The 57,671-nt window shown below is 71.1% G+C and carries 51 protein-coding genes (2 of these 51 running past the window's edge); 40 read left to right on the top strand and 11 right to left on the bottom strand.

Annotated elements, in window-relative coordinates:
• The 21 genes from ftsL to PX701_RS07120 all read left to right on the top strand — a co-directional run.
• Positions 1 to 389: the 3' portion of a cell division protein FtsL gene (gene ftsL, locus PX701_RS07220; RefSeq protein ID WP_231431206.1), read on the top strand. 244 nt of this gene lie to the left of the window's left edge; 389 of the gene's 633 nt are visible here — the last part of the coding sequence; the start codon falls outside the window, past its left edge; its stop codon occupies positions 387 to 389.
• A 49-nt stretch (positions 390 to 438) separates the two neighbouring features.
• Positions 439 to 2,262 (top strand): peptidoglycan D,D-transpeptidase FtsI family protein, encoded by a 1,824-nt coding sequence (locus tag PX701_RS07215; protein ID WP_275505889.1) that lies wholly within the window; start codon positions 439 to 441, stop codon positions 2,260 to 2,262.
• A 13-nt stretch (positions 2,263 to 2,275) separates the two neighbouring features.
• Complete coding sequence (locus PX701_RS07210; protein ID WP_275505888.1) at positions 2,276 to 3,823, top strand: Mur ligase family protein; 1,548 nt, start codon at positions 2,276 to 2,278, stop codon at positions 3,821 to 3,823.
• On the top strand, positions 3,820 to 5,232 hold the full coding sequence (locus PX701_RS07205) for a UDP-N-acetylmuramoyl-tripeptide--D-alanyl-D-alanine ligase (RefSeq protein WP_275505887.1): 1,413 nt from the start codon (positions 3,820 to 3,822) through the stop codon (positions 5,230 to 5,232). The genes PX701_RS07210 and PX701_RS07205 overlap by 4 nt, the downstream gene beginning before the upstream one ends.
• Before the next feature lie 150 nt (positions 5,233 to 5,382).
• Positions 5,383 to 6,477, top strand: a complete 1,095-nt coding sequence (gene mraY / locus PX701_RS07200) for a phospho-N-acetylmuramoyl-pentapeptide-transferase (protein ID WP_231431202.1) — start codon at positions 5,383 to 5,385, stop codon at positions 6,475 to 6,477.
• Complete coding sequence (murD, locus tag PX701_RS07195) at positions 6,474 to 8,018, top strand: UDP-N-acetylmuramoyl-L-alanine--D-glutamate ligase (protein ID WP_275505886.1); 1,545 nt, start codon at positions 6,474 to 6,476, stop codon at positions 8,016 to 8,018. The genes mraY and murD overlap by 4 nt, the downstream gene beginning before the upstream one ends.
• Positions 7,978 to 9,246 (top strand): putative lipid II flippase FtsW, encoded by a 1,269-nt coding sequence (ftsW, locus tag PX701_RS07190; protein ID WP_231431200.1) that lies wholly within the window; start codon positions 7,978 to 7,980, stop codon positions 9,244 to 9,246. The genes murD and ftsW overlap by 41 nt, the downstream gene beginning before the upstream one ends.
• Entirely contained in the window at positions 9,243 to 10,334 is a 1,092-nt protein-coding gene (gene murG / locus PX701_RS07185; protein WP_231431199.1) for an undecaprenyldiphospho-muramoylpentapeptide beta-N-acetylglucosaminyltransferase, read from the top strand. The genes ftsW and murG overlap by 4 nt, the downstream gene beginning before the upstream one ends.
• Positions 10,335 to 10,427: 93 nt before the next feature.
• Complete coding sequence (murC, locus tag PX701_RS07180; RefSeq protein ID WP_275505885.1) at positions 10,428 to 11,828, top strand: UDP-N-acetylmuramate--L-alanine ligase; 1,401 nt, start codon at positions 10,428 to 10,430, stop codon at positions 11,826 to 11,828.
• Between the two features lie 13 nt (positions 11,829 to 11,841).
• Positions 11,842 to 12,960, top strand: a complete 1,119-nt coding sequence (locus tag PX701_RS07175) for a cell division protein FtsQ/DivIB (RefSeq protein ID WP_275505884.1) — start codon at positions 11,842 to 11,844, stop codon at positions 12,958 to 12,960.
• A 188-nt stretch (positions 12,961 to 13,148) separates the two neighbouring features.
• Entirely contained in the window at positions 13,149 to 14,366 is a 1,218-nt protein-coding gene (gene ftsZ / locus PX701_RS07170) for a cell division protein FtsZ (RefSeq protein WP_275505883.1), read from the top strand.
• A gap of 49 nt (positions 14,367 to 14,415) precedes the next feature.
• Positions 14,416 to 15,087, top strand: coding sequence for a YggS family pyridoxal phosphate-dependent enzyme (locus tag PX701_RS07165; RefSeq protein WP_275505882.1), 672 nt, complete (start codon positions 14,416 to 14,418; stop codon positions 15,085 to 15,087).
• Positions 15,088 to 15,120: 33 nt separating this feature from the next.
• Positions 15,121 to 15,618, top strand: a complete 498-nt coding sequence (locus PX701_RS07160) for a cell division protein SepF (protein ID WP_275505881.1) — start codon at positions 15,121 to 15,123, stop codon at positions 15,616 to 15,618.
• A 6-nt stretch (positions 15,619 to 15,624) separates the two neighbouring features.
• Positions 15,625 to 15,939 (top strand): YggT family protein, encoded by a 315-nt coding sequence (locus tag PX701_RS07155; protein WP_231431193.1) that lies wholly within the window; start codon positions 15,625 to 15,627, stop codon positions 15,937 to 15,939.
• Positions 15,940 to 16,055: 116 nt separating this feature from the next.
• Positions 16,056 to 16,727 (top strand): DivIVA domain-containing protein, encoded by a 672-nt coding sequence (locus PX701_RS07150; RefSeq protein ID WP_231431192.1) that lies wholly within the window; start codon positions 16,056 to 16,058, stop codon positions 16,725 to 16,727.
• Positions 16,717 to 17,361 carry a signal peptidase II gene (lspA, locus tag PX701_RS07145; RefSeq protein WP_308191654.1) on the top strand — a complete coding sequence of 215 codons (645 nt, stop codon included), beginning with the start codon at positions 16,717 to 16,719 and terminating at the stop codon, positions 17,359 to 17,361. The genes PX701_RS07150 and lspA overlap by 11 nt, the downstream gene beginning before the upstream one ends.
• Positions 17,361 to 18,281, top strand: coding sequence for an RluA family pseudouridine synthase (locus PX701_RS07140; protein WP_275505880.1), 921 nt, complete (start codon positions 17,361 to 17,363; stop codon positions 18,279 to 18,281). The genes lspA and PX701_RS07140 overlap by 1 nt, the downstream gene beginning before the upstream one ends.
• A gap of 78 nt (positions 18,282 to 18,359) precedes the next feature.
• Positions 18,360 to 21,890: a DNA polymerase III subunit alpha gene (gene dnaE, locus PX701_RS07135; RefSeq protein WP_420831067.1), complete on the top strand. Its 3,531-nt coding sequence runs from the start codon at positions 18,360 to 18,362 to the stop codon at positions 21,888 to 21,890.
• Positions 21,891 to 21,937: 47 nt separating this feature from the next.
• Entirely contained in the window at positions 21,938 to 23,248 is a 1,311-nt protein-coding gene (hisD, locus tag PX701_RS07130) for a histidinol dehydrogenase (RefSeq protein WP_275505878.1), read from the top strand.
• Between the two features lie 31 nt (positions 23,249 to 23,279).
• Positions 23,280 to 23,753: a transcriptional regulator NrdR gene (gene nrdR, locus PX701_RS07125; protein WP_231431189.1), complete on the top strand. Its 474-nt coding sequence runs from the start codon at positions 23,280 to 23,282 to the stop codon at positions 23,751 to 23,753.
• Positions 23,754 to 23,790: 37 nt separating this feature from the next.
• Positions 23,791 to 24,843: a quinone-dependent dihydroorotate dehydrogenase gene (locus PX701_RS07120; RefSeq protein WP_231431188.1), complete on the top strand. Its 1,053-nt coding sequence runs from the start codon at positions 23,791 to 23,793 to the stop codon at positions 24,841 to 24,843.
• A 34-nt stretch (positions 24,844 to 24,877) separates the two neighbouring features.
• Here PX701_RS07120 and PX701_RS07115 read toward each other — a convergent pair whose 3' ends face one another.
• Positions 24,878 to 25,936: an App1 family protein gene (locus tag PX701_RS07115; protein ID WP_231431187.1), complete on the bottom strand. Its 1,059-nt coding sequence runs from the start codon at positions 25,934 to 25,936 to the stop codon at positions 24,878 to 24,880.
• A gap of 101 nt (positions 25,937 to 26,037) precedes the next feature.
• Between PX701_RS07115 and PX701_RS07110 the strand changes: the two genes are divergently transcribed.
• The 5 genes from PX701_RS07110 (at position 26,038) to PX701_RS07090 (ending at position 29,954) form a co-directional block, all read left to right on the top strand.
• A complete protein-coding gene (locus PX701_RS07110; RefSeq protein WP_231431186.1) occupies positions 26,038 to 26,700 on the top strand; it encodes a TetR/AcrR family transcriptional regulator in 663 nt (220 codons plus the stop codon).
• Between the two features lie 95 nt (positions 26,701 to 26,795).
• The gene (locus PX701_RS07105) at positions 26,796 to 27,608 is read left to right on the top strand and encodes an ABC transporter ATP-binding protein (RefSeq protein ID WP_231431185.1); all 813 of its coding nucleotides are present in this window, start codon (positions 26,796 to 26,798) and stop codon (positions 27,606 to 27,608) included.
• Entirely contained in the window at positions 27,605 to 28,291 is a 687-nt protein-coding gene (locus PX701_RS07100; protein ID WP_231431184.1) for an ABC transporter permease, read from the top strand. The genes PX701_RS07105 and PX701_RS07100 overlap by 4 nt, the downstream gene beginning before the upstream one ends.
• Positions 28,288 to 29,031 (top strand): ABC transporter permease, encoded by a 744-nt coding sequence (locus PX701_RS07095; RefSeq protein ID WP_231431183.1) that lies wholly within the window; start codon positions 28,288 to 28,290, stop codon positions 29,029 to 29,031. The genes PX701_RS07100 and PX701_RS07095 overlap by 4 nt, the downstream gene beginning before the upstream one ends.
• Entirely contained in the window at positions 29,028 to 29,954 is a 927-nt protein-coding gene (locus PX701_RS07090) for an ABC transporter substrate-binding protein (RefSeq protein WP_275505877.1), read from the top strand. Before PX701_RS07095 ends, PX701_RS07090 begins: the two co-directional genes overlap by 4 nt.
• A gap of 22 nt (positions 29,955 to 29,976) precedes the next feature.
• Here the strand turns inward: PX701_RS07090 and PX701_RS07085 are convergent, their stop codons facing one another.
• Genes PX701_RS07085 through PX701_RS07075 form a run of 3 tightly spaced genes read right to left on the bottom strand, consistent with a single transcriptional unit; the run spans position 29,977 to position 32,151 of the window.
• Positions 29,977 to 30,765, bottom strand: a complete 789-nt coding sequence (locus tag PX701_RS07085) for a DedA family protein (RefSeq protein ID WP_338029110.1) — start codon at positions 30,763 to 30,765, stop codon at positions 29,977 to 29,979.
• A gap of 34 nt (positions 30,766 to 30,799) precedes the next feature.
• A complete protein-coding gene (locus tag PX701_RS07080; RefSeq protein ID WP_231431181.1) occupies positions 30,800 to 31,774 on the bottom strand; it encodes a M56 family metallopeptidase in 975 nt (324 codons plus the stop codon).
• Positions 31,775 to 31,776: 2 nt separating this feature from the next.
• Entirely contained in the window at positions 31,777 to 32,151 is a 375-nt protein-coding gene (locus PX701_RS07075) for a BlaI/MecI/CopY family transcriptional regulator (protein WP_231431180.1), read from the bottom strand.
• 111 nt (positions 32,152 to 32,262) lie between these two features.
• On the opposite strand from PX701_RS07075, the gene PX701_RS07070 reads away from it, so the two are divergent.
• From PX701_RS07070 to holA, 10 genes are all read left to right on the top strand, one after another.
• On the top strand, positions 32,263 to 33,675 hold the full coding sequence (locus tag PX701_RS07070) for a cytochrome ubiquinol oxidase subunit I (RefSeq protein WP_275505876.1): 1,413 nt from the start codon (positions 32,263 to 32,265) through the stop codon (positions 33,673 to 33,675).
• Between the two features lie 10 nt (positions 33,676 to 33,685).
• The gene (gene cydB / locus PX701_RS07065; RefSeq protein WP_275505875.1) at positions 33,686 to 34,690 is read left to right on the top strand and encodes a cytochrome d ubiquinol oxidase subunit II; all 1,005 of its coding nucleotides are present in this window, start codon (positions 33,686 to 33,688) and stop codon (positions 34,688 to 34,690) included.
• Positions 34,691 to 34,706: 16 nt separating this feature from the next.
• A complete protein-coding gene (gene cydD, locus PX701_RS07060) occupies positions 34,707 to 36,353 on the top strand; it encodes a thiol reductant ABC exporter subunit CydD (RefSeq protein ID WP_275505874.1) in 1,647 nt (548 codons plus the stop codon).
• Positions 36,346 to 38,055 carry a thiol reductant ABC exporter subunit CydC gene (cydC, locus tag PX701_RS07055; RefSeq protein WP_275505873.1) on the top strand — a complete coding sequence of 570 codons (1,710 nt, stop codon included), beginning with the start codon at positions 36,346 to 36,348 and terminating at the stop codon, positions 38,053 to 38,055. The genes cydD and cydC overlap by 8 nt, the downstream gene beginning before the upstream one ends.
• Before the next feature lie 9 nt (positions 38,056 to 38,064).
• Entirely contained in the window at positions 38,065 to 39,516 is a 1,452-nt protein-coding gene (locus PX701_RS07050; RefSeq protein ID WP_275505872.1) for an anthranilate synthase component I family protein, read from the top strand.
• 87 nt (positions 39,517 to 39,603) lie between these two features.
• Entirely contained in the window at positions 39,604 to 42,177 is a 2,574-nt protein-coding gene (gene leuS / locus PX701_RS07045; protein WP_275505871.1) for a leucine--tRNA ligase, read from the top strand.
• A 125-nt stretch (positions 42,178 to 42,302) separates the two neighbouring features.
• The gene (locus tag PX701_RS07040; protein WP_275505870.1) at positions 42,303 to 43,163 is read left to right on the top strand and encodes a DUF3626 domain-containing protein; all 861 of its coding nucleotides are present in this window, start codon (positions 42,303 to 42,305) and stop codon (positions 43,161 to 43,163) included.
• Between the two features lie 169 nt (positions 43,164 to 43,332).
• Positions 43,333 to 44,031 carry a ComEA family DNA-binding protein gene (locus tag PX701_RS07035; protein WP_275505869.1) on the top strand — a complete coding sequence of 233 codons (699 nt, stop codon included), beginning with the start codon at positions 43,333 to 43,335 and terminating at the stop codon, positions 44,029 to 44,031.
• Positions 44,032 to 44,033: 2 nt separating this feature from the next.
• Complete coding sequence (locus tag PX701_RS07030) at positions 44,034 to 46,466, top strand: MBL fold metallo-hydrolase (protein ID WP_275505868.1); 2,433 nt, start codon at positions 44,034 to 44,036, stop codon at positions 46,464 to 46,466.
• A 25-nt stretch (positions 46,467 to 46,491) separates the two neighbouring features.
• Entirely contained in the window at positions 46,492 to 47,514 is a 1,023-nt protein-coding gene (holA, locus tag PX701_RS07025) for a DNA polymerase III subunit delta (RefSeq protein WP_275505867.1), read from the top strand.
• A 244-nt stretch (positions 47,515 to 47,758) separates the two neighbouring features.
• Here holA and rpsT read toward each other — a convergent pair whose 3' ends face one another.
• The 5 genes from rpsT to PX701_RS07000 all read right to left on the bottom strand — a co-directional run bounded on the left by rpsT (position 47,759) and on the right by PX701_RS07000 (position 52,359).
• Positions 47,759 to 48,019 (bottom strand): 30S ribosomal protein S20, encoded by a 261-nt coding sequence (gene rpsT, locus PX701_RS07020; protein WP_231431170.1) that lies wholly within the window; start codon positions 48,017 to 48,019, stop codon positions 47,759 to 47,761.
• A 177-nt stretch (positions 48,020 to 48,196) separates the two neighbouring features.
• A complete protein-coding gene (guaD, locus tag PX701_RS07015) occupies positions 48,197 to 49,552 on the bottom strand; it encodes a guanine deaminase (RefSeq protein ID WP_275505866.1) in 1,356 nt (451 codons plus the stop codon).
• 178 nt (positions 49,553 to 49,730) lie between these two features.
• The gene (locus PX701_RS07010; protein WP_275505918.1) at positions 49,731 to 50,489 is read right to left on the bottom strand and encodes an alpha/beta fold hydrolase; all 759 of its coding nucleotides are present in this window, start codon (positions 50,487 to 50,489) and stop codon (positions 49,731 to 49,733) included.
• A gap of 2 nt (positions 50,490 to 50,491) precedes the next feature.
• A complete protein-coding gene (locus tag PX701_RS07005; RefSeq protein ID WP_231431167.1) occupies positions 50,492 to 51,112 on the bottom strand; it encodes a response regulator in 621 nt (206 codons plus the stop codon).
• Positions 51,109 to 52,359 (bottom strand): sensor histidine kinase, encoded by a 1,251-nt coding sequence (locus PX701_RS07000; RefSeq protein WP_231431166.1) that lies wholly within the window; start codon positions 52,357 to 52,359, stop codon positions 51,109 to 51,111. Before PX701_RS07000 ends, PX701_RS07005 begins: the two co-directional genes overlap by 4 nt.
• A 77-nt stretch (positions 52,360 to 52,436) precedes the next feature.
• Here PX701_RS07000 and lepA point away from each other — a divergent pair, with 77 nt between their 5' ends.
• The 3 genes from lepA to hemW are packed head-to-tail and all read left to right on the top strand — an operon-like array spanning position 52,437 to position 56,234.
• Complete coding sequence (gene lepA, locus PX701_RS06995) at positions 52,437 to 54,311, top strand: translation elongation factor 4 (RefSeq protein ID WP_231431165.1); 1,875 nt, start codon at positions 52,437 to 52,439, stop codon at positions 54,309 to 54,311.
• 31 nt (positions 54,312 to 54,342) lie between these two features.
• On the top strand, positions 54,343 to 54,993 hold the full coding sequence (locus tag PX701_RS06990) for a DUF1990 family protein (protein WP_231431164.1): 651 nt from the start codon (positions 54,343 to 54,345) through the stop codon (positions 54,991 to 54,993).
• Between the two features lie 2 nt (positions 54,994 to 54,995).
• Positions 54,996 to 56,234, top strand: a complete 1,239-nt coding sequence (hemW, locus tag PX701_RS06985; protein WP_275505865.1) for a radical SAM family heme chaperone HemW — start codon at positions 54,996 to 54,998, stop codon at positions 56,232 to 56,234.
• Positions 56,235 to 56,279: 45 nt separating this feature from the next.
• Here hemW and PX701_RS06980 read toward each other — a convergent pair whose 3' ends face one another.
• Entirely contained in the window at positions 56,280 to 56,663 is a 384-nt protein-coding gene (locus PX701_RS06980) for a DUF4870 domain-containing protein (RefSeq protein ID WP_231431162.1), read from the bottom strand.
• 113 nt (positions 56,664 to 56,776) lie between these two features.
• The gene (locus PX701_RS06975; protein WP_231431161.1) at positions 56,777 to 57,181 is read right to left on the bottom strand and encodes a DUF4870 domain-containing protein; all 405 of its coding nucleotides are present in this window, start codon (positions 57,179 to 57,181) and stop codon (positions 56,777 to 56,779) included.
• Positions 57,182 to 57,367: 186 nt separating this feature from the next.
• Between PX701_RS06975 and hrcA the strand changes: the two genes are divergently transcribed.
• Positions 57,368 to 57,671, top strand: the 5' portion of a protein-coding gene (gene hrcA / locus PX701_RS06970; RefSeq protein WP_231431160.1) for a heat-inducible transcriptional repressor HrcA. It continues 719 nt past the right edge of the window; only the first 304 of its 1,023 coding nucleotides appear in the window; it begins with the start codon at positions 57,368 to 57,370; its stop codon lies beyond the right edge, outside the window.

Genomic DNA, 57,671 nt, shown 5'->3' with positions numbered 1-57,671 from the left:
TCGATCGACAGGAGCAGCAGCTCCGCGAGGACCTCGACCGAGTGGAGTCGCCGCAGTATCTCGCCGCGAACGCCGAAGCGCTCGGCATGGTGCCGAACGCGAGCCCGGTGCTCCTGAAGCTCTCCGACGGTTCGGTGAGCGGCGATCCGACGCCGGCGCGCGCCGGCGCCGAGGCATCCGGGCCGCTCGTCCCGAATGCGCTCATCGACGGCGTGCCGCTCGTCACCGAGGAGCCTGCGGGGGAGACTCCGAAGAAGCAGGCGAAGGGGGGCGGCGAGCGGGCCGCCGCGGGCGCGGCGGGGGCCGCGGGCTCTGGAGGGGCGCAGACGCCCGAGGATCCCGCAGCACCGCCCGTGAGCGACGGGCTGCCGACGCCGGCGACCCACTAGCCGCAAGCCGTACGACCGCGCACCACCAGAAGGGCCGAGGAACCACCGGATGAAGCGAACGACCCGGCACCCGATGCGGAGGATCATCGTCTCGGCCGTACTGCTGGTCGTCCTCGTCGGCGTCTTCGTCGTGAAGCTCGTCGACATCCAGGTCGTGCGGGCGTCCGCACTCAACGCGCAGTCGCAGGACGCCCGTTCCACGCCCGTGAAGGTCTGGGGTGCGCGCGGCGACATCGTCGACGCGAACGGAACGGTCCTGGCGGACAGTGTCATGCGCTACGACATCGTGGTCTCCCCGAAGCAGGCGAAGCTGGCCGTCGTCGAGCGCGTGGCGTCGGAGTCGGGCGACACGACGAAGGAGGTCGACCTCACGACGGAGGAACTGGTCGCCGGTCTCACGCCGGCTGCGGCCGAACTCGCGCCCGTGGTCGGCCTGACGACGGACCAGGTCGTCGGGATCATCACCTCCAAGCTCGCGGAGAACCCCGACTCGGATTTCGCCTTCATCGCGAAGCAGGTCGACACGGCGACATACGACGCGGTGAAGGCGCTCGAGATCGCCTGGGTCTATCCGAAGGAGCACCCGAGCCGCACGTACCCGAACGGCGCGGTCGGCGGCAACCTGCTCGGCTTCGTGCAGGCCGACGACGGCACGCCGCTCGCCGGGCTCGAGCTCGCGCAGGACCAGTGCCTCGCGGGCACCGACGGCGAGGTGAGCTACCTGCACAGCGCATCCGACTGGGTTCCCATCCCGGGCACCGAGATCGTGCAGAAGCAGGCGAAGGACGGCGGCACCCTGAAGCTCACGATCGACGCAGACCTCCAGTTCTTCGTCCAGCGCGTGCTCGAGGAGCAGCGACGCGCGACGGGTGCCGACTGGGCGACGGCCACGGTCATGGAGGTGAAGACCGGGCGACTGCTCGCGGTCGCCGACGTGCCGACGGTCGACCCGAACGACCCGTCCGCGACCGACGCCGACGACCGGGGCTCGCGCACCTTCACGGCGCCGTTCGAGCCGGGTTCGACCTTCAAGGCGATCACCGCCGCCTCGGTGCTCGACGCGGGCAAGGCCACGCCGCTCGACCAGATCGTCGCGCCCTACAAGTACTACCCGTCGAACGGCGCCGACATCAACGACAGTGCGTTCCACGAGGACGAACGGCTGACCCTCACCGGTGTGCTCATCGAGTCGTCGAACACGGGCATGTCGAAGTTCGGAGAGCGCCTCACCGACCGTCAGCGCTACGACGACATGAAGAAGTTCCACCTGGGCGAGCAGACCGAGGTCGGCTTCCCGAACGAGGAGACGGGCGACCTGCACGGCGACCCCGACGAGTGGGACAACCAGACGAAGTACGCGACCATGTTCGGCCAGGGCCTCACGACGACGGCCGTGCAGATCGCGAGCGCCTACCAGACGATCGCGAACGGCGGGGTGCGCATGCCCGTGCAGCTCGTCGACGGCTGCACGACGCCCGACGGCGAGACGACGGCGCCGCCCTCGAAGGGCGAGCGGGTCATCTCGGAGAAGGCGGCCGACGAGACCTCGCAGATGCTCGAGCGGGTCTACGCCGAGGGATGGCTCGCCGACACCTGGAACATTCCCGGCTACCGGGTGGCGGCGAAGACCGGTACGGCCCAGTTCGCCGACGGCAACGGCGGCTACCGGTCGGGCTACCTGGTCTCGGTCTCGGGCTTCGCCCCGGCCGACGATCCCGAGTTCGTGGTTTCGGTCAGCATCAACAATCCCGTTAAGATGAACTCGTCCGCCGCATCCGCGCCCGTCTTCCAGAAGGTGATGAGCCAGGTGCTGAAGAAGTATCGGACCGTTCCATCCGGCGCTCCGGCGCCCGATCTGCCAGCCACCTGGTGAGAAAGTTGGGTTCGTGACCGGATCGCCTCCAACGGCCCTCCGGCCGCAGCACCCGAGCCCTCGATCGCTCCGCGGCCTCGCCGAGGAGTTCGGGTTCGAGGTGCGCGGCGAGCTCGGCGACCTCGAGGTCTCCGGCGTCGGCCTCGCGTCGGGCTCGGTGCGCGCCGGCGACCTCTACGTCGGCGTGCCCGGGCGCAACGCGCATGGCGCCCAGTTCGCCGGCGCCGCGCGTGAGTCCGGAGCCGTCGCGCTGCTCACCGACGAGACCGGCGCGTCCATCGCCGAGGGCGCCGGCCTGCCGGTGCTCGTGACGGCCGACGCGCGCTCGGCGCTCGGCTCGGTCGCCGCCTGGATCCACCGCACCGAGGAGAACCCCGCCTCGACGTTCGCCGTGACCGGCACCAACGGCAAGACGAGCGTCGTCTACCTGCTCTACGGCATCCTCCGACAGCTCGGTGTCACGGCCGGCCTGACCTCGACGGCCGAGCGCCGCATCGGCGACGAGGCCGTCACGAGCTCCCTGACGACGCCCGAGGCGAGCGAACTGCACGCACTCCTCGCCCGCATGCGCGAGGTCGACGTACGAGCGGTCGCGATCGAGGTGTCGGCGCAGGCGCTCAGCCGCCATCGCGTCGACGGGCTGGTCTTCGACGTGGCGGGGTTCACCAACCTCAGCCACGACCACCTCGACGACTACGCCGACCTCGACCAGTACTTCGAGGCGAAGCGCGAGCTGTTCCAGCCCGAACGCGCCCGCCGCGGCGTCGTCACCGTCGACTCGGCGTGGGGCGACCGGCTCGTGGCCGAGTCGCGCATCCCCGTCACGACGCTCACGACCACCTCCGATCGCGCGGCCGACTGGCGCGTCACCGTGCTCGACGAGCAGGCCGCGTTCACCGTGTTCGCCCTCGAAGGGCCCGACGGTCGCCGCATCGAGACGAAGGTGCCCCTGCTCGGCTGGTACATGGCGGCCAACGCGGCACTTGCGATCGTCATGCTCACCGAGGCCGGATACGACCTCGACCGCATCGCCGCGGTGCTCGAGCGGGACGGCGGCATCGACGCCTACATCCCCGGCCGCGCTGAGCGCATCTCGGGCGACCGCGGCCCCGTCGTCTACATCGACTACGGCCACAGCCCCGATGCGTTCCTGCAGACGCTCGGCGCGATCCGTCGCATCACCGAGGGCCGGGTCATCATGCTGTTCGGCGCCGACGGCGACCGAGACACGACGAAGCGCGCCGAGATGGGCGCGATCGCCGCCCGCGGCTCCGACGTCGTCGTGATCACCGACTTCCACCCGCGCAACGAGGATCCGGCGGCCATCAGGGCCGCGCTCATCGCCGGTGCGCGCGAGGCGGTGCCCGATCGCGAGATCCACGAGATCCCCGACCCCCGCGCGGCATTCCGCGCTGCGCTCGCGCTCGCGCAGGATGGCGACGCCATCCTGTACGCGGGTCCCGGACACGAGGACTACCACGAGGTGAAAGGCGTCAAGATCCCGTACTCCGCACGTGAAGACTCGAAGCAGGCCCTGCGCGACGCGGGGTGGCTGTCGTGATCGCCCTGACGCTGGCCGAGGTCGCCGAGGCGACCGGCGGTGTACTCCGGCTCGACGGCACTGAGGCGACCCCGCTGACGGTGGTCGCAGGCGCGGTCACCACCGACTCGCGCGAGATCGGAGCGGGCGACCTCTTCGTCGCCAAGCGAGGCGAGTTCGACGACGGGCACCGCTTCGCACCCGCTGCCGCCGAACAGGGCGCGGCGCTCCTGATCGTCGAACACGCGCTCGACCTCGCCGTGCCGCAGGTCATCGTCGCCGACTCGGTCGACGCGCTCGGCGCACTCGCGACCGAGGTCGTGCGCCGCGTCCGTGCGCTCGGACGGCTCCGCATCGTCGGGGTCACCGGGTCGAACGGCAAGACGACGACGAAGAACCTGCTCCGGGCGGTGCTCGAGCGCATCGGACCGACCGTCGCGGCCCGGGCGTCCTACAACAACGAGGTCGGCGCACCCGTCACGATGCTCGAGCTCACCGACGAGACCGAGTTCCTCGTCGCCGAGATGGGGGCCTCCGGCGTCGGCGAGATCGCGCGCCTCGTGAAGATGGCGCGGCCCGACGTCGGCATCGTGCTCAAGGTCGGGCTCGCCCACGCCGGCGAGTTCGGCGGAATCGAGCAGACGGTGCGGGCGAAGTCCGAGATGGTCACCGACCTCCTCGAAACCGACGTGGCCGTGCTCAACGCCGACGACCCCCGCGTCGTCCCGATGGCCGGCCTGACCGCTGCACGCGTCGTCTGGTTCGGACTCGGCGACGCCGCCGACGTGCGCGCCACCGACCTGCGCGTGCACGCGCGCGGCACCGACTTCACGGTGACGGTACCGGGTGGCGACGAGGCCCGCGTCCACTTCGGCGTGCTCGGCGAGCACCACGTCATGAACGCCCTGGCGGCGGTTGCGGCATCCCTGCAGCTCGGCGTCGGCCTCGCCGACATCGTGACCGCCCTCGAGCAGGTCACCCTCGCCGAGCGCTGGCGCATGCAGCTCATGGGCGGCCGCGATGACATCACCGTCATCAACGACGCCTACAACGCGAGCCCCGACTCGATGTCGGCCGCGCTCAAGACACTCGCCCAGGTGAAGACGCCCGGTACCCGCACGATCGCGGTGCTCGGCGAGATGAGCGAACTCGGCGAGTTCTCGGGCGAGGAGCACGACCGCATCGGCCTGCTCGCCGTGAGGCTCGGCATCTCGCAGCTCGTCGTCGTCGGGCAAGGCGCGCGTCGCCTGCACATCTCGGCGATCAACGAGGGCTCGTGGGACGGTGAGTCGGCGTTCGTCGAGACCGCCGACGAGGCGTTCGAGCTCGTCACCGCGAGCACGCAGCCCGGTGACACGATATTGGTGAAATCGTCGAACTCGGCGGGTCTCCGCCTGCTCGGCGACCGACTGGGAGAATGGTTCGCGTGAGCGCAGTTCATCATCACGGCGAGGCTGGGCAGGCGAACTGCCTGCTCGGCGACCGACTGGGAGAATGGTTCGCGTGAGCGCAGTTCACTACCGCAGCGGGACTGGCCGGCCCGACGGCCTGCTCGGCGACCGACGGGGAGGTCGGGGCGCGTGAGAGCACTACTGACCGCCGGGGCGTTGTCGCTCGCCTTCACGCTGTTCCTGACGCCGCTGTTCATCCGGCTGTTCACCCGCCTCGGCTGGGGGCAGTTCATCCGCGACGACGGGCCGCAGAGCCACCACGTCAAGCGCGGCACGCCCACGATGGGCGGCATCATCTTCATTCTCGGCACGCTGTTCGGCTATTTTTCGGCGACGCTGCTCACGGGTGAGGGCGCGACCGCATCGGGCCTGCTCGTGCTGCTCATGATGGTGGGCCTCGGCGTCGTCGGATTCGTCGACGACTTCCTGAAGACGCGCAAGAAGCAGTCGCTCGGCCTCGGCGGCTGGGCGAAGGTCGGCGGCCAGGTGGTCGTCGCGACGGTCGTGGCGCTGCTCGCCCTGCAGTTCCCGAACCACATGGGCGTGACGCCCGCGAGCACGAAGATCTCGTTCATCCGCGATCTGCCGCTCGACTTCATGGTGTTCCCCACGGTGATCGGCATCCTCCTCTACGTCATCTGGAGCTGCCTCATCACCGTCGGCGCCTCGAACGGCGTCAATGTGACCGACGGTCTCGACGGCCTCGCAGGCGGCGCCTCGATCCTCGCGATCGGCTCGTTCGTCATCATCGGCTTCTGGCAGTTCAACCAGTCGTGCGCGGCCGTCGGACTGAACGAAGACGACCGGTACCGCTGCTACGACGTGCGCGATCCGCTCGACATCGCCATCGTCGCCACCGCGATCGTCGGCGGCCTCATCGGCTTCCTCTGGTGGAACACGAACCCCGCCAAGATCTACATGGGCGACACCGGCTCGCTGGCCTTGGGCGGTGCCCTCGCCGCGCTCGCGATCGTCAGCCACACCGAGCTCCTCGTCGTCATCATCGGCGGCCTCTTCGTCATCGAGACGGGCTCGGTGATCGTGCAGCGGGCGTACTTCAAGCTCACCCACGGCAAGCGCATCTTCCTGATGAGTCCGATCCATCACCACTTCGAGCTCAAGGGCTGGGCCGAGGTCACGATCGTCGTGCGCTTCTGGATCATCGCCGGACTCTTCGTGGCCGCCGGCGTGGGCGCGTTCTACTTCGAGTGGCTGCAGCGTTGACGGCGGATGACCCGGGCCGCGCCGCGAACCGCCTCGACACGCTGACGAGCTGGAACGCCGACTGGCGTGGTCTCCGTGTCGCCGTGCTCGGCGTCGGCGTGACGGGTTTCGCCGTCGCCGACACACTGACGGAGCTCGGCGCCGAGGTGCTCGTCCTCGCCCCCGACGTCGACGACGACCGCGCGCGGATCCTCGACGTCATCGGCGCGCGGCTCGTGCGGCACCCGCTCGACGCGGTGCCCGACGAGCTCGTCGCGTTCGCCCCCGACGTCGTGGTCGCCTCACCGGGATTCCATCCCGACCATGCCGTCCTCGGATGGGCGGGGAGCGAGGGCGTGGCGGTATGGGGCGACATCGAGCTGGCCTGGCGGGTGCGCGACAAGGTGAACGCGGCCGAGTGGATCCTCGTGACCGGCACCAACGGCAAGACCACGACCGTCCAGATGACTGCGACGTTCCTCGCGGCGAACGGCCTGCGCGCGGCGCCGTGCGGCAACATCGGCGTGCCCGTGCTCGACGCCGTGCGCGACCCGGCGGGCTTCGACGTGCTCGTCGTCGAGCTGTCGAGCTACCAGCTGCACACGTTGCCGACCACGGGTCCCGGCGCCGTGCACCCGTGGGCGAGCGTCGTGCTCAACCTCGCCGACGACCACCTCGACTGGCACGGCTCGTTCGAGGCCTACCGCGCTGCGAAGGCGAAGGTCTACGAGAACACGAAGGTCGCGTGCGTCTACAACCGCGCCGACGAGGCGACCCTGCGCATGGTCGAGGACGCCGAGGTCGAGGAGGGCGCCCGCGCCATCGGCTTCGGGCTCGACGTGCCCGGACCGAGCGACTTCGGCGTCGTCGACGGGATCCTGTGCGATCGGGCGTTCCTCGACGACCGGCGTACGGCCGCCCTCGAGATCACGACCCTCGACGAGCTCGAGCCGCGCGGGCTGGCCGCGCCGCACGTCGTCGCCAACATCCTCGCCGCCTCCGCGCTCGCGCGTTCCCACGGGGTCCCGGTCGGTGTGATCCACGACGCACTCGCCGAGTTCCGGCTCGACGCCCACCGCATCGAGACCGTCGCCGTCGCCGGTGGCATCCGCTGGATCGACGACTCGAAGGCGACGAATCCGCATGCCGCCGAGGCATCCCTGAAGGCCTTCGGCCGGGTCGTCTGGATCGTGGGCGGCCTGCTCAAGGGCGTCGACGCCGACTCGCTCGTCGCAGCGCACGTCGGCCGGCTGCGCGCCGCGGTCGTCATCGGTCGCGATCGCGCCGAGCTCGTCGATGCGTTCCGGCGACACGCGCCGCAACTGCCGCTCTTCGAGGTCGTCGCCGACGACACTGAGCAGGTGATGCCCGATGCGGTCGCACTGGCTGCGGCGGTCGCCGAGGACGGGGACACTGTGCTCCTCGCGCCCGCGGCGGCGTCCATGGACCAGTTCGCCGACTACGGCGATCGCGGCCGGCGGTTCCACGAAGCGGTCAGAGCGATGCTGGGAGGTGAGGCGGATGGCGACTCCGCCCCGCACGAGCCGCCCGCAGAAGGCTGAGCCCGCCCAGCAGGGCGTCTCGGCGGCGCGGATCCGCCTGGGGCGGTTGTTCCGCGCCGAGTCGGCCGACTACTTCCTGCTGCTCGGCACGACCCTCTTCCTGGTCGTGCTCGGCCTCGTCATGGTGCTCTCCTCCTCGCTCGTCGAGTCGTACCTCGAAGACGGCGGCCTCCTCGACCAGGCGGTGCGACAGGGCGTGTTCGCCGTCATCGGCATCCCAGCCATGCTCATCGCGAGCCGGCTGCCAGAGCGATTCTGGATGCGCGTCGCCTGGCCGGCGCTCATCGTCACCTGCATCCCGCAGCTGCTCGTCGTGGCGACCCCGATGGGCATCGAGGTCGGCGGCAACACGAACTGGCTCGCGATCGGCCCCGTGCAGTTCCAGCCGTCGGAGTTCATCAAGGTCGCCCTGGTCATCTGGCTCGGGCTCATGGTCACGAAGAAGCAGGACCGGCTCGACGACTTCACGCACGGCATCCTGCCGATCCTGCTCGTCGGCGGCGGTGCGATCGGGCTCGTGCTCCTCGGCGGCGACCTCGGCACCGTCATGATCATGGGCGCGATGCTGCTCGGCGCGCTCTTCCTCATCGGGGTGCGGCTCCGGTTGCTCCTGCCGCCGATCATCATCGCCGTCGTCGGGTTCGTGATCGTCGCGTTCTCGAGCGAGAGCCGCATGCGCCGCATCACCTCGTTCCTCGACGCGAACTGCGAGGCAGGCGGCACGGGCGACGCGGTCAACGACTGCTGGCAGATCCAGCACGGTACCTTCGCCCTCGCGAACGGCGGCATCTTCGGCGTCGGCCTCGGGAACTCTGCGGCGAAGTGGTCGTGGCTGCCGGCAGCCGACAACGACTTCATCTTCGCGATCATCGGCGAGGAGCTCGGCCTCATCGGCGCGATCGTCGTGATCGGCCTGTTCGTACTGCTCGCGATCGCCTTCGCGCGGGTGTTCCGCGGCGCGGGCACGCCGTTCGGCCGGGCGGCCACGGCGGCGGTCATGGTGTGGGTGATCGGCCAGGCCTGTGTCAATATCGGTGTCGTGCTCGGAGTCTTCCCCGTCCTCGGTGTCCCGCTGCCGCTCGTCTCCGCGGGAGGCACCGCCCTGCTCACGACCCTCGTCGCGATCGGCGTCGTCCTGTCGGTCGCGCGGACGCCCGAGGCATCCGCCCGCCTCGCCGCCCGTTCGGCGGCGCGAAGGGCCCGTGCGGCGGAGCGAGCCGCGCGATGACCGTCTACCTGCTCGCCGGCGGCGGAACCGCCGGCCACGTGAACCCCCTGCTCGCCGTCGCCGATCGCCTGCGCGAGCGCGATCCCGACGCCGAGGTGCTCGTGCTCGGCACGGCCGAGGGGCTCGAGGCGAGGCTCGTGCCGGCTCGCGGCTACGAGTTGCTCACGATCGCGAAGGTCCCCTTCCCGCGGCGGCCGAACCGTGCCGCCGCCGCGTTCCCGGCGCGGTTCCGTCGTTCGATCTCGGATGTCTCGGGCATCATCGCCGGTCGTGGTGTCGACGTCGTCGTCGGCTTCGGCGGGTACGTCTCGACTCCCGCCTACATCGCTGCGCGACGTGCCGGCGTCCCGGTCGCGGTGCACGAGGCGAACGCGAAGCCGGGCCTCGCGAACCGGCTCGGCGCCCGTCGCGCGGATGCCGTCGGCGTCGCGTTCGAGGGCACGCCGCTGCCCGGCGCCGAGGTCGTCGGCATGCCGCTCCGCCGCGAGATCGAGACGCTCGATCGCGCTGCGCTCCGAGGCGAGGCCGCGGGGTTCTTCGGACTCGACGCGTCGAAGCCCGTGCTCCTCGCGACCGGTGGTTCGCTCGGCGCACGTCGCATCAATCGCACGATGGTCGACAGTGCCGAGGCGATCACCGGTGCCGGCTGGCAGGTGCTGCACATCACGGGCGCGACTTCCGAGGTCGACGATCCCGGTGTCGCCGGCTACCGGATGGTCGAGTACGCCGACCGCATGGACCTCGCCCTCGCCCTCGCCGACCTCGCGGTATCCCGAGCGGGCGCGGCGACCGTGAGCGAGCTCTCGGCCCTCGGCATCCCCGCCGTGTACGTGCCGTACCCCGTCGGCAACGGCGAGCAGCGGTTCAACGCCGCGGGCGTCGTCGCGGCCGGTGGCGGAATCCTCGTCGACGACGCCCGGTTCCTTCCCGAGTGGGTGGCCGCCGAGCTCGTGCCGCTGCTCGCCGACCGCGAACGCGTCGCCGCGATGGCATCGGCCGCGGCGACGGCGGGCGTCGCCGACGGCACCGACCGCATGGTCGCCCTCGTCGACCGCGCGCTCGGCGGGGGAGCCGCGGGCCGCGCCTGAGACGCGTAACGTGGAAGCAGCGGAACCACCCGCCCCGAACGCGCCCGCCGGCGCACCGACGACCCCGACCGCACCGAGGAAGAGCGCCCGAACGTGACCATCAAGCCCGATCTCTCGATCCAGATCCCCGCCGAGCTCGGCGCCGTGCACTTCGTCGGCATCGGGGGGTCCGGCATGAGCGGCATCGCGCGCCTGTTCATCGGTGCCGGCCATCGGGTGACCGGCTCCGACGTGCGCGACTCGGCGAACATCGCCGCGCTCCGCGAGCTCGGTGCCGAGATCGCGATCGGGCACGACGCCGCGAACCTCGGCGACGCCGATGCGGTCGTCGTGACCGGCGCGCTCTGGCAGGACAACCCCGAGTACCAGCTGGCCCTCGAGCGCGGGCTGCCCGTGCTGCACCGCTCGCAGGCGCTCGCCTGGCTGATCTCGGGCCAGCGCCTCGTGTCGGTCGCCGGCGCCCACGGCAAGACCACGTCGACCGGCATGATCGTCACCGGCCTCCTCGCGCTCGGGGCCGATCCGAGCTTCGTGAACGGCGGCGTCATCGACGGGCTGGGCGTCTCGTCGTCCGCAGGCGAGGGCGAGCTCTTCGTCGTCGAGGCCGACGAGTCCGACGGCTCGTTCCTCCTCTACGACACCGCCGTCGCGCTCATCACGAACGTCGATCCCGACCACCTCGACCACTACGGCTCGCGCGAGGCGTTCGAGCAGGCGTTCGTCGACTTCGCCGACCGCGCCTCGGAGTTCGTCGTGATCTCCTCCGACGATGCCGGTGCGCAGCGCGTGCACGAGCGGCTCGGCCACGCGAACGTCGTCACGTTCGGCGAGGCGGCGGATGCCTCGGTGCGGGTGCACTCGATCGAGACCGACGGCCCGGTGGCCTTCGTCATCGCCTATGACGGTGTCGACTACGCGGCGAGGCTGCGCATCCCGGGCAAGCACAACGCGATCAACGCCGCAGGCGCGTTCGCCGTGCTCGTCGGGCTGGGCTACGAGCCGGCCGCCGCGCTCGAGGGCATCTCCCGCTTCACCGGCACCGGTCGCCGCTTCGAACTCCACGGCACCGTGGGCGGCGTGAGCGTCTACGACGACTACGCGCACCACCCGACGGAGGTCGCGGCGGCACTGGCCGCGGCGCGCACCGTCGTCGGCGACGGACGCATCATCGCCGTGCACCAGCCGCACACCTACAGCCGCACCCAGGCCTTCGCGAAGGAGTTCGCCGAGGTGCTCGAGGAGTTCGCCGACGAGACCGTCGTGCTCGACGTGTACGGTGCCCGCGAGGATCCGGTGCCCGGGGTGACTGGCGCACTCGTGAGCGAGCGGTTCGCCGATCCCGAGAAGGTCGCGTTCATCGCCGACTGGCAGGCGGCCGCCGACCACACGGCGAAGATCGCCCGCGACGGCGACTTCGTCATCACCCTCGGCTGCGGTGACGTCTACCGCATCGTGCCGCAGCTGCTCGGATCGCTCGAGCGGGAGCGCGGGTGACGGCGGGCCGCGCGTGAAGCGGCCGCAGGGCTTCGACGGACGCACGCCGCGGCGCCCGAGGCGAACGCCGGCGCCCGAGCCGCGGGGCGGTGCGGACGCCCCCGCGGCGGGAGCCGATCCGCTCGGCGCCGTACGAGCGCCCGCGCCCGCCGGGGCGGGCGGATCCGGCGCGGCCGGTCCGTCGCTCCGCTACGGCGGGAGGGACGCAGCCGACCGCGTCACGACCGAGCCGATCGTCGTGGTCGAACCTTCCGTGACGATTCCCGTGGGCGGTGCCGTCCGAGCACCGGGCGCCGCGGCGCCCGAGGTCGAACCCGGGCCGGCTGCCGCGACGGCGGACCATACCGGCGATCGGCCGGCCGATGCGAAGTCGGCCAGGCGCGCACTCGCGGCCGCCGAGCGCGAACGCCGGCGTTACGAGAAGCAGGAGGTGCGCCGGTTCACGAAGCGGTCGCGCCGTCGTCGGCTCACCTGGTGGATCGCGGGCGGAGCGGTCGCGGCCGTGACCGTCGGCATCGTCGCGGGCGCGTACTCGCCGCTCATGGCGTTGCGCGAGGTGCGCGTCGAAGGAGCCTCGCGCATCCCCGCCGACTCGATCGCGGCCGCGTTCGACGGCCAGCTCGGCACCCCGCTGACCCTCATCACGGGCGAACAGGTGCATGCGGCACTCGCGGACTTCCGGCTCATCGAGACGTACTCGGTCGAGACGATCCCGCCCGGCACGCTCGTGGTGCGGATCGTCGAGCGCACGCCGGTCGGCGTCATCGAGGCGAAGGGCGGCGGTCTCGAGCTCGTGGACGCGGCCGGGGTCGTCATCGACCGGCCGGCCGAGCGTCCCGACGGGCAGCCGCTCATCGAGGTCGACGGGGGCGTCGGCTCCGAGGGCTTCAAAGCCGTCGCCGCGGTCGTGCGGAGCCTCCCCGCCGAGGTGCGCAGCCAGCTCGTCGGCGCCTCGGCGGAAACTCCCGACGACGTGCGGCTCGAGCTCGCGGGCGGGGTGCCGGTCGTCTGGGGCGGCGCGAACGACTCCGGTCTCAAGGCCGACGTGCTCGCGACGCTCATGAAGGCGGCGCCGCCCGACACGGTGCCCGGCTACGACGTCTCGTCGCCGGAGGCTCCGATCACGGGCTGACGCGGGGCGCCGGAGGGTTCGCGAGGGGCCCGGGCGACCATCTCGACGGTCGGATCGCGACACGCCGGGCTCGCCTTGCTCGACGCGCCCGCGCGGCGACCTACCGTCGTCTCAGGAATTGCATACTCAGCAAAACTTTAACCTTCGACTAGAGGTTCAGGGTTCAGAGTTCGCACGGAAGGCCGGACATGTCGACAAACCAGAACTACCTCGCCGTTATCAAGGTGGTCGGTATCGGCGGCGGCGGCGTCAACGCCGTCAACCGCATGATCGAACTCGGCCTGCGCGGAGTCGAATTCATCGCGATCAACACCGACGCACAGGCGCTGCTCATGAGCGACGCCGACGTCAAGCTCGACGTCGGCCGCGACCTGACGCGGGGTCTCGGCGCCGGCGCCGACCCCGAGGTCGGCCGTCGCGCCGCCGAGGACCACGCGGAGGAGATCGAGGAGGCGCTCGCGGGCGCCGACATGGTCTTCGTCACCGCGGGCGAGGGCGGCGGCACCGGCACGGGGGGTGCCCCGGTCGTCGCGCGCATCGCCAAGTCGATCGGCGCGCTCACCATCGGTGTCGTCACGAAGCCCTTCGGCTTCGAAGGCAAGCGGCGCCAGACGCAGGCCGAGCAGGGCGTCGCGCGCCTGAAGGAAGAGGTCGACACCCTCATCGTGGTGCCGAACGACCGTCTGCTCGAGATCAGCGACCGGGGCATCTCGATGCTCGAGGCGTTCTCGACCGCCGACCAGGTGCTCCTCGCCGGTGTGCAGGGCATCACCGACCTGATCACGACGCCCGGCCTCATCAACCTCGACTTCGCCGACGTCAAGTCGGTCATGCAGGGGGCCGGCTCGGCCCTCATGGGCATCGGCTCGTCGAGAGGCGCCGACCGTGCGATCAAGGCCGCCGAACTCGCGGTCGCGAGTCCGCTGCTCGAGGCGTCGATCGACGGGGCGCACGGTGTGCTGCTCTCGATCCAGGGCGGCTCGAACCTCGGCATCTTCGAGATCAACGACGCCGCCCGCCTCGTGCAGGAGGCCGTGCACCCGGAGGCGAACATCATCTTCGGCGCCGTCATCGACGACACCCTCGGCGACGAGGTGCGCGTGACCGTCATCGCCGCCGGCTTCGACGGCGGTGAGCCCAATGCCAAGCCCGTCGAGGCGCGCCGCTCGAACTTCGTGCCGGCGGCGGCCGCGGCGGTCGGCGTGCCGGTCGCGGCCGGCGGGGCGGCCCTCGGCGAGTCGCTGAGCGATGAAGCGGCCGACGTCATCGCGGAGATCGACATCGACGAACTCGTGGAGACCGCCAATTGGGGCGAGGCGTCGACGTCGACCGCCGACCAGATCGTGACCGACCCGGCATTCGACGCCGGAGACGACGACCTCGACATCCCCGACTTCCTGAAGTGAGCGGAGCTTCTCGAGTGCGCGCGGCACGGACGGGCCGGGGGCGAGCCTTGTGAGCGGGCTCGGTTTCCGGCTCGCCGCCGTGCAGGCGGCGATCTCGGACGCCGCGGCCGACGCCGGCCGCGAGGCATCCGAGATCACGACCATCGTGGTCACGAAGTTCCAGCCCGCCTCGCTCGTGCGCGATCTCGCGACCCTCGGCGTGCGCGACGTGGGGGAGAACCGCCACCAGGAGGCTCAGGCGAAGGCCGCCGAGCTCGCGGAGCTCGGCCTGCACTGGCACTTCATCGGCCAGCTGCAGAGCAAGAAGGCACGGCAGGTCCGCACCTACGCGTCGGCCATACACTCGATCGACCGGCGTGCGCTCGTCGACGTGCTGCGCTCCGACGAGACCTCCGTCGACTGCTTCGTGCAGGTGAACCTCACGGATGATCCGGGCCGCGGCGGCGTCGCCCCGGCGGAGCTCGAGGCGCTCGTCGAGCACGTGCTCGAGACCCCCGGCCTCGTGCTGCGCGGGTTGATGGCGGTGGCGCCGCTCGACGAGCCGGCACGGCCCGCCTTCGCCCGCGTCCGCGAGCTCTCCGAGCGCGTCGTGCGCCTCGCGCCCGACGCGACCGACTTGTCCATGGGGATGAGCCACGATTTCCGCGACGCGATCTTGGAGGGTGCGACACACCTCCGGATCGGAACGGCAATCACCGGGAACCGGCCGGCCGCCGGTTAGCCTCGAAGAGACGGAACACAGACGGAGGCATCGATGTCGAACCCGCTCAAGAAGACCATGGTCTACCTCGGACTCGCCGATGAGGAGCTCGAGCAGGAGGCGCCGCACGCCGCCGCCTCGCCGGGCCCCGCAGCTGCGGCTCCCGCCCCGGTCGTCCACGCGGCGCCCGCACCGGCGCCGAAGATCGGGGCTGCAGTCACGCCGCTCCGTAAGCACCACGTACAGCCGAGCACCCCGCAGGTGGAGATGAACGAGATCCTGACCGTGCACCCGCGCCAGTACCGTGACGCGCAGGTGATCGCCGAGTCCTTCCGCGAGGGAGTCCCCGTGATCATCAACCTCTCGCAGATGTCCGACGGCGACGCCCGTCGGCTCATCGACTTCGCCAGCGGCCTCTCGCAGGGTCTCTACGGCAAGATCGAGCGCGTCACGAGCAAGGTGTTCCTGCTGTCGCCGTCGCACGTCGTCGTCTCGGGCGAGAGCGGCGACGCCGAGGGCGACGTCGACGCGTCGTTCTTCACGCACGCGTAGCCGTCGGTGGGCGCGCTCTCGATCGTCTGGAACGTCCTCTACGCACTGCTGCTCATCTACTTCTTCGTGATGTGGGGGCGGTTCGTGCTCGATCTCGTGCGGACGTTCAACCGCTCCTGGCGGCCACGCGGGTTCTGGCTCGTGGTGGTCGAGGCCGTGTATTCCGTCACCGATCCGCCGGTCAGGTTCTTCCGCCGGGTCATCCCGCCGATCCGCATCGGCCAGGTCGCACTCGATCTCGGGTGGAGCCTGGCCATGCTGGTCGTCATCGTCGCCATGACCGTCGTGTCGTGGCTGGCCGCGGCGTCCGCCGTCGGCTGAGCATCTCCTGCGAGCGTGACCGGTGAAGTCGAACGCGGCTCACGACTCGCAGTCGGTGTTTGCTACCGTTAGCAGAACGTGATCGAACCGTTCGACAGATTTGAGGGTGGGAAGCCATGGCGCTAACTCCGGAAGATGTGGTCAACAAGCGCTTCCAGGCGACGAAGTTCCGGGAGGGCTACGACCAGGACGAGGTCGACGACTTCCTCGATGAGGTGGTCGTCGAGCTGCGCCGGCTGAACCAGGAGAACGACGAGCTTCGCCAGCGCGTCGCCGCCGCCGAGGCTCGCGCCGCCGAGGCCGCGAGTGCCCCGGCCCCGGCCGCTCCCGCGCCCGCCGCCGTCTACACGGAGCCCGCCGCACCGCCGCCCACGGTCGCCGTGCCGACGCAGCCGGCAGCGCCGCAGTCCGAGCTCGACGAGCAGACGTCGACGACGAACCTGCTCCAGCTCGCCCGCCGCCTCCACGAGGAGCACGTGCGCGAGGGCATCGAGAAGCGCGATGCGCTCATCGCCGAGGGTCACGCGACCGCGGCGCGCGTCGTCGCCGAGGCCGAAGCCAAGCAGCGTCAGCAGATGGGCATCCTCGACCAGGAGCGCGTGGCGCTCGAGAAGCGCGTCGACGAGCTGCGCACGTTCGAACGCGACTACCGCGCCAAGCTGAAGAGCTACATCGAGGGTCAGCTGCGCGAGCTCGACACCGCCGCCCCGGTGCAGGTGTCGGGCAACCAGGGCTTCTCGGCCCCCGCCGAGCAGCCTGCTCCGACCTTCCAGGGCTTTGGCGGCTGAGCGGGCCGCGAAGGTCGGCACCACCACCGCCCTGCTGGTCCTGGCCGGCGCCGCACTCGCGGCGTACGGCCTCGACCAGCTGAGCAAGTTCCTCGTCGTCTCGAACCTCACCGAAGGCGAGGTCGTGCCGGTGCTGGGTTCCGTGCTCCAGTGGCAGTTCGTGCGGAACCCCGGCGCGGCGTTCTCGCTCGCGAGCGGCATGACCTGGATCTTCACGATCCTCGCCGCGACCGTCATCACGTTCATCATCTGGTTCTCCCGCCGTATCCGCTCCGTCGCGTGGGCGCTCGTGTTCGGGCTCCTGCTCGGCGGGGTGCTCGGCAACCTGACCGACCGGCTCTTCCGAGAGCCGAGCTTCGGGCTCGGGCACGTGATCGACTTCATCTCGACGCCATGGCTGCTGCCGGCGATCTACAACGTCGCCGACATGGCGATCGTGTCGAGCATGGTGCTGTTCATGATCCTCACCATCCGCGGTGTCGGGCTCGACGGCACGCGCGAGACGCGCGCGCCGAAGACCGACCGGGCGGATGCCTCCGGAACGACCGCGCTCGACGGCGACGCTCCGTCGGGCGAGACCACGGCCGCGGGCGACGCCGACGGGCCGCGTGCGGCCGCCGTCGCCGAGGCCTGATGGAACATCGCTCGCTGCCCGTGCCCGACGGGCTCGACGCCACGAGGGTCGACGCCGGCCTCGCGAAGCTGCTCGGCTTCTCCCGCACGCTGGCGGCGGAGATCGCGGAGTCCGGCGGCGTGCTCCTCGACGGCGCCGTCGTCGGCAAGTCCGATCGCCTGCGCGCCGGCAGCTGGCTCGAGGTGAGCTGGGAGCCGCCGCGCACCCTCGCCGTCGAACCGATCGCGGTTCCCGAGCTCGGCATCGTGCACGACGACGACGATCTCGTCGTCGTCGACAAGCCGGCGGGCGTCGCCGCGCACCCCTCGCTCGGCTGGAACGGCCCGACGGTCGTCGGCGCGCTGGCCGCGGCCGGGTTCCGCATCTCGACGTCGGGCGCGCCCGAACGACAGGGTGTGGTGCACCGGCTCGATGCCGGGACGAGCGGCCTCATGGTCGTGGCGAAGTCCGAGCGCGCCTACACGGAGCTCAAGCGGCAGTTCCACGACCGCGAGGTCGAGAAGATCTACCACACGGTCGTGCAGGGGCACCCCGACCCGCTCGCCGGCACGATCGACGCGCCGGTCGGGCGTCACCCGCGGTCGGAGTGGAAGTTCGCCGTGACCGCCGACGGCAAGCACGCCGTCACGCACTACGAGACGATCGAGGCGTTCCCGTACGCGTCGCTCCTCGAGGTGCACCTCGAGACCGGCCGAACGCACCAGATCCGCGTGCACATGGCGGCGCAGCGCCACCCCTGCGCGGGCGACTCGATGTACGGTGCCGACCCGACGCTCTCGGCACGTCTCGGACTCACGCGGCAGTGGCTGCACGCGCACGAGCTCTCGCTCACGCACCCGGGCACGGGGGAGTGGACGACGTTTTCCTCTGCCTACCCGGCCGACCTCGCTCACGCGCTCGACGTGCTCCGCGGCGACTGACCTCCGACCCGCGAACGACACGCCGACGAGCGTCACCGGGTCGCCGTACACTCGAAGCACCGACCCAGATCCACCCCGATGAGGAGCCCCGTGGCCGCCGATTCATTCGTCCATCTGCACGTGCATTCCGAGTACTCGATGCTCGACGGCGCAGCTCGAGTGGGTGAGCTGATCAAGGCGGCCCAGGGGTACGAGATGCCGGCGGTGGCGGTCACCGACCACGGCAACGTGTTCGGCGCCTACGACTTCTGGAAGCAGGCGACCGACGCCGGCATCAAGCCGATCATCGGCACCGAGGCGTACCTGACGCCCGGCACCCATCGCAGCGACAAGACCCGCATCCGTTGGGGCAACGGCGGCGGCGACGACGTCTCCGGCTCGGGCGCCTACACGCACATGACCCTCCTGTCGGAGACGACCGAGGGCATGCACAACCTCTTCCGCCTCTCGAGCCGCGCGTCGATCGAGGGGTACTACTTCAAGCCGCGCATGGACCGCGAGCTCCTGCAGACCTACTCGAAGGGGCTCATCGCGACGACCGGCTGCCCCTCCGGCGAGGTGCAGACGCGCCTCAGGCTCGGACAGTACGACGAGGCGGTCAAGGCGGCGGCCGAGTTCCGCGACATCTTCGGGGCCGACAACTTCTTCTGCGAGATCATGGACCACGGCCTCGGCATCGAGAAGCGCATCATGACCGACCTGCTGCGCCTCGCGAAAGACCTGGGCCTGCCGCTCGTCGCGACGAACGACCTCCATTACACGCATGCGCACGACGCCAAGAGCCACGCAGCGCTGCTGTGCGTGCAGTCGGGCTCGACGCTCGACGACCCCAACCGGTTCAAGTTCGACGCCGACGACTTCTACCTGAAGACCGCGGCCGAGATGCGACAGATCTTCCGCGACCACCCCGAGGCGTGCGACAACACGCTCGCGATCGCCGAGCGCTGCAACGTGCAGTTCAACACGAGCGCGAACTACATGCCGCGATTCCCGGTGCCCGAGGGCGAGAACGAAGAGAGCTGGTTCGTGAAGGAGGTCGAGAAGGGCCTCCACCTCCGGTACCCGAACGGCATCCCGGCCGACGTGCGCAAGCAGGCCGACTACGAGGTCGGCGTGATCAGCCAGATGGGTTTCCCGGGCTACTTCCTCGTCGTCGCCGACTTCATCAACTGGTCGAAGGAGCACGGCATCCGGGTCGGACCGGGCCGAGGATCGGGCGCAGGTTCGATGGCGGCCTACGCGATGAAGATCACCGACCTCGACCCGCTGCAGCACGGTCTCATCTTCGAGCGCTTCCTGAACCCCGACCGCGTCTCGATGCCCGACTTCGACGTCGACTTCGACGAGCGTCGTCGCGGCGAGGTCATCAAGTACGTGACCGAGAAGTACGGCGAAGAGCGGGTCGCGCAGATCGTCACGTACGGCACGATCAAGGCGAAGCAGGCGCTGAAGGACTCGGGGCGCGTGCTCGGCTTCCCGTTCTCGATGGGCGAGAAGCTCACGAAGGCGATGCCGCCCGCGGTCATGGGCAAGGACATTCCGCTCACCGGCATCTTCGACAAGAACCACCCGCGCTACAAAGAGGCGGGCGACATCCGCGCGATCGTCGAGACCGACCCCGAGGCCAAGACCGTCTTCGAGACGGCGCTCGGCATCGAGAACCTGAAGCGCCAGTGGGGCGTGCACGCGGCCGGCGTGATCATGTCGAGCGACCCGCTCATCGACATCATCCCGATCATGAAGCGCGAGCAGGACGGGCAGATCGTCACGCAGTTCGACTACCCGGCGTGCGAGTCGCTCGGCCTCATCAAGATGGACTTCCTGGGGCTGCGCAACCTCACGATCATCGACGACGCGCTCGACAACATCGAGGCGAACCGCGGCTTCCGGCCGGTGCTCGAAGACCTCGCCCTCGACGACCCCGAGGCCTACGCCCTCCTCTCGCGGGGCGACACGCTCGGGGTGTTCCAGCTCGACGGCGGGCCGATGCGTTCGCTCCTGCGCCTCATGAAGCCCGACAACTTCGAGGACATCTCCGCCGTCATCGCGCTCTACCGCCCGGGCCCCATGGGAGCGAACTCGCACACGAACTACGCGCTGCGCAAGAACGGCCTGCAGGAGATCACGCCGATCCACCCCGAGTTCGCCGAGTCGCTGAAGGACATCCTCGACACGAGCTACGGCCTCATCATCTACCAGGAGCAGGTGATGGCGATCGCCCAGCGGGTCGCCGGGTTCTCGCTCGGCCAGGCCGACATCCTTCGGCGCGCGATGGGCAAGAAGAAGAAGTCCGAGCTCGACAAGCAGTACGAGGGCTTCTCGGCGGGCATGAAGTCGAACGGGTACTCCGATGAGGCGATCGGCAAGCTGTGGGAGATCCTGCTGCCGTTCTCCGACTACGCGTTCAACAAGGCCCACTCGGCGGCGTACGGCGTGCTCAGCTACTGGACGGCGTACCTCAAGGCCCACTTCCCGGCCGAGTACATGGCGGCCCTCCTCACGAGCGTCGGCGACGCCCGCGACAAGCTCGCCCTCTACCTCAACGAGTGCCGCCGCATGGGCATCAAGGTGCTCCCGCCCGACGTGAACGAATCGATCGGATTCTTCGCCGCCGTCGGCGACGACATCCGCTTCGGCCTCGGTGCGGTACGCAACGTCGGCTTCAACGTCGTCGACGCGATCCGCGGCGCCCGTGAGAAGGAGGGGCGGTTCGAGTCGTTCCACGACTTCCTGAAGAAGGTGCCGATCCCCGTCGCGAACAAGCGCACGGTCGAGTCGCTCGTGAAGGCGGGGGCCTTCGATTCGCTCGGCCACACGCGTCGCTCGCTCGTCGAGATCCACGAGGGCGCCGTCGAGTCGGCCGTGAAGGAGAAGCGCGCCGAGGAGAACGGCGACGTCGGGTTCGACTTCGACAGCCTCTTCGACGAGCACGAGAAGGAGGCCGCGCCCTCGCTGGTCCCCGACCGGCCCGAATGGACGAAGAAGGACAAGCTCGCCTTCGAGCGCGAGATGCTCGGGCTCTACGTGTCCGACCATCCGCTGGCCGGCCTCGAGGTGCCGCTCGCCAAGCACGCCTCGACGACGATCACCGACCTCATGGGATCCGACTCCACGCAGGACGGCGACACGGTCACCGTCGCGGGCCTCGTCACGAGCGTGCAGCACCGTATCGCCAAGGCCTCGGGCAACCAGTACGGCATGATCCAGGTCGAGGACTTCTCGGGCGAGATCACCGTCATGTTCATGGGCAAGGCCTACCAGGAGTTCGCACCGGGCCTGCAGGCCGACACGATCGCCGTGGTGCGGGGCCGGGTCAGCATGCGCGACGACGGCATGAACCTGCACGCCTTCAGCGTCTTCACGCCCGACCTCGGCCAGGGCGAAGAGAGCGGCCCGGTCATGATCTCGCTGCCCGACCAGCGGGCGACGACCGAGACGATCACCGCCCTCGGCGAGGTGCTGAGCCGGCATCGAGGCGATACCGAGGTGCGGCTGAAGCTCGTGCGCGGGCGGTCCGCACGCGTCTTCGAGCTGCCGTACCCGGTGAACGTGAGCGCCGACTTCTACGGCGAGCTCAAGAGCCTGCTCGGCCCGAACTGCCTCGTGTGACGCCGGCCCGCCGGGCGGCGGGCGCCGCTCGGTAGGCTTGAGCCACCATGCTGCGAACGATCGACCTCCGCGCGACCCGCCCATCGACGAGCGAACTGCTCGCGCTCGTGCCCCGGGCGGCGACCGACGTGTCGGCCGCGCTCGAGCCCGCGCGCGCCCTCATCGAGGCCGTCCGAGCGCATGGCGAGTCGGCGCTCCTGGAGCAGGCCGAGCGCTTCGACCGGGTGACTCCGCCGTACGTGCGAGTGCCCGCCGACGAGCTCGCAGCTGCGCGCGACGGCCTCGCGCCCGAGATCCGGGCCGCGGCCGAACGCACGATCGAGCGGGTGCGCGCCGCGAGCTCCGCCCAGGTGCCCGGCGCCCGGCGCACCGAGCTCGGTGCGGGCGCCGTCATCGAGCAGCGCTGGCAACCGGTCGGCAGGGTCGGCCTGTACGTGCCGGGCGGCAAGGCCGTCTACCCTTCGAGCGTCGTCATGAACGTCGTGCCCGCACAGGCGGCCGGCGTCGCATCGATCGCGCTCGCCTCGCCGCCGCAGGCGGAGTTCGGCGGGCGCGTGCATCCGACGATCGCGGGCGTCGCCGCCCTGCTCGGCATCACCGAGGTCTACGCGATGGGCGGCGCCGGCGCGATCGGTGCCTTCGCGTACGGCGTGCCCGCCCTCGGGCTCGAGCCGGTGCAGCTCGTCACCGGGCCCGGCAACGTCTACGTCGCGGCGGCCAAACGGGTCGTCCACGGGGTCACCGGCATCGACGCGGAAGCGGGACCGACCGACATCCTCGTCATCGCCGATGATGCGGCTGACGCCGATTTCGTGGCCGCCGACCTCATCAGCCAGGCGGAACACGACGAGCTCGCCGCTGCGGTGCTCGTGACCGATTCGCCCGCGTTCGCCGAGCGGGTGCTCGACCGGCTCGCGGCGCGATCGGCCGCGACGAAGCACGGCGACCGTGTGCACCAGTCGCTCACCGGCGCGCAGTCGGCGCTCGTCCTCGTCGACGACCTCGAGCAGGCGGCGGCGTTCGCGAACGCCTTCGGGCCCGAGCACCTCGAGATCCAGGTCCGCGACGCCGACGCCGTGCTCGCCCGCATCGAGAACGCGGGTGCGATCTTCATCGGCCCCTACTCGCCGGTGAGCCTCGGCGACTACGCAGCCGGATCCAACCACGTGCTGCCGACCGGCGGTCAGGCCCGTTTCGCGGCGGGATTGTCGGCCGCGACCTTCCTGCGTCCGCAGCAGGTCGTGCGCTACGACGAGGCCGCGCTGCGCGAGGTCGCCCCGGTGATCGCCGCCCTCTCGACCGAGGAGGACCTGCCTGCTCACGGCGAGGCCGTGGCGGCGCGCTTCGACGCGGAGTGAGGCGCCCGCGCGCCGCTAGGCTGGGGTCACCATGTACTGTCCCTTCTGCCGCCACCCCGATTCGCGCGTCATCGACTCCCGCACGAGCGACGACGGACTGTCGATCCGCCGCCGCAGGCAGTGCCCCGAGTGCGGGCGTCGGTTCTCGACGACCGAGACGGCGAGCCTCGTCGTCATGAAGCGCTCGGGTGTCGTCGAGCCGTTCAGCCGCGAGAAGGTCGTGCTCGGCGTCAAGAAGGCGTGCCAGGGTCGCCCGGTGACCGATTCCGACCTCGCGGTGCTCGCGCAGAAGGTCGAGGAGACGATCCGTTCGACCGGTGCGTCGCAGATCGAGGCGAACGACATCGGCCTCGCCATCCTTCCGCCGCTCCGCGAGCTCGACGAGGTGGCGTACCTGCGCTTCGCGAGCGTCTACCAGGCGTTCGAGTCGCTCGACGACTTCGAGGCGGCGATCGAGCAGTTGCGCGAGGAGCACGGCCGGTTGCCCGCCCGGCCGGTCGAGTGACGTCGCCGTGCCTCGCGACGGGTACCCTGAATCCGGCATGTATCGACTCCTCTTCTCCCTCTTCCTCACGAAGCTCGACCCCGAAGACGCGCACCACCTCGCGTTCAGCGTGATCCGGGGCCTGCCGACGCTCGGCCTCGGACGCCTCGTCGAGCGGTTCACCGCCCCCGACCCGTCACTCGCGGTCGAGACGCTCGGGCTCCGATTCCCGTCGCCGTTCGGCGTGGCCGCGGGTTTCGACAAGGACGCTCGCGCGGTCATCGGTCTCGGCCAGCTCGGCTTCGGGCATGTCGAGGTCGGCACGATCACGGCGATCGCGCAACCGGGCAACGAGCGGCCGCGCCTCTTCCGGCTGGTGAAGGACCGGGCGCTCATCAACCGCATGGGGTTCAACAACGGCGGGGCGGATGCTGCGGCCGGTCGCCTCTCGCGGCTGTCGCGCCGCTCGCACCGGCCCGTGCTCGGTGTCAACATCGGCAAGAGCAGGGTGACCGCCGTCGAGGACGCCGTGGGCGACTACGTGCGCAGCGCGAAGCTGCTCGCCCCGTACGCCGACTACCTCGTGGTCAACGTGAGCTCTCCGAACACACCCGGCCTCCGTGGGCTGCAGGAGCTCGACGCCCTCGCACCGCTCCTCGAGACCGTGCGCGAGGCCGCGGGAACCACCCCGCTCCTCGTGAAGATCGCGCCCGACCTCGCCGACTCGGAGGTGGAGCGCATCTGCGAGCTCGTCGTGCGGCTCGGCCTCGACGGCATCATCGCCACGAATACGACGATCTCCCGCGAGGGGCTCACGACCGAGGCATCCGCGATCGAAGCCATCGGTGCCGGCGGCCTGTCGGGTGCCCCGCTCGCCGCCCGCTCGCTCGAGGTGCTGCGCGTCGTGCGCCGCAGCGTGCCCGACGACCTGTGCGTGATCTCGGTCGGCGGCGTCGAGACGGCCGCCGATGTGCAGGACCGGCTCGACGCAGGTGCGACGCTCGTGCAGGGGTACTCGGCCTTCATCTACCGCGGGCCCTTGTGGGCGCGGCAGGTCAACCGCGGACTCGCGTCGTTCCGGCGGTCTCGCGACCGGGCGGTCGCCCGCTAGCGCTCCGACCAGGTGTGCGCGACGAGCGGAGCGCTCAGACGACGCCGACCTCGGCGAGCCGATCGGCGATCGTCGAGCCGTCGCTCGCCGAGACCCAGGGCACGTCGGTGCCGTGCTCCTCGGCCTTGGTGCGTCCGCCGGCGAGCACGGCCTCACCGGTCGAGAGCCGGCGGATCGCGATCGCGGCGACGCGATCGGGATGCTCGGCGGCGAAGCGGGCGTAGAGCTCCTCGTCATGCTGGCCGTCGTCGCCGATGAGCAGCCAGCGCACGTTCGGGAACTCCTCGGCGAGGCGACGGAGATTCTCGGCCTTGTGCTCGCGGCCGCTGCGGAACCAGCGATCGTGAGTCGGGCCCCAGTCGGTCAGGAGCAGTGGGCCGGCGGGGAACAGGTTGCGCGAGAGGAAGCGCGTGAGGGTGGGTGCGACGTTCCACGCGCCCGTCGACAGGTAGATGACGGGGGAGCCGGGGTGCGAGCGGGCGAGCCGCTCGAACAGGACGGCCATGCCGGGCGTGGGGATGCGTGCGTGCTCGTCGAGCACGAACGTGTTCCAAGCGGCGACGAGCGGGCGGGGGAGCGCCGTCACCATGACGGTGTCGTCGACATCGGAGATGATGCCGAAGTCGACGTCGGGACCGACGATGCGGATCGGCGCCTCGACGGGCTCGGCGCCCTCGGTGCTGAGGGTGGCGCGGTGCCAGCCGGGCGCGAGCGACGCCGGCACGGTCGTGTCGACGACGCCGCCGCGGTCGGCGAGCACCTCGATGCGCTGGCCGCCGACGTCGATGACGACCGGAACGTCGCCGACCGGCACGCTCGTGAAGCTGCGCCAGCCCCGGATGCCCTGTTCGCCGCGCTTGCGGCGGCGCTTCGAGCGTTCGTCGGCGGCCACCGGCTTCGACAGCAGCACGCGGCAGAACACGCGCACCCATTCGGTCGAGCCGTATCCCGTGTACGGCACGACGGTCGGCACATGCCCGCGACGACGGGCGCCGCGGGAGCGCACGTCGTGGAACCAGTCCTCGATGCGCGCGGCGCGATGCCGGACCTGGCGCTCTCGAGAACCGTGCGGGGTGGGGGAGCTCGCCGGCATCCACTCAGTCTGTCATGCACGGGGGACACGTCGCGAAACGGCGGGTGCACGCCCGGGCGTTCGACGCCCGGTAGAGTGGTGCGAGCAACTGAGGAGGTTCCGTGCCGAACATCGACCTGATCCTCGGGGCCGATCCGAGCCGGAGGCGCTCGGTCCGCACCGAGCCGACGCAGCGTCGGTCCAGCCAGCGCCTCGACGCGCTGCTCGATGCTGCCGCCGAGATCGTCGACGAATCGGGGTTCGAGCGCCTGACGACCCAGATGGTCGCCGAGCGCGCAGGCGCCTCGATCGGCACGGTGTACCGCTACTTCCCCGACCGCGTCGCCGTGCTCTACGCGCTGCGCGAGCGCTCGGTGCACCGGTTCCGCGAGCGGGTCGCCGACGAGATGGCGCGCACGACGCTCGAGTCGTGGTGGACGGTCGTCGACGTCGCGCTCGACGTCAGCGCCAAGATGTACGCCGGCGAGCCCGGGTTCAGCGTCGTGCACGCCGCGCAGCGCGAGCTCGCCGAAGGCGATGTCGAGCCCGAGTTCGCGCACCGCATGGCCCGGCTCATCGAGGCCGAGTTCGGCGGCGAGGGCGACCAGGCGGAGCTGCGGTTCCGCCTCGGGGTGGCGATGGAGATCGGCGACGCCCTCATCAGCCGTGCGTACGAGCGATCGGTCGACGGCGACGAGCGGTACCTCGCCGAGGCGAAGCGTCTCGTGCACGACTACCTCGCCGAGCACCTCGGACGGGCCCTCTCCGCGTCCTCAGCCGCCTGACGACTCGCGGGGCGCCCCGTTGCGCTCCGGGCGCGATCGGTGTTTGGCTTGAAGCTGCACATGGCAGCGAACGCCGACGACGGGATTGAGCCAGCATGATCGAGTTCCGCGGCGTGTCCAAGCGCTTCCCCGACGGCACGCTCGCCGTCTCGGACGTCGACATCGTCATTCCGCCGCGCAAGACGACGGTGCTGGTCGGCTCGTCGGGGTCGGGCAAGACCACGCTCCTGCGCATGATCAACCGCATGGTCGACCCGACCGGCGGCCAGGTGCTCATCGACGGCACGGATGTCGCGACCGTCGATCCGGTCGTGCTGCGACGCGGCATCGGCTACGTGATGCAGAACTCCGGGCTGCTGCCGCATCGCAAGGTGATCGACAACGTGGCGACCGTGCCGCTCCTCCGCGGCGTCCGCAAGCGCGAGGCGCACGCGCGGGCGCTCGAACTGCTCGACACCGTCGGCCTCGACCGTTCGCTCGCCGACAAGTACCCGAGCCAGCTCTCGGGCGGTCAGCAGCAGCGCGTCGGCGTCGCCCGCGGGCTCGCGGTCGACCCGAACATCCTCCTCATGGACGAACCGTTCGGAGCGGTCGACCCGATCGTCCGTTCGGAGCTGCAGCAGGAACTGCTCCGCCTGCAGGGCGAACTGGGCAAGACGGTCGTGTTCGTCACCCACGACATCGACGAGGCCTTCCTCCTCGGCGACCAGGTCGTGATCATGCAGCAGGGCGGACACATCTCGCAGGCCGCGTCACCCGCGGAGATCCTCGCGAACCCGGCCGACGACTTCGTCGCCGACTTCGTCGGGGCGAACCGGGGCAAGCGCGTGCTGCACGTGACCGAGGTCGACGGTCGGCGCGTGGTCGTCGACGACGACGGGCGTGCGGCGGGAGTGCTCGCCTCGTGAAGTGGCTCTGGTCGAACCTCGACCTGGTCGGCGAGCTCACCCTCGTGCACCTGGCATTGTCGGTGCCCGCGATCATACTGAGCTTCGTGATCTCCGTTCCGATCGGCTGGGTCGCGCACCGGTACCGGTGGTCGCGCGGCGTGCTGCTGTCGCTGTGCGGCCTGCTGTACGCGATCCCGTCGCTCGCGCTGCTCATCGCGCTGCCGATCTTCACCGGGCAGCGCACGACCTCGCCGATCAACCTCGTCGTCGCGCTGACCCTCTACGGCATCGCCGTGATCGTTCGCACCGCGGCCGACGCCTTCGATGCCGTCGAGCCAGACGTCCGCCAGTCCGCCACCGCGATCGGGTACGCGTCGTTCAGCCGGTTCTGGGGCGTCGAACTCCCGCTCGCGGGTCCCGTGCTGCTCTCCGGCATCCGGGTCGTCATCGTGAGCACGGTGAGCCTCGCGACGATCGGCGCCGTCACCGGCGTGCAGAGCCTCGGCAGTCTGTTCACCGACGGTCTGCAACGCGGGATCCAGGCCGAGATCATCACCGGCATCGTCGTCACGATGGCTCTCGCCATCGGGCTCGACTGGGCGAGTGTGGCCATCGGGCGCCTGGTCATGCCCTGGTGGCGGCCGAGCCGGGCGCAACGACGCCGCAGCCTCGAGCGGGTCGAGCAGGTGGACGCCTCGTGAACCTCCTGCTCGAAGCGGTTGCCTGGATCCTCGACCCCGCCCACTGGACGGGCCCCGGGAGCATTCCCGAGCGGATCGCGCAGCACCTCGTGATCTCGGCGATCGTGCTCGTCATCGCGGCACTCATCGCGCTTCCGCTCGGCGGGCTCGTGGGGCACACCGGTCGCGGCCGCGAACTCGCCGTGATGGTCTCCGGCGGCCTGCGCGCGTTGCCGACGCTCGGTCTGCTGACGCTCGTCGGGCTGTGGCTCGGCATCGGGCTCTCCGCTCCGATCATCGCGCTCGTCGTGCTGGCGCTGCCGCCATTGCTCGCCGGGGCCTACTCGGGTTTCGAGAGCGTCGATCGCCGAACCGTCGATGCCGCACGCGCGATGGGCATGCGCGAGCGCCAGGTCGTGAGCAAGGTCGAGGTGCCGCTCGGCATGCCGATCATCGTCGGCGGCGTCCGATCGGCCACGCTGCAGATCGTCGCGACGGCGACGCTCGCCGCATACATCGCGAACTTCGGGCTCGGCCGCTTCATCTTCGAGGGTCTCAAGACGCGCGACTACGCCGAGATGCTCGGCGGCTCGATCCTCGTCATCCTCCTCGCACTCGTCGTCGACGGGTGCTTCGCCATCATCCAGCGGGTCGTCGTACCCGCCGGCGTGCGAGCCGCCCGCACGCGCGAACCTCGCTCACGACCGACCCGGTCGCGAGCGACCGTGGGGCAACCCATCCAGGAAGGGAACCAGTCATGATCACAGCAGGAAAAGGCCGGCTCGTCGCACTCGCGGCGGTCGCGGTCGGGGCGACAGTGGCCCTGGCAGGGTGTGCATCGAGCGATCCGCTCGACAGCGGATCGGGCGAGACCGACGGCGGCGGCGAGACGCTCGTCGTCGGGTCGCAGGACTACTACTCGAACGAGATCATCGCCGAGCTCTACGCGCAGGCGCTCGAAGCCAACGGGATCACCGTCGAGCTGCAGCCGCGCATCGGCCAGCGCGAGGTCTACATGCCCGAGATCGAGAGCGGGAGCATCGACGTCTTCCCCGAGTACACGGGCAACCTGCTCCAGTACTACGTCCCCGACACCACGGCGACGACGGCCGACGACGTGTACGCCGAGCTCGAGACCTCGCTGCCCGAGGGGCTGCGCGTCCTCGACCAGTCGCCCGCGACCGACCAGGACTCGTACAACGTGACCAAGGAGTTCTCCGAGCAGAACGACGTCACGAGCCTCGCCGACCTCGCGAAGGTGACCACGCCGCTGACGCTCGGCGGCAACTCGGAGCTCGCGACCCGGCCGTACGGGCCGGAGGGGCTGAAGTCGGTCTACGGCGTCGACGTCGCGTTCACGCCGATCGAGGACTCGGGCGGGCCGCTGACGCTGAAGGCCCTGCAGGACGGCGACGTGCAGCTCGTCAACATCTTCAGTGCGAACCCCGCGATCGCGACGAGCGACCTCGTGACCCTCGAAGACCCCGAGGGCCTGTTCCTCGCGTCGAACGTCGTGCCCGTCGTCAGCGAGAAGGTCGACGACAAGGCCGCCGAGGTCATCAACACGGTGAGCGCGGCACTGACCGCCGACGAGCTCGTCGCCCTCAACGCGAAGAGCGTCGACGACCAGGAGTCGGCCGAGCAGATCGCGAGCGACTGGCTCGCCGAGCAGTCGCTCTTCTGAGTACCGGCGGCTGCGACCGCGGTCAGCGGTCGGAGCCGAGACGCGAGGGGCCGGGTGTCGAGGCATCCGGCCCCTCGCCGTCGGCACGGTCGTCGTGCGTCCGGCGGTCAGGGGCGAACGCGGTCGGAGCCACCGGCGCGGTGTCGAGTGCCCCGGAGTCGTCGGACGCCTCCGCCGCCTCCATGTGCTTCGCCTCCGAGCGGACGATGAGCTTCTTCGCGAGCCACACGAGCGCCAGGAAGACGACGATGACGCCGACGAAGAGGTAGCCCGCCCAGTGCAGCTGGCGGCTCAGCTCCCGGTAGCTGCCGGCGGCGAGCCATCCGACGGTGACATAGGCGAACGCCCACAGGACGCACGCCGGAAGCGTCCATGCGATGAAGCGGCGGTAGCGCATCGTGCTCATGCCCACGGTCAGCGGGATGAGCGAGTGCAGGATCGGCAGGAACCGCGAGATGAAGATCGCCGGCCCGCCTCGACGGTCGAGGTAGCGCTGTGCGCGATGCCAGTGGTCCTCGCCGATGCGCCGGCCGAGGCGCGAGTGCAGCAGGTGCGGGCCGAACCAGTGGCCGATGCCGAAGCCGATGCTCTCGCCGATGAGTGCGCCGATGATCACGGCGAACGCGAGCGCGAAGTACTGCGCGAGGTCCTCGACCCCCGTCGCGGCGACGAGCACGATGGTGTCGCCGGGCACCACCAGGCCGATCAGCACGCTCGTCTCGAGCATGATCCCGACTCCCGCGAGGAGCGTCCTGACGACGGGGTCGACCGATTGCACGGTGTTCAGGATCCAGTCGAGGATCTCGTTCATCGTTCGAGCGTATCGATCGCGGCGTGCGCGCGCGTCAGACCGGCGTCGTATTCGTCAGGACGAGGGCGTACGCCAGTAGGGGGATCGCGACGAGCGCGATCGAGGCCGCGACCACGAGCGGCCGTGAGGGTGCGGGCACTGCACGACGGGGTGCGGGGCCGCCGCGACCGTCGCGGGCCGGGGTCGTGCCGTCGAGCCTCGCGAGACGCGCCTCGAGCATGTCGGCGTCGGCGATGACGCCGTCGTCGCCGAGCCCGGCCGGGCCCGCATCGGCGCCGACGACGAGCATGGCGCCGCGCAGCGCGTCGTCGCCGGCGACGCGGCGTGCCCGGTCATCGGCGAGCATCTCCGCGAGGAGGATCACGGCGCGCTCCGAGCGGTTCGCGATCGGGAACCACGGCAGTGCGCTGTGCCAGGCGCGGAAGGCGAGCAGCACGAGGTGATGGAGCTGGTCGAGGTGGGCGCGCTCGTGAGCGATCACCGCGGCGAGCTCGGCCGGGCTCAGCGCGTCGACGAGACCGTCGGTCAGCACGGTCGCCGTGCGGATGCCGGGCACGCAGTAGGCGAGCGGGGTCGGGTGCGCGAGCACGCGGGTGCTGGGTTGGCCCGGCATCGGGTCGCCGAGCAGGGCGATGAGCTGGTGCTGGCGCCGTCGCTCGCGTTCGGCGCGAACAGCGGTGAGGGCGAGGTTCAGCGCGAGGTGCAGGGCGAGACCGGCGGCGAGCGTGATGGCGGCGAGCTCGAGCACGTCGAACTCCGGCGGGATCGGGCCGGTGAGGAGCACGGGTACGAGGGCGTTCCAGGCGCCGACGAGCGAGCCGGCGGGCGCCGCGCCGTAGACGAGGAGGCAGCCGATCATCGAGAGTCCGCCGGCGATCGCGATCGACTGCCAGAGCACGAGGGCGGCAGCCGGCGATCGCGACGGCCAGGCGGCGCGCGAGAGCGCGACCGGGATCGGCCAGGCCAGCGCGAAGGCGAGCACGCCGAGCACCGCGGCGACGGCGAGCATCGTCAGTGGTGCGCGAGCTCGTCGAGGAGCCGGCGGAGCGTCGCGGCCTCGCCGTCGCTCACCGTGCCGACGAAGCGGGCGAGGGCGGCGTCACGGTCGCTCGCGCGGTCGAGCACCTCGTGCATGAGCTCCGCCGTGTGCTCTTCTCGGGAGAGCAGCGCCTGGTAGTGGTGCGGACGGCGCTCGCGCGTGCGGCTCACGAAGCCCTTGCGCTCGAGCCGCGAGAGCACCGTCAGCACGGTCGTGGTCGCCACCGTGCGGCCGGAATCGCCGCCGCGCACGGCCAACGCGTCGCGCAGCTCATTCGCCGTGAGCGCGACGTCGCTCGACCAGAGCACCTCCATCACGGAGCGCTCGAGATCTCCGAGACTCGCCATGCATCCAGAGTACCGCCGTCGGCGGGATTGTTCTACGCTGTGTAGAAGCAAAGTTTTACGCTTTGTAGAAGAATCTCACCGAGATGTTCGGACTCCGCGAAAGGGGTATCCGTGAACGAGCTGCTCGATCCGTTGCTGCTCGCCCGATGGCAGTTCGGGTTGACCACCGTCTATCACTTCCTGTTCGTACCGATCACGATCGGTCTCGCGACGACGGTCGCGATCTTCCAGACCGCGTGGTACCGCACGGGCAAGACCCAGTACCTGCAGGTGACCCGGTTCTTCGGGTCGATCTTCCTCATCAACTTCGCCATGGGCGTCGTGACGGGCATCGTGCAGGAGTTCCAGTTCGGCATGAACTGGTCGGAGTACTCGCGGTTCGTCGGCGACGTCTTCGGCGCACCGCTCGCCCTCGAGGGCCTGCTCGCGTTCTTCTTCGAGGCGACGTTCATCGGCCTCTGGATCTTCGGCTGGGACAAACTGCCCCGCGGCATCCACCTCGCCACCATCTGGTGCACCGCGGTCGGCACGATCGTCTCGGCCTACTTCATCATCGCCGCGAACGCCTTCATGCAGAACCCGGTCGGGTACGAGATGAACGCCGAGAAGGGTCGCGCGGAACTCGTCGACATCTGGACGCTCCTGACGAACCCCGTCGCCCTCGCCGCGTTCCCGCACACGATCGCCGCGAGCTTCATGGTCGCGGCCGGCCTCATCATCAGCGCGAGCGCGTGGCACCTCGCGCGCAACCAGCACCTCGACTCGATGCGCCCGGCCCTGAAGTTCGGCCTGTGGCTCATGGTCGGCTCGGGGATCCTGACGACCCTCTTCGGCGACCAGCTGAGCCTCGCGATGGTCGCGACCCAGCCGATGAAGATGGCGGCCGCAGAAGCCACCTACGACACGGTCTGCGGGGCCGACGCGTCGTTCTCGCTGTTCACGCTCGGCACCCCCGACGGCACGACCGAGCTCTTCTCGATCCGGGTGCCCTACCTGCTCTCTCTGCTGTCGACGCACACCTTCGACGGCTGCGTCGAAGGCATCAACGATCTGCAGGCCGACTACCAAGCCCTCTACGGCCCCGGCGACTACGCGCCGATCATCTGGGTCACGTACTGGGCGTTCCGCTGGATGATCGGCCTCGGCATGCTGCACGTGCTCGTCGCGGTCGTCGGCCTGTGGCTCACCCGCAAGGGCCGGATGCCTCGGCAGAAGTGGGTCTGGAAGATCGCGATCTGGAGCTTCCCGCTCTCGCTCGCCGCGATGATCGTCGGCTGGATCTTCACCGAGATGGGTCGCCAACCCTGGATCGTGTTCAGCCTGCTGCCGACCGAGTCGGCGGTCTCGCCGAACGTCACCGGGCTCGACGTCCTCATCTCGCTCGTCGCGTTCACGCTCATCTACGGCGCGCTCGCGGTCGTCGAGGTGCGGCTCGTGATCCGCGCCATCAAGCAGGGGCCGCCCGAGATCGGCGAGCCCGACCCCGAATCGGGCCGCGTCGAGCCCGCCGCAACGGTCTACTGAGGAGACGGACATGGATCTCTCAACGCTCTGGTTCTGGATCGTGGCCTTCCTCTTCGTCGGCTACTTCGTGCTCGACGGCTTCGACTTCGGCATCGGCATGTCGCTGCCGTTCCTCGGCAGGGACGACACCGACCGACGAGTGCTCATCAACACCATCGGCCCGGTCTGGGACCTCAACGAGACGTGGGTCATCGTCGCCGGGGCATCCCTGTTCGCCGCCTTCCCCGAGTGGTACGCGACCCTGTTCTCGGGGTTCTACCTGGCGCTCCTGCTCATCCTGCTCGCGCTCATCGCCCGCGGCGTCTCGTTCGAGTACCGCCACCAGCGCCCCGAGTCGAAGTGGAAGGCCTGGTTCGACGGCATGATCATCGTCGGCTCCGCGGTGCCGGCGCTGCTCTGGGGTGTGGCCTTCGCGAACATCGTGCAGGGCGTGCCGCTCGATGCCGACCACAACTACACGGGCACGCTGTTCGACCTGCTGAACCCGTACGCCCTGCTCGGCGGGCTCACGACGCTCCTCCTGTTCTTCACGCACGGGGTGGTGTTCGCCTCGCTCAAGACCGAGGGCGACCTGCGCGCGCGTGCGCGCAGGCTCGCCACGCGCGCGGGCGTCGTCACGATCGTCGTCGCGGCCGCCTTCCTGCTGTGGACCGGGCTCGCGTTCGGCACTCCCTGGTTCTGGATCCTGGCGGGGATCGCGGCCGTCGCGCTCGTCGGCGGCTGGATCGCGAACCTGCGAGGTGCCGAAGGAGTCGCGTTCGCGCTGCTCGCGATCACCGTCGCCGCCGCAGTGCTCGCGCTGTTCGCGTCGCTCTTCCCCGACGTGATGCCCGCGTCGAACGATCCGGCGAACAGCCTGACGATCGAGAACGCCTCGTCGACGCCGTACACGCTCACGGTCATGAGCTGGGTGGCGCTGATCTTCCTGCCGCTCGTGCTCGCCTACCAGGCGTGGACGTACTGGATCTTCCGCAAGCGGGTGAGCCGCGCGCACGTCGAGGCGGCCGCCCACTGACGAGGACGATGCAGGCGTGAAACCACTCGACCCCAGGCTCGTCAGGCGCTCGCGCGCCGCCCGCGGCTTCCTCGTCGCGGGCGGGGCGCTCGCCGTCGTGCAGGCCGCCGCGATCATCGCGATCGCCTGGGCGATCGCCGGGCTCGTCTCCGGGCTCATCGACGGAATGCCGATCGACGAGGTGCGCCTCCTCCTCGCACTGCTCGTCTGCGGTGCGACGGTGCGCGCCCTGGGCGCGTGGGGATGGGAGGTGGTCGGCTCGAGCGGTGCGATGCGCGTGAAGGGCGAACTTCGGTCCGACCTGCTGGCCGCCCTCGAGCGGCGCCCCGCGGGCATCGCCGGATTCCCCACGGCACGGATCGCGACGCTGCTGGGCCCTGGCGTCGACGCGCTCGACGACTACTTCGGCCGCTACCTCCCGCAACTCGTCCTCACCGTGGTCGCGACCCCGGCGTGCATCGCCGCGGCGTGGATCGCCGACCCGCTGTCGGGGCTCGTGCTCGTCATCGTGCTGCCGCTCACCCCCGTGTTCATGGCGCTCATCGGCATGGCGACCGAGCGTGTGCAGCGACGCCAGTGGGACAGCCTGTCGACGCTGTCACGGGGCTTCCTCGAAGTCGTCGGCGGCCTCTCGACGCTGCTGCTCTACGGGCGCGCACAGCGGCAGGTGGGGCGCATCCGCGCGGTGACCGACGACTACCGGAAGCACACGATGAAGGTCCTGCGCGTGACCTTCCTCTCGGGGTTCACGCTCGAGCTCGCCGCGAGCCTCTCGGTCGCCCTCGTCGCGGTGTCGATCGGGCTGCGGCTCGTCTCGGGCGACATGGCGCTCGCCGCCGGCATCTTCGTGCTCGTGCTCGCACCCGAGGTCTTCCTTCCGCTGCGCAACGTCGGCGCCGCGTTCCACGCCTCGGCGGCGGGGGTCACCGCGGCCGCCGACGCGTTCGAGCTCCTCGAGGCGGCCGAGGGCGCCGGCGACGAGGCATCCCCGATCCAGCACGCTCCCGGATCGGGAGCCCGCGGCCGTTCCACCGCCGGCGAGGGCCTGGCCCTCGCCGGGGTCACGGTGCGGCGCGACGAGCGCGTCGTGATCGACGGCCGCTCGTTCGCGGTGCCGACGGGACGACTCGCCGCCGTCGTCGGCGAGAGCGGCAGCGGCAAGTCGACCCTGTTCGCGGCACTGCTCGGCTTCGTGCCGCACGAGGGCGTCATCGAGCTGGAGGGCCGCGAGCTCGACGGGCACGGGTTCGACCGCATCGCCTGGGCGGGCCAGACGCCGACACTCGTCGCCGGCACCGTCGAGATGAACGTGCGACTCGGCGACGAGTCGGCCGATCCGGCGTTCCTCGACACGGCGCTGCGGGTCGCGGGCGTCGACGTGCCCGCAGATCGCCGACTCGGCCCGGGCGGCAGCGGACTGTCGGGCGGCCAGGCGCAGCGGGTCGCCATCGCCCGGGCGGTGCACCGCCTGCTCGCCCGCGACCTGCCGTTGCTGCTCCTGGATGAGCCCACGTCCGCTCAGGATGCGAGCCGCGAGGCCGAGCTCGCCGCCGAGCTCCGGGGGCTCGCCGCGACCGGGCGCATCGTGCTCGTCGCCACGCATCGGCCCGAGCTCATGGCGGTGGCCGACGTCGTCGTCTCCACGGAGGCCGCCCATGTCTGATCGCACCCGATCCGTGCTCCGCACGAGCATCCCGCCGCTTCGCCGGCTGCTCCCGTCGGTGCTGTTCGGCGCAGCGTCCGGCGGATCGGTCGTGGCCCTCATCGCATGTTCCGCCTGGCTCATCGCGCGCGCGGCCGAGCAGCCGCCGGTGCTGTACCTGTCGCTCGCGATCGTGGGCGTGCGCGCGTTCGCGCTCGGCCGCGCGGTGTTCCGCTATCTCGAGCGGCTGACCGGACACGATGCGGCGTTCCGCCAGCTCGCCGAGATCCGGACCGGCGTCTTCGAGCGCATGCTGCCGGTCGCGCCCGACGGCATCGCGGACCTTCGACGCGGGGAGCTCCTCGCGCGATTCACCGGCGACGTCGACGAACTGCAGAACGTGCCGCTTCGCGCGGTGCAGCCCGTCGCGAGCGCATCGGTCGTCCTCGTCGCGGCGGTCGTCGGCGTCTCGTTGGTCTCGCCGGGCTCGGCGCTCGCGATCGCCGGATGCCTCGTGGCCGGCCTCGGTGCGACGGTGCTCGTCCAGCGCGCGGTCGCAGCCCGGGCCGAGCGGCGACTGGCGCCCCTTCGCGGCGAGCTGCAGGCCGCAGTGGTCGAACACGTGCAGTCGCTCGACATGCTCGTCGCCTTCGATGCGGCCGCCGCGAGCCGTCGGCGCATCGAGCGACTCGGCGAGCGCCTCGCACGGCACACGCGCGCGAACGCCTCGGCCGCCGGCGCCGCTGCGGCGCTCATGGCGGCGATCGGCGGCTTCGCGGTGGCGGCGAGCCTCACGGCGGGTCAGTCGCTGCTCGCCGAGGGGCGCATCGACGGCCCGACCTTCGCGGTGCTGTGCCTCGTGCCGCTCGCGATCGCCGAGATCGCCGCGGCCCTGCCGCCGGCGGTGACCGCGTGGCGCCTCGCCCGGGTGAGCGCCGAGCGGGTCGCGAGCGCCGTCCCCGACGAGGTCCCCGCCGAGCTCCCGGCCGCGCCGCTCGAGCCCGACGTCGTGCCGGCGACCGACGGGCCGCCCCGCCTGACGCTCCGAGCCGTGGGCGCCGCATGGCCCGGCTCGCGGGGTGCCGCGCTGTCGGGCATCGATCTCGAGCTCGCACCGGGGGAGCGGGTGCTCGTGCGCGGACCCTCCGGGTCGGGCAAGACGACCCTCGCGCACGTGCTCGTGCGGTTCCTCGACGTCGCCGACGGCTCGTACCTGATCGACGGGGTGGACACGGCGCGGCTCGACCCGTCCGAGGTCCGCCGCCTCGTCGGGCTCGTCGAGCAGTCGCCGTGGCTCTTCGACGAGGACGTTCGCCAGAACCTGCTCTTCGCCCGCGACACCGCGAGCGACGACGAACTCGTCGACGTGCTCGCACGGGTCGGCCTCGGCGACTGGCTCGCCGAACGAGGCGGCCTCGGAGCGAAGGTCGGCGAGCGCGGCGCGCTCGTGTCGGGCGGCCAGGCGCAGCGCCTCGCCCTCGCGCGAGCGATGCTCGCGGGGTTCCCCGTGCTCGTGCTCGACGAGCCGACCGCGAACGTCGATCGCGAGCGCGCCGACTCGCTGCTCCGCGAGCTCCTCGGGGCGGCCGGTGCCGACCGCACCGTCGTCCTCATCTCGCATACGCCGGTCGACCCGTCGCTCGTGGACCGCATCGTCACGATCGACGGCGGCCGTCTCGTCGGAGAGGCCGGCCGCGAGCCGGCGACGCGCGTCGCGCCGTAGGCTGTGTGGATGCCTCCTCGCCTGCGTTCGCGCGCATTGCCGGAGTGGCGCACGCCACGCGCGGTCTTCGCCGACCGCTTCGCGCAGCTCGACCACGTGGTCTGGCTCGACGGGGGCGACGAGGGGTCGAGCGGAGTGAGCGTGCTCGGTGCCGCCCATGCCGGGAGCGACGTCGTCACCGCGGACCTCTCGGCCGGCACCGTCACGATCGCCCGCCCGGCCTCGCCCGGTGATGCCGGCGTCGTGCGGCGCGGGCGCGTCTTCGAGCTGCTCGCCGATGCGCTCGCCCAGCCGCCCGTCGCGCTCGCACCGGGGGCTCAGGCCCCCGGTCCGCTCGGCTGGTTCGGATGGTTCGGCTACGAGCTCGGAGCCGACCTCGAGGGCGTTCCGACCGCGCCGGCCGAGACCCCCGACGCGGCGTTCCTCTTCCTCGACCGGGTGACCCTGTTCGACCACGCCCTGCGCGAGGTGCGCCTGCTCTGGATCGAATCACCCGACGCCGACGCGTGGGCCGACGAGTGGGCGTCGGCGCTCGAACGGATGCCGGCGGAGCCGGCGGCCGGGCCCGCCAGCGGTGCCGGCCCAGTGGCGGGCGGCGGCGCGAGCCATCCTGCCGCTGCGCCCATCGCCCGCTGGCGGCACGACGCGGCGGCCTACGGTCGGCTCATCGACGAGTGCCAGGCGGCGATCGTGCGCGGCGACGCCTATCAGCTGTGCCTCACGAACCGGGTCGACCTCGACGTGCACCCCTATCCGGCCGAGACCTACCTCGCACTGCGCGCGACGAGCCCGAGCCATCACGGCGGCTACCTCCGGTTCGGCGAGTTCGCCCTGCTCAGCGCGTCGCCCGAGCAGTTCCTGCACATCGAGCCGTCCGGGCTCGTGTCGACGAAGCCGATGAAGGGCACCCGGCCGCGCGACGCCGATCCGGTGCGGGATGCCGCGCTCCGCGACGAGCTCCTCGCGAGCGACAAGGAGCGCGCCGAGAACCTCATGATCGTCGACCTCATGCGCAACGACCTCGGCCGCATCGCCGAGCTCGGCAGCGTGAGCGTCGAGGGGCTGCTCGAGGTCGAGGAGTACCGGCACGTGCACCAGCTCGTCTCGACCGTGCGTGCGCGAATCGTGCCGCCAGTGGACGCGCTCGACGTCGTGCGCGCCGCGTTCCCCGCAGGGTCGATGACCGGCGCGCCCAAGCGCAGCGCCATGACGATCCTGCACGAGCTCGAGCAGGGGCCGCGCGGCGTCTACTCGGGCGCCTTCGGCTACCTCGGCGTCGACGGCGGCGCCGACCTCGCGATGGTCATCCGGTCGATCGTCATCGCCCCGAGCGGGGCGTCGATCGGCACGGGCGGCGGCATCACCGCGCTGTCGGTCGCCGAGGAGGAGATCGAGGAGACGCGCATCAAGGCTCGGGCCCTGCTCGCAGCCCTCGGCGAGGCATCCACCCGCCTGGATTGACTAGTCTTGATACCCGAGTGCGCCGCGATCCGGCGCGCCCGAGACCTGCGGGCCGCGCCCGCCGAGCGACACACGATTGAGAGTCACGTGGCACACGATCACGACCCCGCGAACGCCGAGCCCGGCGCGTACGACTTCGCCGCGATCCAGGCGAAGTGGCTTCCCGTGTGGGACGAGCTCGAGCCCTTCCGCGCCGGGGCGGCAGGCGACACGCGGCCGCGCAAGTACGTGCTCGACATGTTCCCGTACCCGTCGGGCGACCTGCACATGGGCCACGCCGAGGCGTTCGGGTTCGGTGACATCGCCGCGCGCTACTGGCGCCACCAGGGTTTCGATGTGCTGCACCCGATCGGCTGGGACTCGTTCGGCCTGCCGGCCGAGAACGCGGCCATCAAGCGCGGAGCCGACCCTCGCGAGTGGACCTACGCGAACATCGCCCAGCAGAAGGCCTCGTTCCGCCAGTACGCGCCGAGCTTCGACTGGTCGCGAGAGCTGCACACGAGCGACCCCGAGTACTACAAGTGGAACCAGTGGCTGTTCCTGAAGCTCTACGAGAAGGGCATCGCCTATCGCAAGGCGGGCCAGGTCAACTGGTGCCCGAACGACCAGACGGTGCTCGCGAACGAGCAGGTCGTCGACGGCCACTGCGAGCGCTGCGGTGCGGTCGTCACGAAGAAGGCCCTGACCCAGTGGTACTTCCGCGTCACCGACTACGCCGACCGCCTGCTCGACGACCTCAACCAGCTCGAGGGCACCTGGCCGTCGAAGGTCGTCTCGATGCAGCGGAACTGGATCGGGCGCTCGGCCGGCGCCGACGTCGAGTTCGAGATCGAAGGGCGCGCCGAGCGCGTGCCCGTGTTCACGACCCGTCCAGACACCCTGTACGGCGCCACGTTCATGGTCGTCGCCGTCGACTCGCCGCTCGCGGCCGAGCTCGCCGAGGGCGCGTCGGCCGAGGTGAAGCAGCGCTTCGACGACTACCTCGACTCGGTGCGCGCCGAGAGCGACATCGAGCGCCTCGCGACCGACCGTCCGAAGACGGGCGTCTTCCTCGAGCGCTACGCGGTCAACCCGCTGAACGGCGAGCGCCTGCCGATCTGGGCGAGCGACTACGTGCTGGCCGACTACGGCCACGGCGCGATCATGGCCGTGCCCGCGCATGACCAGCGCGACCTCGACTTCGCACGCACCTTCGGGCTGCCGGTGCGCGTCGTGGTCGACACCAATGCGCCGGTGACGGGCGTCATCCCGGTCATCCCGCTCGACGAGCACGGCGACCCGTACCTGCCCGACGACCTGCCGCCGCTCGATCCCGCGGGTACCGGCACCGCGCTCACCGGCGAGGGCCGCCTCATCAACTCGGGCCCGCTCGACGGCCTCTCGAAGTCGAACGCGATCCGTCGCGCGATCGAGATCCTCGACGAACGCGGCACCGGTCGCGCGGCCAAGAACTTCCGGTTGCGCGACTGGCTGATCTCGCGCCAGCGCTTCTGGGGCACCCCGATCCCGATCATCCACTGCGCCGAGTGCGGCGAGGTGCCGGTACCCGAGTCGGAGCTGCCCGTGCGGCTGCCCGAGGCCGCCGGCCTCGACCTGAAGCCGAAGGGCTCGAGCCCGCTCGGCGCAGCCGAGGACTGGGTGAACGTGGCGTGCCCGAACTGCGGCGGCCCGGCCAAGCGCGACTCCGACACCATGGACACCTTCGTCGACAGCTCCTGGTACTACCTGCGGTACCTGAACGCGAACGACGACACGCAGGCGTTCGACCCGGCGCAGGCCGAGAAGTGGGCGCCGGTCGACCAGTACGTCGGCGGGGTCGAGCACGCGATCCTGCACCTGCTGTACTCGCGCTTCATCACGAAGGTGCTGTTCGACCTCGGCTACCTGAGCTTCACCGAGCCGTTCACCTCGCTCCTGAACCAGGGCATGGTGCTCATGGACGGCTCGAAGATGTCGAAGTCGAAGGGCAACCTCGTCGAGTTCGCCTCCGAGCTCTCGGCGCACGGCACCGACGCGCTTCGGGTCACGCTCGCGTTCGCCGGTCCGCCGGAGGACGACATCGACTGGGCGGACGTCTCGCCGGTGGGTTCCGCGAAGTTCCTGGCGCGCGCGTGGCGCATCGCCGGCGAGGTGACCTCGGCGCCCGGCGTCGATTGGTCGACCGGCGACCGGGCGCTGCGCCGGGTCACGCACCGACTGCTCGCGGATGCTGCGGGGCTGGCCGAGTCGTACAAGTTCAACGTCATCGTGGCGAGGCTCATGGAGCTCGTGAACGCGACGCGGAAGGCGATCGACTCCGGTCCCGGCGCTGGCGACGCGGCCGTGCGCGAGGCGGCCGAGGTGACGGCGATCGTGCTCGACCTGTTCGCGCCCTACACGGCGGAGGACATGTGGCAGCGACTCGGCTACGAGCCGACGGTCGCCCTCGTGCCGTGGCGCAAGGCCGACCCGGCGCTGCTGGTCGAAGACCAGGTGACCGCGATCGTGCAGGTCGACGGCAAGGTGCGCGACCGGCTCGAGGTGTCGCCGAAGATCTCGGCGGAGGAGCTCGAACAGCTCGCACGCGGCTCCGCGGCCGTGGTGCGCACGATCGGGGAGCGCGAGATCGTGAACGTCATCGTGCGCGCGCCGAAGCTCGTCAACATCGCGACGCGGGGGTAGCGCCGACCGCGTCGATCGCACCGTTCGACAGCCCGTCCGGGCGGTGGCCGTGCCACGTTCGGGCGGGCTGTCGGCATCGGCGTCATACGACGCCCGGCGGCGGGACCGCCTGCCAGAATCGACGGATGGACCATCGACCCGAACCCTGGCACGCCGCCCTCACCGCCGTCGCCGCTCGCTCGAAGCCCGGCCGCGCGGTGCCGACCGACGCCCGGCTCGTCCTGCACTTCCACCCCGATTCCGACCTTCACGGCAAGCCCGTGCTGCGGCGCATCCTGGAGGAGGGACGCTACGCCTCGCAGTTCGTCACCGGCACGAGCAACGGCGGGCTGACGGCCGTTCCGGGCGGCGACCGCTGGAACTGGGAGAGCCGCCTGTTCTCCGGCGCGTACGACGCGCACGACGGGGCACTCCGCCCGGCCTACGGCGCGCTGAACCTCGACGGCGACGCGTACGGCGCGGCGCCGCGATTCGGCTCGGCCTACCTGCGCCTCCGGCCGGAGGCCCTGCGGCGTGCGACGTTCACGTATCCCGACAGCGCGTTCGAGCCCGCGCTGTTCGGGGTCGCCGACCGGATGGGGCTGCTCGACGAATACCACGCCGACGTCGTCGATGAACTGCTCAACCGCTACATCGAGGCGCAGGTGCACGGGGGCGTCTCGGTGCCCGACGACGTCGAGGCGATCGTGCTCGACCCGAGCTTCGATGACGAGGCGACCCTTCGCCTCGCCGAGGACGCCGGCCTCGTCATCGAACGCCACCCCGGCTACCGACTCGGACTCGAGACCGTCGAAGCCAACCCGGAGTATCGCGGCGAGGAGGCCGTCGACGTCGCCCGGCGCATCGCGGTCGACGGCATGCTCACGCCGGCGGTCGTCGGTCGTGCGCGCGTCGCGGGCGGATTCGACCCGCAGCTCGTGAAGTACGTGTGGCACCACCTCGCGCGGTTCGGCCGCGAGTGGCCTCGCGAGGCCGTCGCGGCGTAGGGATCTCGCCCGGATCGGCGTCGCTCGACCCGTCCGTTCGACGCCGTCTCGCCGGGTTCGTCCGCAGCTCGCCGTCGACTCGTCCTCGACAGGCGCGATCGTCGGCCGAATTCGCACGTCGGCGGCCGATCGTCGCTCGTCCTCGGTCCTCGGCGCATAGCGTGCGGGCATGCCGCCCAACTCCTCGCCGGACCCGTCGGCCGTGCTCGACCCGTCCGCGCGGCGGGCGTCGCCGCGCGTGCGCCTCGGCGTGGGCGCCGCTGTCGCGCTGTTCATCGCGGCGGTCGTCGTCGCCGCGGTGATGTCGTTCGCGGCATCGGGCGGCGGCGAACAGGGCGAGGTCGGGTTCGCGGGCAACGGTGCGTCGGGTGCTGGTGCCTTCGGTGATGCGGCCGCGACGGTCGCGACCGCTGCACCGCCCGTCGTGCTCGTGCACGTGCTCGGCGCGGTCGCGAGTCCTGGGATCGTGCAGGTCGACGAGGGCGCGCGCGTCGTCGACGCGATCGCCGCCGCCGGCGGCCTCACGGCCGAGGCCGACCCGGCCGGGGTGAACCTGGCTCGGGCGGTCGCCGACGGCGAGCAGCTGATCGTGCCGAAGGTCGGCGAGGTCCCGGCCGCCGGTGCCGCCGGCGACGGTGCTGCCGCCGGGGGCACGGGGTCGGGCGGCGCGGGCGACGGCAAGGTGCACCTCAACACCGCCGACGTCGCCGAGCTCGACACGCTGCCGCGCATCGGTCCGGCACTGGCGCAGCGCATCATCGACTGGCGCGAGGCGAACGGACCGTTCACGAGCACCGACCAGCTGCTCGACGTCGCGGGCATCGGCGATGCGGTGTACTCGGGGCTCGTCGACCTCGTGGCGCTCTGACCATGCCCGGTCTGCGGCTCGCGGCCCCGGCCTGCACGGCGTGGGCCGGCGCCTGGCTGGCGGTGCTCTCCCCGGACATCGGGCTCGATGCGGGGGTCGTGGCTGGTGCGACCTGGAGGGCGGCGGTCCTCGCGCTCGTCGTCGCGCTCCGCACGCGGCGGCCGATCGCCGCGACCGCGCTCGTCTGCGCGGCGGTCGCCGCGCTCGTGGCGACGAGCGCGTCGGGCGCCCTCGGAGCGCGGAGTTCGTCGCCGCTCGCGACGGCGGCGGCGGAGCGCGAGGGCATCGCGGTGGTCGTCGAATTGACCGCGGCGCCGCGTCGGCTCATGACGATGTGGGGCCCTGCCACCGACGGGGGTGCCGCGACTCCGGCCGCGGCGTCCCCTTCGGCGGTCGATGGGCGTGGCGGCGCAGCGGCCGGCATCGCCGGGCCGACCGCGACCGGGGACGCGCCCCGTCCGCGGGCGACGGCCTCACTGCGTTTCGAGGGCCGGCTGGTCGCGGTCGACGGCCGGGCGACCCGAGCGATCCCGGTGAGCGGTGTCGTCGAAGCCGTGCCCGCCGAGCTCCAGCTCGGTGCACGGCTCGCCTTCACCGGTCGGGCGACCGCATCACCCGGCGCGGAGCGCGCGGCGTTCGACCTGCATGCCGACGGCGACGTCGTCGTCGAGCCGCCGCCGCCGTGGCTCGCGTGGAGCGGCGAGCTGCGCACCCGGTTCGCCGATGCCGCGTCCCGTCTCGACGGCGACGGCGGTTCGCTCGTGCCCGGACTTGCGATCGGCGACACGAGCGCGGTCGGCGCCGAACTCGACGACGACATGAAGGCGAGTTCGCTCAGTCACCTGACCGCCGTCTCGGGCGCGAACTGCGCCATCATCACCGCGGCAGCGTTCGCGGTGGCCGCCGCGGCGGGCCTGCGCCGTGGCATCCGGGTGCTCGTTGCGCTCGTCGCCCTCGCGGCGTTCGTCGTGCTCGTGACCCCCGAGTCGAGCGTCGTGCGTGCCGCGGTCATGGCCGTCGTCGTGCTGGCGGCGCTGGCCGTCGGCCGTCCCGGCGGGGGAGTGGCGGCCCTCGCGCTGGCCGTCGTCGTGCTGCTGGTCGTCGATCCGTGGTACGCGCGCGACTACGGATTCGCGCTGTCGGTCTGCGCGACGGCCGGCCTGCTGTTGCTCGCGGCGCCGCTCTCGACGGCGCTCGCTCGGGTGATGCCGACGCCGCTCGCATTCGTGCTGGGCGTGCCGCTCGCCGCGCAGCTCGCCTGCCAGCCCGTGCTCGTGCTGCTCGACCCGGCGATCGCGGTCTACGGCGTTCCCGCGAACCTGCTGGCGGCACCGGCGGCGCCCGTCGGCACCATCGCAGGACTGATCGGCTGCCTGCTGCTGCCGGTGCTGCCCTCGGTGGGGTTCGCGGCGATGCAGCTCGCGTGGTGGCCGGCGCAATGGATCGCGGTCGTCGCCCACACGGGCGCGTCCCTGCCCGGCGGGAGGCTGGCCTGGCTCCCCGATGCCGCGGGCGCCGTGCTCCTCGCGGTGTGCACGGTACTCGCGCTGCGGCTCGTGATGGGGCCGCCGTTGTCGCGACGCGGTCGCGTGTCGATCGCGAGCCTGCTGGTCGTGACCGTCGCGGTCACGGTCGGCCTGGCGGGCGGTGCCCCGTTCGTCGCCCGCGCGACGAGACCCGCGCAATGGGATGTCGCAGCCTGCGACGTCGGGCAGGGAGATGCCGTGCTCGTGCGTTCGAGCACGTCCGTCGCCCTCATCGACACCGGGCCCGACGCGGCCGCGCTCACCAGGTGCCTCGAGCTGTTCGGCGTCGATCGTCTCGACCTCGTCGTACTGACCCACTGGGACGCCGACCACGTGGGCGGAACGCCGGCGATCCTCGGCCGCGCGGGCACCGTGCTGCACGGCCCGCTCGACGGCGATCGCTCGTCACGAGTCCTCGAGCCGCTCGTCGTGTCGGGAGCGCGGGCCGTCGAGGTCACCGCCGGCGTGCACGGCACGCTCGGCGTGTCGAGCTGGCGGGTGCTGTGGCCGCAGCCCGAGGCGCAACCCGGCAACGACGCGAGCGTCGTGCTCGACCTCGTCTCGCCCGGCTATCGGGGCGTCTTCCTCGGCGATCTCGGCGAGGAGTCGCAGGATCGCATGCTGCGGTCGGCCACGATCGGCGACGTCGACCTCGTCAAGGTCGCCCACCACGGGTCGTCCGACCAGAGCGACCGCCTCTACGAACGCCTGCACGCGGCGATCGGGCTCGTCGGGGTCGGCGCCGACAACGGCTACGGGCACCCGACCGAGCGGGCGCTCGACCTGCTCGAGCTGGCCGGCACGACGGCGCTGCGCACCGACGAGATGGGATCGATCGCAGTCGACGCGACCGCCGGCGGCTTCGCGGTCTGGAGCGAACGGGCGGGTGGGGTCGGTGGCCGCCCGTAGACTGGAGCGCGGAACGGAGGCACGGGTGGCAGCACGCGGTGGCGCTTCGGCGCGTTCGAAGGTCGTGATCCCGCAACTCGCCTGGCACGCCGTTCGACCTGCGCCGATCGTGCTCGTGACCGGTGCCGAAGACGTGCTCGCCGAACGCGCGATCGGCCTGCTCCGCGACTTCCTGCGGGCCGAAGACCCCGCGCTCGAGGTCAGCGACCTCGAGGCCGACGGGTATCGGCGGGGCGAGCTGCTCACGCTCGCGAGCCCGTCGCTCTTCGGCGAACCTCGACTGATCCGGGTGAGTGCGGTCGAGAAGGCGAGCGACGACTTCCTGCTCGATGCGCTCGCCTACCTCGAGCAGCCGGCCGACTCGACGACGCTCGTTCTGCGCCATCGAAGCGGGGTGCGCGGCAAGAAGCTGCTCGACGCGATCCGGGCGGGCACCGGCGGCGGCATCGAGATCGTCTGCGCCGAGCTGAAGAAGGACTCCGAGAAGCAGGACTTCGCGGCGGCGGAGTTCCGAGCGGCCGGCCGCAAGATCGCGCCGGGCGCCCTTCGGGCTCTCGTCGGGGCGTTCAGCGACGACCTCCGCGAGCTCTCGGCCGCGTGCCGGCAGCTCATCGCCGACGCTCCCGGCGACATCTCCGAGGCGGTCGTCGCCCGCTACTACGGCGGTCGGGTCGAGACGAACGCGTTCGCCGTCGCCGATGCCGCGATCGCCGGGCGCCACGGTGAGGCGTTGATCGCGCTCCGGCACGCGCTCGACAGCGGCGCCGACCCGGTGCCGATGGTCGCGGCGTTCGCGATGAAGCTGCGCACGATGGCGAAGGTGTCCGGTTCGCGCGGCGGCGGCGCTCAGCTCGCGTCATCCCTCGGCATGGCGCCGTGGCAGGTCGACCGAGCGCGTCGCGACCTCGTCGGCTGGACCGACGAGGGCCTCGGTGTCGCGATCGAGACCCTCGCCGCGACCGACGCAGCGGTCAAGGGCGCCGAACGCGACCCCGTGTTCGCACTCGAGCGCCTCGTCGGCGTCATCGCCGCCCGCGGTCGCCGCTAGTCGCTCCGAGCCCGCACCGAAGCGTGAGGCCTCGCGTATCGGGGGCGCCGTCGTCGCCCGATTCGAGGCGTGAAGTGCACTCGAGTTCGAGCGTCGAGTGTCGAGTTTCGGGCGTCGAGGTGTCGGGCCGCATGGCTGGCCTTCGAAGGAGTGCGGCGATGAGGTGAGCACGGCCGGCCACGAGCCGTCCCGGAGACGACGAAGGCCCCGCCGAAGCGGGGCCTTCATGCGAAACTGCTGAGAATCAGAGCGCGGCGGCCTGCTTGGCGATCGCCGACTTGCGGTTCGCGGCCTGGTTCTGGTGGATGACGCCCTTCGACACGGCCTTGTCGAGCTTGCGCGAGGCGACGCGCACGGCGGCGGTGGCCTTGTCCTTGTCGCCCGAGGCGATGGCCTCGCGGGCGGCGCGCACGACGGTCTTGAGCTCGCTCTTGACGGCCTTGTTGCGCTCTTCGGCCTTGCGGTTGGTGCGGATGCGCTTGATCTGCGACTTGATGTTTGCCACGTGTGATTCTTTCGTTCGTGCGGGTACGGGAGGTGCCGTGAACGGTAGAGGGGCCGCCACGGCGTCTCGTGCGGGGTGGGACCCACACGGAAGCCAACACACAACACTACCAGTTCGCCCGGCGGCCCACCAAAGCGGGACTGCCGGGCGGGTCGCAGGACGATCCGACCGCCGGCATCACCCGTGCAGCGGAACCGGGTCGGTCTGGGCCGAGGCGCCCTCGTCGCCGAGGGCCGACGAGCGCGCGTGCACGAGGTCGCCGCCGACCCATGTCGCAGCGACATCATGGGTGGTCGCCAGTGCGAACGTGCGGGCGAGCACGTCGCCCGCCGACTCCGAGCGCGACAGCACGATGTCGTACGCCGAGCCCGGCGCCGGGCGCACGTGGATCGCGTCGAACTGCATGCCGACGCCGAGATGGCCGACACCTTCGAGCCCGAGGGCCTCGGCTCCGGCGAGCGTCGCGAGGTAGAGGAGATGCGCGGGCTCGAGCTGCACGCCGTCGGGGCCGAGCAGCATCTGCATGAAGTACGCCTGGATGCCGTCCTTGAACAGGCTGAACCCGTTGCCGGCCCCGACATCGGTGCCGAGCGCGACGCGCACGCCGGCGTCGAGATGGCGACGCAACGGGAACAGCCCGCTGCCGAGCGCCGAGTTCGACGTCGGGCAGTGCGCGACCGAGGCGCCCGCCTCCGCCATCCTGGCGAGTTCGGGCACCGTCGTGTGCACGCTGTGCGCGAAGACCGAACGGCGGTTCACGAGCCCGTGGTGATCGTACGTGTCGAGGTAGTCGCGGCGGTCGGGGAAGAGGCTTGCGACCGTGTCGACCTCGGCGGGGTTCTCGTTGAGGTGCGAGGTGAACCAGAGGTCGTCGCGCGAGGCGAACGTGTCGCTGCACGCGGCGAGCAGGTCGTCGGACGCCGACAATGAGAACCGCGGCGTGACCGCATAGCGCAGGCGGCCCCGGCCGTGCCATGCCTCGACGAGGGCGGCCGCTTCCTCACGCGCTCGCTCGGGCGTCGTGTAGAGCCCGTCGAGCAGCATCCGGTCGCCGACGACGAGCCCGCTCGTGATGCGCAGGCCCGACGACGACGACGCGCCGAAGAACTCGCGCATGGCGCCGGCGAAGTGCGATCCGAACACGAGCGCACTCGTCGTGCCGGCCGCCGCGAGCGCGTTGAGGAACTGCGGGGCGACCTCGCGCGCGTACGCGTCGTCGACGAACCGCGTCTCCTCGGGCAGGGTGTACCGGTCGAGCCAGTCGAGCAACGGCAGGCCGAGCCCCGCCATGGAACGCAGCTGCGGGAAGTGGACGTGCGTGTCGACGAGCCCGGGAAGCAGCACGCCGTCGCGCAGGTCGACGACCGTCGCGTCGGGGTGCCGCCGGGATGCCTCGTCGAATGCGCCGCGGAAGCGGATGACGCCGCCTTCGACGACGATCGCACTGTCGGCGTCGTAGCGCGCCTCGCCGCCCTCGAACGGGCTGACGGGCGTGTCGACGACGGTCGCACGGTAGAGCTGGGAGGGAACCATCGTTGGGACCACCTTTCGGCCCCGCCAGCTGATGCGTATCGACGCACCGGCCGGCGTTGCCTGACCGATGCATGGTTCGACACTGAATCTGCAGCGCATCGGTTATCCATGCGAACGATGCGCCGACGACACGCTACGTCGGTTGCCTGCGGAGGGCAAGCATTTCGGGTCGAACGGGTCAGCGGTGCCGGGCGGCGGCGCGCCGTTCGAGCTCGGCGACGGCGCCGAGCACGACCGCGGTGAAGCCGTCGGCCGCGGTCAGGCTCACGAGGTGGGTCGCCCCGGGCACGACGACGAGCCGAGCGTCGTGCGCCGCGCGCAGCAGCCGCCGTTCCTGCAGCCGGAAGTGGTCGTAGCGTCCGTTCACGAACCAGATCGGCACCCGGACGGCGTCGAGCGCCGCCACCGGATCGAGGTGCCCGACGGCCGCGAGCGCGGGGGCCATCACGTCGAGTGCGACGCCGCCTGCGACCACATCGGCGAGCGCGTCGGGCGCGAGGAAGAGGGCGGCGGTCGCGTCGTTCAGCCATCGTCCGCGATCGGGCAGACGGGCGATGGCCGCGGCGATCGACCGGTAGGCGGCGAGACCTGGCCCGCGAGGCACGGTCCCGCACGCGGCCGCGACGAGGCCGTCGAGACGATCCGGATGCCTCGCCGCGAACTCGATCGACAGGTAGCCGCCGAGGCTGAGGCCGACGAGCAGACGCGGCGGCGCGGCATCCGGAGCCGTCCCATCGGTCTGCGGCGCGTTCAGCGCCTCCTCGATCACCGCCATCGCGGCGTCGATCGAGAACTCCTCGGCCATGCGCGACCCGTGCCCGGGCAGGTCGACCGCGACGACGTCGACGCCGTGCGCCGTGAGCGCGGCGACCTGCCGCCGCCACATCGTGGCCGAGGTTCGGATGCCGTGCACGAGCACGATGCGGGCGCCGACCATGCTCACCCCGCCCTGATCGCCCCGATCTCACGAGCCCGGGCGACGGCCGCGGTGCGCGAGCCGACGCCGAGCTTCGTGAAGATGTGCACGAGGTGCGACTTGACGGTCGCCTCGCTGAGGAAGAGCGACTTGCCGATCTCGCGGTTGGTGCGCCCCTCGGCGACGAGCGCGAGCACCTCGGCCTCGCGCACCGTCAGGCGCTCGCCCGTGGCGCGGGAGGCGTCGAGCTTCGCGGCGAGCTCCGGTGCGAGCGCCCGATCGCCCTCTGCGGCGGCGCGCACGGCCGCGATGAGCGTCTCGGGCGGTGCGTCCTTCAGGAGGTAGCCGCTCGCGCCGGCTTCGATCGCCCCGAGGATGTCGGCGTCGGTGTCGTAGTTGGTGAGCACGAGCACCCTCGGTCCGTCGGGCTCGGCGCGCAGCCGGCGGGTCGCCTCCGCACCCTGCATCGCGCCGGGGAACTGGAGGTCCATGAGGACGAGGTCGACGCCCTTCCGGCCGAGACGCACCGCGTCCTCGGCCGAGGACGCCTCGCCGACGACCTCGAGATCGACCTCGCGTTCGAGCATCGCGCGGATGCCCGCCCGCACCACCGGGTGGTCGTCGGCGAGCAGCAGCCGGATCATGCTGGCACCACCGGGATGCGGATCGACAGCGCCGTGCCCTCGCCGGGCGCGGATTCGACGTCGGATCGGCCGCCGAGCTCTTCGGCGCGCCGCCGGATCGAACGGAGGCCGTACTCGCCGGCAGCGGCCGTCGTGCCGTCCGCGGCGGCTGCCGCGGCGCGTCGGGCGACGGCCTCGACGTCGAAGCCGATGCCGTCGTCGACGATGTCGAGCGCGACCTCGTCGCCGAGGTAGGTCAGCGTGAGCGAGCACGTGCGGGCGTCGGCGTGCTTCACGACGTTCGCGAGCGAGCCCTGGGCGATCCGCAGCAGCGCCGCGTCGACCGCCATCGGCAGCACGACCGGGTCGCCGCTCGTCGCGAACTCGACGCGCGTGTCGGCGCCCGACTGGTGAGCCTGGTCGTCGACGGCCTCGGCGAGCCGGCGGAGCGCGGCGGGCAGCGTCTGCTCGTCGAGCGACGGCGGGGTGAGCTCGCGGATGAACCGGCGCGCCTCGCCGAGATTCTCGGCCGCGGTCTCGCGGGCGAGCACGAGCTTCTGACGCACGCTCTCGTCCGAGACGTCCCGCTCGGCCGCATGCAGCAGCATCTGGATGCTCGAGAGTCCCTGCGCGAGGGTGTCGTGGATCTCGCGGGCGAGCCGCTCGCGCTCGGCGAGCGTGCCGGCCTCGTGGCTCGCGGCCGCGAGCTCCTCGCGCGTCGCGATCAGGTCGAGGATGAGCGCCTGGCGCTCCCTCGTCTCCTGCGCCATCGCGCGGTAGCCGAGGCCGATCACGATCGCGACGCCCGCGCTGATCAGCGGTCCGAGGATCGAGCCGACCTCGTAGCCGAGGTGGCTCGCCGTGCCCCAGACCGAGAGGCCGAAGGTGACGACGACGAGCGGCACAGCGATCGGCGCGGCGAGCACGTGCAGCTCGAGGAAGAACAGCGGGAAGGCGAGGAAGGCGGCGTCGGGGGTCAGCGCCGACATCGCGACCCAGAGCGCGAGGAGCATCACGAGCCAGACGACGCGCGCCCACGTCGGCAGGTGCCGGTGCGCCGTCGCGACCCCCGCGCCGTAGCAGGCGAGGAACGCGATCGCGAGCACCGTGATCGGCACCTCGTCGGTGTCGTCGGAGATGAGCGCCCGCACGATGACGAAGAGCGTGAGCCCGACGACGAGCAGGTGCAGCCCGAGCCGAAGCGCGATGAACACCGGGCGCAGCGCCGATTCGGCCCCGCGCGACGGGTTCGGCAGGGTCGCGCTCATGCTGCGAGCGTAGCCGCGGCGCCCGCCGCGAGGCATCCGTCGAAAGTCGGAAGCCGAATCATGGGAGAATCGACAGGATGTCTCCGAGAGCTGTGAACCCGCCGGTGCCCGCCGCCACCGACCCCGCGTTGATCCGAAACTTCTGCATCATCGCGCACATCGACCACGGCAAGTCGACGCTCGCCGACCGCATGCTGCAGATCACGGGCATCGTGTCCGATCGCGACATGCGGGCGCAGTACCTCGATCGCATGGACATCGAGCGCGAGCGGGGCATCACGATCAAGAGCCAGGCGGTGCGCATGCCGTGGCAGGTCGAGGATGCCTCGGGCGAGAGCCGTGCGTACGCGCTCAACATGATCGACACCCCCGGCCACGTCGACTTCTCGTACGAGGTCTCGCGCTCGCTCGCCGCGTGCGAGGGGGCGATCCTGCTCGTCGACGCCGCCCAGGGCATCGAGGCGCAGACCCTCGCGAATCTCTACCTCGCGCTCGAGAACGACCTCGAGATCATCCCAGTGCTCAACAAGATCGACCTTCCGGCGGCCGAGCCCGAGAAGTACGCGCGCGAGCTCGCCGACCTCATCGGCGGCTCGCCCGACGACGTGTTGAAGGTCTCCGGAAAGACGGGCGTCGGCGTCGAGGAGCTGCTCGACCGGGTCGTCGAGCGCATCCCCGCGCCGGTCGGCAACGCCGACGCGGCGCCCCGTGCGATGATCTTCGACTCGGTCTACGACAGCTACCGCGGCGTCGTCACCTACGTGCGGATGGTCGACGGCCAGCTGAACCCGCGCGAGCGCATCCAGATGATGTCGACCCGCGCGACGCACGAGATCCTCGAGATCGGCGTCTCCGCGCCCGAGCCCACGCCCACCAAGGGCCTCGGCGTCGGCGAGGTCGGCTACCTCATCACCGGCGTGAAGGACGTACGCCAGTCGAAGGTCGGCGACACGGTCACGACGGCGGTGAAGCCCGCCGCCGAGGCGCTCGCCGGCTACACCGAGCCGCTCCCGATGGTGTTCTCGGGTCTCTACCCGATCGACGGCAGCGACTATCCCGAGCTGCGTGAGGCGCTCGACAAGCTGAAGCTCTCCGATGCGGCGCTCGTGTACGAGCCCGAGACGTCGGTCGCGCTCGGCTTCGGGTTCCGCGCCGGCTTCCTCGGCCTCCTCCACCTCGAGATCGTGACCGAGCGGCTGCGCCGCGAGTTCGGGCTCGACATCATCGCGACGGCGCCGAGCGTGGTCTACGAGGTCACGACCGAGGACAAGAAGACCGTCACCGTCACGAATCCGAGCGAGTTCCCGACGGGCGCGAAGATCGCCGAGGTGCGCGAGCCCATGGTGAAGGCCGCGATCCTCGCCCCGAAGGACTACGTCGGCACGATCATGGAGCTCTGCCAGTCGCGCCGCGGCAGCCTGCTCGGCATGGAGTACCTCGGCGAGGACCGCGTCGAGATCCGGTACAACATCCCGCTCGGCGAGATCGTCTTCGACTTCTTCGACCAGCTGAAGTCGAAGACGGCCGGGTACGCGAGCCTCGACTACGAGCCGGTCGGCGACCAGGCGGCCGACCTCGTGAAGGTCGACATCCTGCTGCAGGGCGAGCAGGTCGACGCCTTCAGCGCGATCGTGCACCGCGACAAGGCCTACGCCTACGGCGTGCTCATGACCGGTCGGCTGCGCGAGCTCATTCCCCGCCAGCAGTTCGAGGTGCCGATCCAGGCCGCGATCGGTGCGCGCATCATCGCGCGAGAGTCGATCCGTGCGATGCGCAAGGACGTGCTCGCCAAGTGCTACGGCGGTGACATCACCCGCAAGCGCAAGCTCCTCGAGAAGCAGAAGGAGGGCAAGAAGCGCATGAAGATGGTGGGCCGGGTCGAGGTCCCGCAGGAGGCCTTCATCGCGGCGCTGTCGGGCGACACCGAGACCAAGAAGGACGCCAAGAAGTAGCGCGCGGCCCGCCGCGCGCGAAGGAACACGGATGACTCGCAGAAGCACGTTCACCGACCAGTCGGTCACCTACGGGGCGATCGGCGCCACGCTCGACCCCGATTTCCTCCGCTACCCGCCGGTGGGCCTCCGGCCCGCCGAGGACGCGGTACGGCTCGGCTCGGGCCAGGAGCGGTTCGACCGCTCGGCCGAGGCGCTCATGACGTGGGGCATCCAACGGGGAGCCGGGTTCACGATCGCCGACGTGTCGGCCGGCACCGGGGCCCAGTACCCCGGCATCGTGTTCGACCCGACCGGCGCCCCGCTCGCCGATCAGCCCGCGCCCCGCACGGAGGACCGGTTCGGCGCCGACGGCACCCCGTACATCGCCGCGGGCATGACCGCGACGCTCGAGCACAAGCGGCGGTTCGGCACGGCGAAGACCCCCGTGCTCGTCGTCTACGTGATCGACGAACCGAACCGGATCGGCTTCGCCTACGGAACGACGGCGCACGGCGCCGAGACCGGCGAGGAGTCGTTCATCCTCGAGCACCGCGACGACGACACGGTGTGGCTCACCATCCGCTCGATCCTCGCGACCGCGGGCGGCGTGCGCGCCGTGCTCTCGCCGTCCACCCGTCGTCGTCGTCGCGAGCTCACCCGCAGGGAGCTGCGGGCGCTCCACCCCGCCGGCGGAGTGTAGGCGTGGGCTCGGCGCTGCCGCTCGGCGAACCGGCTCCGGCCGACGGCCTGCTGCCGGCCCAGGCGGCCGCGGGCGCCGCGGACCGCGCGTTCGGCGTCTACGTGCACGTGCCGTTCTGCCGGGTGCGGTGCGGGTACTGCGACTTCAACACGTACACGTCCGACGAGCTGCGCGGCGCCCGGCAGGTCGACTACGCGGGCCAGGCGATCGACGAGATCAGGATGTCGCGGCGCGTGCTCGAGGCATCCGAAGTCCCCTCCCGCCCGGTCGAGACCGTGTTCTTCGGCGGCGGCACGCCCACCCTCCTGCCCGCCGCCGACCTCGTCGAGATGCTCGGCGCCGTGCGCGACGAGTTCGGCCTCGCGCCCGGCGCCGAGGTCACGACCGAGGCGAATCCCGACTCGGTCGGACGGCGAGAGCTCGACGAGCTCGCGGCCGGCGGGTTCACGCGCGTGTCGTTCGGCATGCAGTCGGCGGTTCCGCACGTGCTGGCGGCGCTCGACCGCACGCACGACCCCGAGCGGGTGCCGCAGGTCGTCGAGTGGGCCCGCGACGCAGGGCTCGACGTCAGCCTCGACCTCATCTACGGCACGCCGGGGGAGTCGCTCGACGACTGGCGGCGCAGCCTGGAGCACGCCATCGCGCAGCGCCCCGACCACCTGAGCGCGTACGCGCTCATCGTGGAGGACGGCACGAAGCTCGCCCGGCAGATCCGCCGCGGTGAGCTCGCGACGCCGTCGGACGACCTCGAGGCCGACATGTACGAGCTCGCCGACGAGTCGCTCGCCGCGGCCGGCTACGACTGGTACGAGGTCAGCAACTGGGCGCGCGGCACCCGGCACCGGTCCCGCCACAACCTCGGGTACTGGCGGGGCGACGACTGGTGGGGCGTCGGCCCGGGCGCGCACAGCCACGTCGGCGGCGTGCGCTGGTGGAACGCGAAGCATCCCTCGGCGTACGCCGAACTCCTCGCGAAGGGCATCTCGCCCGCCGTGGGCCGCGAAGTGCTCGACGGACCGACGCGCGAGACCGAGCGCGTGCTGCTCGCGACGCGGATCCGGGAGGGGCTCGAGCTCGCCTCGCTGCACACCGGCGGCCGTCATGCGGTCGCCGGGCTCATCGCAGACGGCCTCGTCGACGCGAGAGCCGCCCTCTCCGGCGTGCTGACGCTCACGCGGAAGGGGCGGCTCCTCGCCGACGCGGTGGTGCGGCGGCTGCTCGACGCTCCGGTGGTCGAGTAGCGCCCGACGACGCGGGGCGCGGATCGAGAACCGGTGCGGACGAGCTCAGTTGACGAACTTGATCGCGATCGGGTAGACGTACGGCTCGCCCTTGTTCGCCGCGATCGCGGCGATGATGCCGAAGACGATCGAGCAGATCCACGCCGCGGCGAGGATGATGAATCCGATCAGGATGAACGCGGTGATCCAGCCGACGACATAGGCGATGAGCAGCGTGATCTGGAAGTTCAGCGCCGTCGCCGCGTGGCCGCGGACGAACGGGCCCTTGTCCTTCAGGATGAGGTAGCCGATCAGCGACGGCAGGACGCCGAAGATGATGCCGCCGATCTGGATCAGCGTCGCCCAGAGCTTCTCGTCGGACGGGCTGAGCGGCTGGTTCTGCTCGTAGGGGTTCACGGGCGGGGGAGGTGGCGGGGTGCCCTCGGACATGGTCTCTCCTTGATCGGGCCGCCGGGCGGCGGCGGGTCGCTGTCATGCTGGCACAGACGAGCGCGCCGCGGAAGAGTTCCCGCGGCGCGCTCGGCAATGCGTCGTCGAACCGGCTACTTGATGAGGCGGATGGCGAAGGGGTACCGGTAGTGCACGCCGTCCTTCGCCTTGAGGTACGCGAGGATCGAGAACACGACGACGGTCACCCAGAGCGCGGTCGGCAGGAGCCACCCGACGTACCCCCAGAACCCGAAGGTCACGAGGGCCAGCACCATGTTCACGATCACGATCGCGACGTACGCGATGATCGCCGTGATCTGGAAGTTGAGGCCCTCCTTCGCCTCGACGTTCGTGAACGGGCCGCGGTCCTTGAACACGAGCCAGATGATGAGCGAGGGCAGCGGGCCGACGATGCCGCCGAGCTGGGCGAGCGAGCCCCAGAGCACGTCCTGGTCGTGTGCGAGGGGGGCGGCCGGCTGCGGCTCGGGGGCGGGGGGCGGCGGTGCGGAGTCGCTCATGGGCATGCCTTTCGGGGGCGGGAACGGTCGGGTGGAGGCGCGGGCCGCGGGAACGGGGGCGGCGCGCGGAACATCCATACGGTAGCGCCCCGGTGGGACCGCGGCAACGGCCGGGTCACGGGATGTCGCGATATGATTGGCACTCCGATCGATCGAGTGCCAAGCCGTGCAGAGGAAGCGAGGGCCATGGTCTCCGAACGCAGTCTCGCGGTGCTCCGCGCGATCGTGCAGGACTATGTCGCCTCGCGCGAACCCGTCGGCTCGAAGACGATCGTCGAACGCCACGCCTTCGGCGTCTCGGCCGCGACCATCCGCAACGACATGGCACTCCTCGAAGAGGAGGAGCTGATCGCGGCGCCGCACACGTCGTCGGGCCGCATTCCGACCGACAAGGGCTATCGCGTCTTCGTCGACCAGCTCACCGACGTGCGTCCGCTGAGCTCGGCGCAGCGACAGGCGATCGAGACCTTCCTCGGCGAGTCGAGCGACC

The organism is Agromyces chromiiresistens (genome assembly GCF_029167465.1).
Classification (GTDB): Bacteria; Actinomycetota; Actinomycetes; order Actinomycetales; family Microbacteriaceae; genus Agromyces; species Agromyces chromiiresistens.
Note: the sequence above shows the minus strand (reverse complement) of the source record. Positions and strands in the feature narration are given on the sequence as shown.

Coding starts and splice junctions, on each gene's coding strand:
- PX701_RS07085 (WP_338029110.1), bottom strand. CDS start 30,765: ATGAACGAGATCCTCGACTGGATCCTGAACACCGTGCAATCGGTCGAC.
- PX701_RS07215 (WP_275505889.1), top strand. CDS start 439: ATGAAGCGAACGACCCGGCACCCGATGCGGAGGATCATCGTCTCGGCC.
- PX701_RS07140 (WP_275505880.1), top strand. CDS start 17,361: ATGGAACATCGCTCGCTGCCCGTGCCCGACGGGCTCGACGCCACGAGG.
- lepA (WP_231431165.1), top strand. CDS start 52,437: ATGTCTCCGAGAGCTGTGAACCCGCCGGTGCCCGCCGCCACCGACCCC.
- PX701_RS07115 (WP_231431187.1), bottom strand. CDS start 25,936: ATGCCGGCGAGCTCCCCCACCCCGCACGGTTCTCGAGAGCGCCAGGTC.
- dnaE (WP_420831067.1), top strand. CDS start 18,360: ATGAGGAGCCCCGTGGCCGCCGATTCATTCGTCCATCTGCACGTGCAT.
- PX701_RS06980 (WP_231431162.1), bottom strand. CDS start 56,663: ATGTCCGAGGGCACCCCGCCACCTCCCCCGCCCGTGAACCCCTACGAG.
- PX701_RS07000 (WP_231431166.1), bottom strand. CDS start 52,359: ATGAGCGCGACCCTGCCGAACCCGTCGCGCGGGGCCGAATCGGCGCTG.
- PX701_RS07040 (WP_275505870.1), top strand. CDS start 42,303: ATGGACCATCGACCCGAACCCTGGCACGCCGCCCTCACCGCCGTCGCC.
- ftsZ (WP_275505883.1), top strand. CDS start 13,149: ATGTCGACAAACCAGAACTACCTCGCCGTTATCAAGGTGGTCGGTATC.
- PX701_RS07005 (WP_231431167.1), bottom strand. CDS start 51,112: ATGATCCGGCTGCTGCTCGCCGACGACCACCCGGTGGTGCGGGCGGGC.
- nrdR (WP_231431189.1), top strand. CDS start 23,280: ATGTACTGTCCCTTCTGCCGCCACCCCGATTCGCGCGTCATCGACTCC.
- hisD (WP_275505878.1), top strand. CDS start 21,938: ATGCTGCGAACGATCGACCTCCGCGCGACCCGCCCATCGACGAGCGAA.
- PX701_RS07075 (WP_231431180.1), bottom strand. CDS start 32,151: ATGGCGAGTCTCGGAGATCTCGAGCGCTCCGTGATGGAGGTGCTCTGG.
- PX701_RS06975 (WP_231431161.1), bottom strand. CDS start 57,181: ATGAGCGACTCCGCACCGCCGCCCCCCGCCCCCGAGCCGCAGCCGGCC.
- PX701_RS07160 (WP_275505881.1), top strand. CDS start 15,121: ATGTCGAACCCGCTCAAGAAGACCATGGTCTACCTCGGACTCGCCGAT.
- PX701_RS07035 (WP_275505869.1), top strand. CDS start 43,333: ATGCCGCCCAACTCCTCGCCGGACCCGTCGGCCGTGCTCGACCCGTCC.
- cydB (WP_275505875.1), top strand. CDS start 33,686: ATGGATCTCTCAACGCTCTGGTTCTGGATCGTGGCCTTCCTCTTCGTC.
- PX701_RS07030 (WP_275505868.1), top strand. CDS start 44,034: ATGCCCGGTCTGCGGCTCGCGGCCCCGGCCTGCACGGCGTGGGCCGGC.
- PX701_RS07090 (WP_275505877.1), top strand. CDS start 29,028: ATGATCACAGCAGGAAAAGGCCGGCTCGTCGCACTCGCGGCGGTCGCG.
- guaD (WP_275505866.1), bottom strand. CDS start 49,552: ATGGTTCCCTCCCAGCTCTACCGTGCGACCGTCGTCGACACGCCCGTC.
- PX701_RS07010 (WP_275505918.1), bottom strand. CDS start 50,489: ATGGTCGGCGCCCGCATCGTGCTCGTGCACGGCATCCGAACCTCGGCC.
- ftsW (WP_231431200.1), top strand. CDS start 7,978: ATGGCGACTCCGCCCCGCACGAGCCGCCCGCAGAAGGCTGAGCCCGCC.
- PX701_RS07120 (WP_231431188.1), top strand. CDS start 23,791: ATGTATCGACTCCTCTTCTCCCTCTTCCTCACGAAGCTCGACCCCGAA.
- PX701_RS07080 (WP_231431181.1), bottom strand. CDS start 31,774: ATGCTCGCCGTCGCCGCGGTGCTCGGCGTGCTCGCCTTCGCGCTGGCC.
- murG (WP_231431199.1), top strand. CDS start 9,243: ATGACCGTCTACCTGCTCGCCGGCGGCGGAACCGCCGGCCACGTGAAC.
- PX701_RS07050 (WP_275505872.1), top strand. CDS start 38,065: ATGCCTCCTCGCCTGCGTTCGCGCGCATTGCCGGAGTGGCGCACGCCA.
- PX701_RS06990 (WP_231431164.1), top strand. CDS start 54,343: ATGACTCGCAGAAGCACGTTCACCGACCAGTCGGTCACCTACGGGGCG.
- PX701_RS07150 (WP_231431192.1), top strand. CDS start 16,056: ATGGCGCTAACTCCGGAAGATGTGGTCAACAAGCGCTTCCAGGCGACG.
- cydC (WP_275505873.1), top strand. CDS start 36,346: ATGTCTGATCGCACCCGATCCGTGCTCCGCACGAGCATCCCGCCGCTT.
- PX701_RS07105 (WP_231431185.1), top strand. CDS start 26,796: ATGATCGAGTTCCGCGGCGTGTCCAAGCGCTTCCCCGACGGCACGCTC.